The 56,674-nt window shown below is 55.0% G+C and carries 57 protein-coding genes (1 of these 57 running past the window's edge); 25 read left to right on the plus strand and 32 right to left on the minus strand.

All coding sequences use genetic code 11. From position 1 onward, the window contains the following. The first annotated feature begins 36 nt into the window (after window positions 1–36). A complete protein-coding gene (gene proY / locus AB2B48_RS23080; protein WP_185667318.1) occupies window positions 37–1,389 on the plus strand; it encodes a proline-specific permease ProY in 1,353 nt (450 codons plus the stop codon). Window positions 1,390–1,497: 108 nt separating this feature from the next. Here the strand turns inward: proY and fba are convergent, their stop codons facing one another. The 5 genes from fba to AB2B48_RS23105 form a co-directional block, all read right to left on the minus strand. Then, entirely contained in the window at window positions 1,498–2,358 is an 861-nt protein-coding gene (fba, locus tag AB2B48_RS23085) for a class II fructose-1,6-bisphosphate aldolase (protein WP_185667188.1), read from the minus strand. A 29-nt stretch (window positions 2,359–2,387) separates the two neighbouring features. Continuing rightward, the gene (locus tag AB2B48_RS23090; protein WP_185667187.1) at window positions 2,388–3,350 is read right to left on the minus strand and encodes a carbohydrate kinase family protein; all 963 of its coding nucleotides are present in this window, start codon (window positions 3,348–3,350) and stop codon (window positions 2,388–2,390) included. Between the two features lie 66 nt (window positions 3,351–3,416). Beyond that, window positions 3,417–4,808, minus strand: coding sequence for a PTS ascorbate transporter subunit IIC (locus AB2B48_RS23095; RefSeq protein WP_185667186.1), 1,392 nt, complete (start codon window positions 4,806–4,808; stop codon window positions 3,417–3,419). A 20-nt stretch (window positions 4,809–4,828) separates the two neighbouring features. Next, on the minus strand, window positions 4,829–5,116 hold the full coding sequence (locus AB2B48_RS23100; RefSeq protein ID WP_333010095.1) for a PTS sugar transporter subunit IIB: 288 nt from the start codon (window positions 5,114–5,116) through the stop codon (window positions 4,829–4,831). Beyond that, window positions 5,110–5,565, minus strand: coding sequence for a PTS sugar transporter subunit IIA (locus AB2B48_RS23105; RefSeq protein ID WP_220440116.1), 456 nt, complete (start codon window positions 5,563–5,565; stop codon window positions 5,110–5,112). The genes AB2B48_RS23100 and AB2B48_RS23105 overlap by 7 nt, the downstream gene beginning before the upstream one ends. Window positions 5,566–6,079: 514 nt before the next feature. Between AB2B48_RS23105 and malZ the strand changes: the two genes are divergently transcribed. Further along, window positions 6,080–7,900, plus strand: coding sequence for a maltodextrin glucosidase (gene malZ, locus AB2B48_RS23110; protein ID WP_368300371.1), 1,821 nt, complete (start codon window positions 6,080–6,082; stop codon window positions 7,898–7,900). On the opposite strand, the gene AB2B48_RS23115 is transcribed toward malZ, so the two are convergent. Then, a complete protein-coding gene (locus AB2B48_RS23115) occupies window positions 7,894–8,796 on the minus strand; it encodes a LysR family transcriptional regulator (RefSeq protein WP_368300372.1) in 903 nt (300 codons plus the stop codon). The two genes, malZ and AB2B48_RS23115, sit on opposite strands and share 7 nt — an antisense overlap. A 251-nt stretch (window positions 8,797–9,047) precedes the next feature. Here AB2B48_RS23115 and AB2B48_RS23120 point away from each other — a divergent pair, with 251 nt between their 5' ends. The 3 genes from AB2B48_RS23120 to AB2B48_RS23130 are packed head-to-tail and all read left to right on the plus strand — an operon-like array spanning window position 9,048 to window position 12,181. Continuing rightward, window positions 9,048–9,689, plus strand: a complete 642-nt coding sequence (locus AB2B48_RS23120; protein WP_368300373.1) for a hydrolase — start codon at window positions 9,048–9,050, stop codon at window positions 9,687–9,689. 21 nt (window positions 9,690–9,710) lie between these two features. Continuing rightward, entirely contained in the window at window positions 9,711–10,292 is a 582-nt protein-coding gene (locus AB2B48_RS23125) for an antibiotic biosynthesis monooxygenase (RefSeq protein ID WP_185667180.1), read from the plus strand. A 20-nt stretch (window positions 10,293–10,312) separates the two neighbouring features. Continuing rightward, on the plus strand, window positions 10,313–12,181 hold the full coding sequence (locus AB2B48_RS23130; protein WP_333498983.1) for an amidohydrolase: 1,869 nt from the start codon (window positions 10,313–10,315) through the stop codon (window positions 12,179–12,181). A 61-nt stretch (window positions 12,182–12,242) separates the two neighbouring features. Here the strand turns inward: AB2B48_RS23130 and AB2B48_RS23135 are convergent, their stop codons facing one another. After that, entirely contained in the window at window positions 12,243–12,416 is a 174-nt protein-coding gene (locus AB2B48_RS23135; RefSeq protein WP_368300374.1) for a hypothetical protein, read from the minus strand. Window positions 12,417–12,428: 12 nt separating this feature from the next. On the opposite strand from AB2B48_RS23135, the gene AB2B48_RS23140 reads away from it, so the two are divergent. Beyond that, complete coding sequence (locus tag AB2B48_RS23140; protein WP_368300375.1) at window positions 12,429–13,787, plus strand: MFS transporter; 1,359 nt, start codon at window positions 12,429–12,431, stop codon at window positions 13,785–13,787. A gap of 74 nt (window positions 13,788–13,861) precedes the next feature. Here AB2B48_RS23140 and AB2B48_RS23145 read toward each other — a convergent pair whose 3' ends face one another. Beyond that, window positions 13,862–14,464, minus strand: coding sequence for a peroxiredoxin (locus AB2B48_RS23145; protein WP_064547849.1), 603 nt, complete (start codon window positions 14,462–14,464; stop codon window positions 13,862–13,864). A 169-nt stretch (window positions 14,465–14,633) separates the two neighbouring features. Beyond that, complete coding sequence (gene acpH, locus AB2B48_RS23150) at window positions 14,634–15,215, minus strand: ACP phosphodiesterase (RefSeq protein ID WP_185667178.1); 582 nt, start codon at window positions 15,213–15,215, stop codon at window positions 14,634–14,636. Window positions 15,216–15,306: 91 nt separating this feature from the next. Here acpH and queA point away from each other — a divergent pair, with 91 nt between their 5' ends. From queA to AB2B48_RS23185, 7 genes are all read left to right on the plus strand, one after another. Continuing rightward, complete coding sequence (queA, locus tag AB2B48_RS23155) at window positions 15,307–16,377, plus strand: tRNA preQ1(34) S-adenosylmethionine ribosyltransferase-isomerase QueA (RefSeq protein WP_185667177.1); 1,071 nt, start codon at window positions 15,307–15,309, stop codon at window positions 16,375–16,377. Window positions 16,378–16,430: 53 nt separating this feature from the next. After that, on the plus strand, window positions 16,431–17,558 hold the full coding sequence (gene tgt / locus AB2B48_RS23160; RefSeq protein WP_123649993.1) for a tRNA guanosine(34) transglycosylase Tgt: 1,128 nt from the start codon (window positions 16,431–16,433) through the stop codon (window positions 17,556–17,558). A 22-nt stretch (window positions 17,559–17,580) separates the two neighbouring features. Beyond that, window positions 17,581–17,913, plus strand: a complete 333-nt coding sequence (gene yajC, locus AB2B48_RS23165; RefSeq protein ID WP_123649994.1) for a preprotein translocase subunit YajC — start codon at window positions 17,581–17,583, stop codon at window positions 17,911–17,913. A 27-nt stretch (window positions 17,914–17,940) separates the two neighbouring features. Next, window positions 17,941–19,788 (plus strand): protein translocase subunit SecD, encoded by a 1,848-nt coding sequence (secD, locus tag AB2B48_RS23170; protein WP_185667176.1) that lies wholly within the window; start codon window positions 17,941–17,943, stop codon window positions 19,786–19,788. Window positions 19,789–19,798: 10 nt separating this feature from the next. Next, window positions 19,799–20,770 carry a protein translocase subunit SecF gene (gene secF / locus AB2B48_RS23175; protein ID WP_368300376.1) on the plus strand — a complete coding sequence of 324 codons (972 nt, stop codon included), beginning with the start codon at window positions 19,799–19,801 and terminating at the stop codon, window positions 20,768–20,770. Between the two features lie 116 nt (window positions 20,771–20,886). After that, window positions 20,887–21,234, plus strand: a complete 348-nt coding sequence (gene yajD / locus AB2B48_RS23180) for an HNH nuclease YajD (RefSeq protein WP_035895149.1) — start codon at window positions 20,887–20,889, stop codon at window positions 21,232–21,234. Window positions 21,235–21,522: 288 nt separating this feature from the next. Beyond that, window positions 21,523–21,630, plus strand: a complete 108-nt coding sequence (locus tag AB2B48_RS23185) for a type I toxin-antitoxin system toxin Ldr family protein (RefSeq protein WP_368300377.1) — start codon at window positions 21,523–21,525, stop codon at window positions 21,628–21,630. 89 nt (window positions 21,631–21,719) lie between these two features. Here AB2B48_RS23185 and AB2B48_RS23190 read toward each other — a convergent pair whose 3' ends face one another. Beyond that, window positions 21,720–22,580, minus strand: coding sequence for a nucleoside-specific channel-forming protein Tsx (locus AB2B48_RS23190; protein WP_220439702.1), 861 nt, complete (start codon window positions 22,578–22,580; stop codon window positions 21,720–21,722). A 299-nt stretch (window positions 22,581–22,879) separates the two neighbouring features. Beyond that, window positions 22,880–23,422, minus strand: coding sequence for a DUF3251 domain-containing protein (locus AB2B48_RS23195; protein WP_368300378.1), 543 nt, complete (start codon window positions 23,420–23,422; stop codon window positions 22,880–22,882). A 151-nt stretch (window positions 23,423–23,573) separates the two neighbouring features. Here AB2B48_RS23195 and nrdR point away from each other — a divergent pair, with 151 nt between their 5' ends. The 7 genes from nrdR to AB2B48_RS23230 all read left to right on the plus strand — a co-directional run bounded on the left by nrdR (window position 23,574) and on the right by AB2B48_RS23230 (window position 28,916). Continuing rightward, window positions 23,574–24,023 (plus strand): transcriptional regulator NrdR, encoded by a 450-nt coding sequence (nrdR, locus tag AB2B48_RS23200; RefSeq protein ID WP_052283888.1) that lies wholly within the window; start codon window positions 23,574–23,576, stop codon window positions 24,021–24,023. Between the two features lie 3 nt (window positions 24,024–24,026). Next, the gene (gene ribD, locus AB2B48_RS23205) at window positions 24,027–25,130 is read left to right on the plus strand and encodes a bifunctional diaminohydroxyphosphoribosylaminopyrimidine deaminase/5-amino-6-(5-phosphoribosylamino)uracil reductase RibD (protein WP_368300379.1); all 1,104 of its coding nucleotides are present in this window, start codon (window positions 24,027–24,029) and stop codon (window positions 25,128–25,130) included. Window positions 25,131–25,215: 85 nt separating this feature from the next. Then, the gene (gene ribE, locus AB2B48_RS23210; protein WP_001021161.1) at window positions 25,216–25,686 is read left to right on the plus strand and encodes a 6,7-dimethyl-8-ribityllumazine synthase; all 471 of its coding nucleotides are present in this window, start codon (window positions 25,216–25,218) and stop codon (window positions 25,684–25,686) included. Between the two features lie 19 nt (window positions 25,687–25,705). Beyond that, window positions 25,706–26,125: a transcription antitermination factor NusB gene (gene nusB, locus AB2B48_RS23215; RefSeq protein WP_185667171.1), complete on the plus strand. Its 420-nt coding sequence runs from the start codon at window positions 25,706–25,708 to the stop codon at window positions 26,123–26,125. Window positions 26,126–26,201: 76 nt separating this feature from the next. Then, on the plus strand, window positions 26,202–27,173 hold the full coding sequence (gene thiL / locus AB2B48_RS23220) for a thiamine-phosphate kinase (RefSeq protein WP_368300380.1): 972 nt from the start codon (window positions 26,202–26,204) through the stop codon (window positions 27,171–27,173). Beyond that, on the plus strand, window positions 27,166–27,657 hold the full coding sequence (pgpA, locus tag AB2B48_RS23225) for a phosphatidylglycerophosphatase A (protein WP_368300381.1): 492 nt from the start codon (window positions 27,166–27,168) through the stop codon (window positions 27,655–27,657). Before thiL ends, pgpA begins: the two co-directional genes overlap by 8 nt. A 278-nt stretch (window positions 27,658–27,935) precedes the next feature. Next, window positions 27,936–28,916 (plus strand): IS110 family transposase, encoded by a 981-nt coding sequence (locus AB2B48_RS23230; protein WP_368301999.1) that lies wholly within the window; start codon window positions 27,936–27,938, stop codon window positions 28,914–28,916. Between the two features lie 108 nt (window positions 28,917–29,024). Here the strand turns inward: AB2B48_RS23230 and AB2B48_RS23235 are convergent, their stop codons facing one another. From AB2B48_RS23235 to xseB, 4 genes are all read right to left on the minus strand, one after another. After that, entirely contained in the window at window positions 29,025–29,999 is a 975-nt protein-coding gene (locus AB2B48_RS23235; protein WP_333010117.1) for an aldo/keto reductase, read from the minus strand. Window positions 30,000–30,062: 63 nt separating this feature from the next. After that, complete coding sequence (gene dxs / locus AB2B48_RS23240) at window positions 30,063–31,925, minus strand: 1-deoxy-D-xylulose-5-phosphate synthase (RefSeq protein WP_368300382.1); 1,863 nt, start codon at window positions 31,923–31,925, stop codon at window positions 30,063–30,065. An 18-nt stretch (window positions 31,926–31,943) separates the two neighbouring features. After that, the gene (gene ispA / locus AB2B48_RS23245) at window positions 31,944–32,843 is read right to left on the minus strand and encodes a (2E,6E)-farnesyl diphosphate synthase (protein WP_333010121.1); all 900 of its coding nucleotides are present in this window, start codon (window positions 32,841–32,843) and stop codon (window positions 31,944–31,946) included. Continuing rightward, window positions 32,844–33,086: an exodeoxyribonuclease VII small subunit gene (xseB, locus tag AB2B48_RS23250; RefSeq protein WP_035894270.1), complete on the minus strand. Its 243-nt coding sequence runs from the start codon at window positions 33,084–33,086 to the stop codon at window positions 32,844–32,846. A gap of 200 nt (window positions 33,087–33,286) precedes the next feature. Between xseB and thiI the strand changes: the two genes are divergently transcribed. Continuing rightward, complete coding sequence (thiI, locus tag AB2B48_RS23255; protein ID WP_185667164.1) at window positions 33,287–34,735, plus strand: tRNA uracil 4-sulfurtransferase ThiI; 1,449 nt, start codon at window positions 33,287–33,289, stop codon at window positions 34,733–34,735. 72 nt (window positions 34,736–34,807) lie between these two features. Here the strand turns inward: thiI and yajL are convergent, their stop codons facing one another. Further along, entirely contained in the window at window positions 34,808–35,401 is a 594-nt protein-coding gene (yajL, locus tag AB2B48_RS23260) for a protein deglycase YajL (RefSeq protein WP_185667163.1), read from the minus strand. Next, on the minus strand, window positions 35,364–36,275 hold the full coding sequence (panE, locus tag AB2B48_RS23265; protein ID WP_368300383.1) for a 2-dehydropantoate 2-reductase: 912 nt from the start codon (window positions 36,273–36,275) through the stop codon (window positions 35,364–35,366). The genes yajL and panE overlap by 38 nt, the downstream gene beginning before the upstream one ends. Window positions 36,276–36,434: 159 nt before the next feature. On the opposite strand from panE, the gene AB2B48_RS23270 reads away from it, so the two are divergent. Next, complete coding sequence (locus tag AB2B48_RS23270) at window positions 36,435–36,926, plus strand: YajQ family cyclic di-GMP-binding protein (RefSeq protein ID WP_220439711.1); 492 nt, start codon at window positions 36,435–36,437, stop codon at window positions 36,924–36,926. Window positions 36,927–36,968: 42 nt separating this feature from the next. Here AB2B48_RS23270 and AB2B48_RS23275 read toward each other — a convergent pair whose 3' ends face one another. From AB2B48_RS23275 to AB2B48_RS23310, 8 genes are all read right to left on the minus strand, one after another. Continuing rightward, window positions 36,969–38,333, minus strand: coding sequence for an MFS transporter (locus AB2B48_RS23275; protein ID WP_368300384.1), 1,365 nt, complete (start codon window positions 38,331–38,333; stop codon window positions 36,969–36,971). 158 nt (window positions 38,334–38,491) lie between these two features. After that, window positions 38,492–39,511, minus strand: coding sequence for a Gfo/Idh/MocA family protein (locus AB2B48_RS23280; protein WP_368300385.1), 1,020 nt, complete (start codon window positions 39,509–39,511; stop codon window positions 38,492–38,494). Beyond that, window positions 39,508–40,872: an MFS transporter gene (locus AB2B48_RS23285; protein WP_368300386.1), complete on the minus strand. Its 1,365-nt coding sequence runs from the start codon at window positions 40,870–40,872 to the stop codon at window positions 39,508–39,510. Before AB2B48_RS23285 ends, AB2B48_RS23280 begins: the two co-directional genes overlap by 4 nt. A gap of 13 nt (window positions 40,873–40,885) precedes the next feature. After that, window positions 40,886–41,689, minus strand: coding sequence for a sugar phosphate isomerase/epimerase family protein (locus tag AB2B48_RS23290; RefSeq protein ID WP_368300387.1), 804 nt, complete (start codon window positions 41,687–41,689; stop codon window positions 40,886–40,888). 72 nt (window positions 41,690–41,761) lie between these two features. Then, window positions 41,762–43,456 carry an FAD-dependent oxidoreductase gene (locus AB2B48_RS23295; protein ID WP_368300388.1) on the minus strand — a complete coding sequence of 565 codons (1,695 nt, stop codon included), beginning with the start codon at window positions 43,454–43,456 and terminating at the stop codon, window positions 41,762–41,764. Between the two features lie 10 nt (window positions 43,457–43,466). Then, window positions 43,467–43,787, minus strand: coding sequence for an NIPSNAP family protein (locus tag AB2B48_RS23300; RefSeq protein WP_035894285.1), 321 nt, complete (start codon window positions 43,785–43,787; stop codon window positions 43,467–43,469). After that, on the minus strand, window positions 43,784–45,478 hold the full coding sequence (locus AB2B48_RS23305; RefSeq protein WP_368300389.1) for an FAD-dependent oxidoreductase: 1,695 nt from the start codon (window positions 45,476–45,478) through the stop codon (window positions 43,784–43,786). The genes AB2B48_RS23300 and AB2B48_RS23305 overlap by 4 nt, the downstream gene beginning before the upstream one ends. Then, window positions 45,475–46,296, minus strand: coding sequence for a shikimate dehydrogenase family protein (locus AB2B48_RS23310; protein ID WP_368300390.1), 822 nt, complete (start codon window positions 46,294–46,296; stop codon window positions 45,475–45,477). The genes AB2B48_RS23305 and AB2B48_RS23310 overlap by 4 nt, the downstream gene beginning before the upstream one ends. A gap of 152 nt (window positions 46,297–46,448) precedes the next feature. On the opposite strand from AB2B48_RS23310, the gene AB2B48_RS23315 reads away from it, so the two are divergent. Next, the gene (locus AB2B48_RS23315) at window positions 46,449–47,207 is read left to right on the plus strand and encodes an IclR family transcriptional regulator domain-containing protein (protein ID WP_368300391.1); all 759 of its coding nucleotides are present in this window, start codon (window positions 46,449–46,451) and stop codon (window positions 47,205–47,207) included. Window positions 47,208–47,587: 380 nt separating this feature from the next. Continuing rightward, a protein-coding gene (locus AB2B48_RS23320; protein ID WP_130070613.1) for an IS3 family transposase occupies window positions 47,588–48,945 on the plus strand; the annotation gives its coding sequence in 2 pieces (ribosomal slippage) (window positions 47,588–48,050 and window positions 48,050–48,945; 1,359 coding nt in all). Window positions 48,946–49,006: 61 nt separating this feature from the next. Here AB2B48_RS23320 and cyoE read toward each other — a convergent pair. From cyoE to AB2B48_RS23355, 7 genes are all read right to left on the minus strand, one after another. Continuing rightward, window positions 49,007–49,894 carry a heme o synthase gene (cyoE, locus tag AB2B48_RS23325; RefSeq protein ID WP_185667152.1) on the minus strand — a complete coding sequence of 296 codons (888 nt, stop codon included), beginning with the start codon at window positions 49,892–49,894 and terminating at the stop codon, window positions 49,007–49,009. An 11-nt stretch (window positions 49,895–49,905) separates the two neighbouring features. After that, on the minus strand, window positions 49,906–50,235 hold the full coding sequence (locus AB2B48_RS23330; RefSeq protein WP_106927992.1) for a cytochrome o ubiquinol oxidase subunit IV: 330 nt from the start codon (window positions 50,233–50,235) through the stop codon (window positions 49,906–49,908). Then, window positions 50,235–50,846 carry a cytochrome o ubiquinol oxidase subunit III gene (locus AB2B48_RS23335; protein ID WP_035894295.1) on the minus strand — a complete coding sequence of 204 codons (612 nt, stop codon included), beginning with the start codon at window positions 50,844–50,846 and terminating at the stop codon, window positions 50,235–50,237. The genes AB2B48_RS23330 and AB2B48_RS23335 overlap by 1 nt, the downstream gene beginning before the upstream one ends. After that, on the minus strand, window positions 50,836–52,827 hold the full coding sequence (gene cyoB / locus AB2B48_RS23340) for a cytochrome o ubiquinol oxidase subunit I (RefSeq protein WP_368300392.1): 1,992 nt from the start codon (window positions 52,825–52,827) through the stop codon (window positions 50,836–50,838). The genes AB2B48_RS23335 and cyoB overlap by 11 nt, the downstream gene beginning before the upstream one ends. Window positions 52,828–52,846: 19 nt before the next feature. Then, window positions 52,847–53,794, minus strand: coding sequence for a cytochrome o ubiquinol oxidase subunit II (gene cyoA, locus AB2B48_RS23345; protein ID WP_368300393.1), 948 nt, complete (start codon window positions 53,792–53,794; stop codon window positions 52,847–52,849). A 473-nt stretch (window positions 53,795–54,267) separates the two neighbouring features. Further along, a complete protein-coding gene (gene ampG / locus AB2B48_RS23350; protein WP_368300394.1) occupies window positions 54,268–55,743 on the minus strand; it encodes a muropeptide MFS transporter AmpG in 1,476 nt (491 codons plus the stop codon). Window positions 55,744–55,788: 45 nt separating this feature from the next. Beyond that, window positions 55,789–56,367 carry a lipoprotein gene (locus AB2B48_RS23355; protein WP_185667149.1) on the minus strand — a complete coding sequence of 193 codons (579 nt, stop codon included), beginning with the start codon at window positions 56,365–56,367 and terminating at the stop codon, window positions 55,789–55,791. A 297-nt stretch (window positions 56,368–56,664) separates the two neighbouring features. Between AB2B48_RS23355 and bolA the strand changes: the two genes are divergently transcribed. After that, window positions 56,665–56,674, plus strand: the 5' end (the start) of a protein-coding gene (gene bolA, locus AB2B48_RS23360; RefSeq protein WP_035894301.1) for a transcriptional regulator BolA. It continues 308 nt past the right edge of the window; 10 of the gene's 318 nt are visible here — the first part of the coding sequence; its start codon is at window positions 56,665–56,667; its stop codon lies off the right edge, out of view.

A 56,674-nucleotide genomic window follows, 5' to 3' on the forward strand; every position in this document is an offset into this window, starting at 1 on the left:
CGCGATGATGATGGGTATGACATGGCACTGGAAACGATGGAAAACAACAAGCTGAAGCGCGGGTTAAGTACCCGACACATTCGCTTTATGGCTCTCGGATCGGCCATTGGTACGGGGCTGTTTTACGGCTCCGCCGATGCGATTAAGATGGCCGGGCCTAGCGTTCTGCTGGCCTATATTATTGGCGGCGTTGCCGCGTATATCATCATGCGTGCACTGGGCGAAATGTCCGTGCATAACCCGTCTGCCAGCTCCTTCTCTCGCTATGCGCAGGACAACCTGGGGCCGCTGGCGGGCTATATCACCGGCTGGACCTACTGCTTTGAGATCCTGATTGTGGCGATTGCTGACGTGACCGCCTTTGGTATCTATATGGGCGTCTGGTTCCCGGCGGTGCCGCACTGGATATGGGTGCTCAGCGTGGTGCTGATCATCTGCGCCATCAACCTGATGAGCGTGAAGGTGTTCGGCGAGCTGGAATTCTGGTTCTCGTTCTTCAAAGTCGCTACCATTATCATCATGATCGTGGCCGGTTTTGGCATCATTATCTGGGGTATCGGCAACGGCGGGCAGCCAACGGGTATTCATAACCTGTGGAGCAACGGCGGCTTCTTCAGCAACGGCTGGCTCGGTATGGTGATGTCGCTGCAGATGGTGATGTTTGCCTATGGCGGTATCGAGATTATCGGTATCACGGCTGGTGAAGCGAAAGACCCGCAGACCTCTATTCCGCGCGCGATCAACTCCGTGCCAATGCGAATTCTGGTGTTCTACGTGGGTACCCTGTTCGTCATTATGTCCATCTATCCGTGGAACCAGGTCGGCACCAACGGCAGCCCATTTGTGATGACCTTCCAGCATCTGGGGATCACCTTTGCAGCCAGCATCCTTAACTTTGTGGTACTGACGGCATCACTGTCGGCGATTAACTCCGATGTGTTCGGCGTGGGTCGTATGCTGCACGGTATGGCGGAGCAGGGCAGCGCACCGAAGGTGTTCGCTAAAACCTCCCGTCGCGGTATTCCGTGGGTGACGGTGATGGTGATGACCATCGCACTGCTGTTTGCGGTGTACCTCAACTACATCATGCCTGAAAACGTCTTCCTGGTGATTGCGTCGCTGGCGACCTTCGCCACCGTGTGGGTGTGGATTATGATCCTGCTCTCGCAGGTGGCCTTCCGTCGACGTCTGTCGGCTGATGAAATCAAAGCGCTGAAGTTTAAAGTGCCTGGCGGCGTGGCGACGACCATCGTCGGTATCGTCTTCCTGGTCTTTATTATTGCGCTCATTGGTTACCACCCGGATACCCGCATTTCGCTGTACGTGGGCTTTGCGTGGATTCTACTGCTGTTAGTCGGCTGGGCATTGAAAACCCGTCGCAGCAAATAATCTGCTCTATCACGTAGCCCGGACGAGGTGCGTATGCACCGACTCCGGGTCTTTCCCGGCGTCGCTTCGCTCGGCCGGGCGACTGCCTTTGTCACGCGTCTCTATTTCCTAATAGCGGTTTTGCGAACCAAAGAGCTCGATACGTCGTGCAATCATTTGGCGTACCGGCTTCAACCCCTGATTAATCACTTTCCGCGGGTCGTTTACATCGTGGCCAGTGTCTGCGGCAAATATCGCTTTCACCTCCTGGCACCAGGCGTACATATTTTCGGTATTGACGTTAATTTTAGCCGTGCCACAGGCAATGGCTTTACGCATATCCTCGTCAGCAATGCCGGTGCCACCGTGTAGTACCAACGGTACTTTTACGCGCTCTGCAATGGCTTTCATCTCCGTAAACCCCAGTTTAGCTTTACCCTTGTAGAGACCATGGGTTGACCCAAGCGCCGCTGCCAGACAGTCAACCTGGGTTTCGCTGACCAGGGTGTAACACTCCTGCGGATCGGCATAAATAACCTCAGAGTTAACGATCCCATCTTCGCTGCCAGCAATGGTACCTAACTCCGCCTCAACTGAAATACCTTTGCTGTGCGCCAGTTCGACCAGATGACGGGTGATGGCCAGGTTCTCCTTAAATGGCAGGTGTGAACCATCAAACATAATAGAGCTGAATCCAGCTTCGATGGCGGCTTCGCAGGCTTCACGAGTGGTTCCATGATCCAGATGCAGTGCGACCGGAGTATCAATCTCTAAATAATCCATCGCATTAACCACGATGTCATGAATACATTTTAATCCCAGCATATGTTTAACCGTGCCGCCGGAAACACCTAAAATAACCGGTGAGCGTAACTGCTGGCCGGTACGTAATACAGCACCAACCCATTCCAGATTATTAATATTGAACTGCCCTACGGCATAGCCGTCCCGTAGGGCATGCTGAAGCATGTCCTTCATAGAAACTAACATAATCACCTCTTGATATTTACGAAATGCCTTTATTCACCAAAATATTGCGTTAAGTTTCTTTCGTAACTTTTTAGCGAATGATGGACAACGGCAAGGTCTGGCATTGACTCACGGACACCTTTTTTCTCAATAGAAATTGCAGCAGTCAGGCTGGCAAATAAAATGATATTATCAATGTGCCATGAGTAATGTACGCCGTAGGTAAAGGCTCCATGGAATACATCGCCAGCACCGGTAGTATCTACAGCATTGCATAGCCAGGAAGGGACGATTTGTAGCATTCCACTCTTTAAAAATGCACAGCCTTTTTCCCCAAGAGTAATAAATGCTTCGCCACGGCAAATTTTATTTAACTCAATGAGCGCCAATTTTATTTCTGCTTCAGAACTCAGTGATTTATATCCCATATAATCACGAGCAAAATGCTCACTGACCACAAAATAATCTGTCCAGGCTGCAAGTTTAATATTGCTGGCACGTAATGAACCACCATCCATAACCACTCTGGCTGTAGGTAGTTTCTTGATTAAATATTCACTGATTTCTGCTTCATGACCGTCAATTAAAAGCGTTACTGGCTCTTCTGATGCAATTAAGCGCTCAGCTAAACTGTCGAGCTTGAGCTTCTGGTCATAGGTCAGCGTCGGCGGACTCTGCATTTTACGCGTAATGATTGTTCGCGAACCCGTTAAGCGATTCACCAAAACTGACGCCAGCGGCGTGATCATTTCATCGGAGAAAACCACCTGGCTAGTATCAACGCCCGCCTCAGCAAACTCATCGATAATACGCTGGCCGTAAAGATCCTGATTCAAGTGGCCAATGTAATAAACATCTTCGCCCCATAGTCCCAGAAGCCACGCTGCATTTGCTGCCGGACCGCCGCCGCTCTCAATGAAGTCATGGCAGAAATTTTTGGTGTTTTCCTGCGGCCATTCATTCAAAAAGAAAAACTGATCAAAACATGAAAACCCAATGGACAAGATAGCCATAACAACTCCTGATTATTTTGTCTGCTGCGGGAAGACGTCCCTTCCCGCAGGGAAAAATGAAAATGCTTACTCATTTTTCTTATTCGCGGTGAGTTCCTCATAGCTGAGCGTGTCACCGACTACACGAACCGAACGGAAGCAGAATGGCACCAGCAGCGCGACAATCAGTATCAGGCAAATCAGATAGATAGTTATCTGGCCAAACTGGGTGAAGGCGTTACCGATAATGATTCCCCAGACCGCAAAATCGAAATCGGCAAAGGTACTGTTTTCGAAGCCCAGGTTGCCTAACGCCGGGAGCAGCATCGCCGGGAGGAATGCAAGGAAGATACCGCCGATAAATGAAGCAATAATGCAACCGCGCTTACCGCCAAGCTTGTCGGCAAATACTCCGGAGGTCCCACCGCAGAAGAAGTGCGGGACCATCCCCGGGATAATTAGCGCCATACCCAATGCCCCCAGGAAAAGCATCCCGACCAGACCGCCGATGAAGGAACTGATAAAGCCAACGACAACGGCAGTCGGGCTAAAGGTGAAAAACACTGCGCAGTCCACGGCGGGGATTGAGTTTGGTATCAGTTTCTGACTAATTCCCTGGAAGGCAGGAACCAGATCGCCGAGGATCAGTCGCACGCCGTTGTAAACGATGGCGACACCAACCGCAAACTGCAGGCCGGTAAGGATTGAGAAGATCAGCATATTCTGATCCGTTATTGTACGCAGATACTCAGTACCGGCGACGGCGCTACACACAAAGTAGATAACGAACATCACGATCCCGGTGGTGACCGTGGTATCGCGTAAAAAGCCCCATTTTTCTGAGATTTCAGTGTCGGCAAATGAGTTTGCCGGGTTGCCGGTTTTCGTGGCAATCCAGGCTGAGATGTAATAGCCCAGGGAGCCAAAGTGCCCCATGGCAATACCACCATCTTCCGTCACCTGCTTGGTATAGCGCTGCCCGATTGCTGGAGAAATAGCTGACCATGAACCAAGCAGGAATCCGCCGATTAATACCAACATCCAGCCACGGAATTCTGCCGCCTGCAATACTGCTGAGAATAGACAGGCCAGGAAGAAAGAGTGATGACCGGTAAGAAAGATGTATTTGTACTTAGTAAAGCGAGCAATAAGCAGGTTAAAAATAAAACCTAGTAGCAAGATACTCATGGTTTCCACGCCCAGCACTTTCTGTGCAACGGAAACAATGGCTTCGTTGTTAGGGATTACTCCACGGATATTAAATCCGGCTTCGATAATCCCACCGAGTGGGTTCAGGTTAGCAACGATAACGCCAGCGCCAGCGCTTAACATTAAATAACCTAAAATCGGCTTTAGGGTACCGGTGAGTAATTTATTTCCAGGGGAGCGCAATGCCACTAAACCGACGAATGCGATAATCCCCATCAAAAATGCGGGTTGACTAAATATCTCTGACAGAAAACTAAGAATAGCCTGCATGATCGTTCCCTCAATAATGATTAAGAGTGAGTTGCAGCAATGTTGGTGAGTGCCTCAGTAATATCTTCAGCTATTTTCGCTTTATGAACATAACTGCGAATAATGGCGACATTACAGTGCGCAGGAAATTGGGTTGCCAATTCTTTGATGGTAACGTAAAGATCGGCTTTTTCTCCTACTGCGTTAGCGAAATCAACGGAGGCAACGTCGGCTTTGATGCCTAGTTCATCACATATTTTTTTGACATTATTCGCAGCCATTAATGAGCTACCAATACCGTTACCACAAACTGTTCTGATAACTAACATAACGACGACTCCATTTGTTTTTGGATAAAATGTAATACTGAATTAACTTCATGCTCCTGTTGAAGAAAGGTCACAAGGTCGGACTCTATGAGTGAAGCAATCAGTTGGATCATCCTTATATGGTTATTTGCATCCGCGCCGGCGATAGCGATGATGACGTTAACGGGGTCAAACTCCTCATTGCCAAAGTTGATAGGTTGCTGGCTGGTGACTAAAGAAAACCCGGTTTGTAATGCGCCTTTTTCTGGCCGAGCGTGAGGCATTGCCAGACCGTAGTCGATAACGATGGCGGGACCAAAATCCTGGTAGACCTCGAGCATTGATCCGACATATTCCGGGCGACAAATATTTTGTCGGATAAGCAATGTGCCAGCGAATTCGATAGCCTGTTCTGCGCTGGAAAGAGGTTGCTTAAGCGCAATCAATTCAGGGTTAAAAATAATATTCATTACCTAATCCTTAATGTATGCGTATTCCTGTGATAAAGCATGACTAAATATGTTGATGAAAATCATAACGCAGGTCACATCTGTATTTTTAAATAGTGACATTAATCACATTGAGAGGTTGTTGGAAATATTTGGCTCATAAAAAACAAGTCTATTAAATGCTTTAATATCATATTGTTGTGTTTTGTCTTTTAGCGATGAAAAAAATAAACGTGAAGAGAGATGGCTAGCCTTCTGTATTTACATTCAATAAATTGAATCTTCATCACAAATATTGGGGCATTGTTTTTGAAAACTTTGAACAACACCTCAAAAAAACGCGTATCACTAATATTTATGCAAAGGTTGTCTTGCTCTGAAGGCTGGGAGACTCGTGCCCCGTAGGGCTTTACTGCGCGGACATGAGGGCCTGCTACCCTCCGCCCCCGTCCTCCTCCCTACAAAAAAGTACAAAAGATGAGTAGGGTGCAATAGTCGTATGGCAAGGTGGGCTCACTTTGAGGATAGGGGATAGATGATGTTGAACGCCTGGCACCTTCCTGTTGCTCCCTTTATTAAACAGCAGCAGGACAAACTCATTATCACGCTGTGGCTTCGTGGCGATGACTTGCCGCAGCGGGTAACGATGCGCTCGGAAGTCGATAACGAAGAGATGGCGGTGCCGATGCGCCGCAGTGGCAAAGCGCCGAGCCACGATATCGTACAATGGCGCACGGAAATTGGTCTACATGAAGGCCAACCGCGCCGTCGTTACGCCTTTAAACTGCTGTGGGATGACCGCCAGCAGTGGTTTTCGCCAACAGGCTTTAGCGCCTTTCCGCCAGCCAAGCTGGCGCTTTTCGCCTTTGATAGCCCGGATGCGGGCCCGCAGTGGGTGACTGAACAGGTTTTCTATCAGATTTTCCCGGACCGTTTTGCCCGTAGCCCGGCTCGTAGCGATCGGCAGGACAACGTCTACCACCATCATGCGGCCGGTCACGACATCATTCTGCGCGACTGGGATGAACCACTTACCGCCGAAGCGGGCGGCTCGACCTTTTACGGCGGTGACCTCGACGGTATCAGTGAAAAATTACCGTACCTGAAAGCGCTTGGGGTGACCGCGCTGTATCTGAACCCGGTATTTACCGCACCCAGCGTGCATAAGTACGACACCGAAGATTATCGTGAAGTGGACCCGCAGTTTGGCGGAAACGATGCGCTGCTGCGCCTGCGCCATCACACTCAGCGTGAGGGGATGCGGCTTGTCCTTGACGGGGTGTTTAACCACAGCGGCGACACTCATGCCTGGTTTGACCGCCACAACCGCACAGCGAGCGGAGCCTGTCATCATCCGGACTCACCGTGGCGCGACCACTACAGCTTTTCACCGGAGGGGAAAGCGCTCGACTGGCTGGGCTACGCCAGCTTGCCGAAGCTCGATTACCAGTCTCAGGCGCTGATTGACGAAATCTACGGCGGTGAAGACAGCATCGTTCGTCACTGGCTGAAAGCGCCGTGGAATATGGACGGCTGGCGGCTGGACGTGGTGCACATGCTTGGCGAAGCGGGCGGCGCGAAGAACAACCTGAAACACGTGGCGGCGATAACCCAGGCGGCGAAAGCCGCGCGGCCGGATGCCTATGTGCTCGGCGAACACTTTGGTGATGCGCGCCAGTGGCTACAGCAGGATGCGGAAGATGCGGCGATGAACTACCGCGGATTTACCTTCCCGCTGTGGGGTTTCCTCGCCAATACCGATATCTCCTACGACCCGCAGAAAATTGATGCACAGACCTGCATCGCGTGGATGGAGGATTACCGTGCCGGGCTGTCGCATCAGCAGCAGCTGCGCATGTTTAACCAGCTTGATAGCCACGATACGGCACGCTTTAAATCGCTGCTCGGCCGTGATGTGGCGCGTCTGCCGCTGGCGGTGGTCTGGCTGTTTAGCTGGCCCGGCGTGCCTTGTATTTACTACGGTGATGAAGTCGGACTGGATGGCGATAACGACCCGTTCTGCCGTAAGCCATTCCCGTGGGATGAAAATAAACAGGATAAAAACCTGCTAGCGCTCTACCAGCGTCTGGCGGCGCTGCGTAAAGCCACGCCTGCGCTGCGCCTTGGCGCCTGCCAGGTGCTCTATGCGGTGGGAGATGTGGTGGTGTTCCTGCGCGTACTTGGCGCGGAGCGCGTGCTGGTCGCCATTAATCGCGGTGAAGCCTGCGACATCACGTTAGCAGACTCTCCGTTGCTGCACGTGGCCCGCTGGCAGCGCCGGGAGGGCGATGCGCAGCTTGAGGGCATGGACCTGGCACTACCGGCTGTCTCCGCGTCGGTGTGGACCGGTCACTGATAGAGACGGCGAATCTCAGCGCTGGCGAGCAGGGTTTCACGCCACCAGCGCTGAGCGAGCCCGTCGCTGCCGTTGCGCCAGGCGATATAGGCGACATCTTTCTGGCGAAACGAGTTTACCGTTTTCTCCACCAGTTCTCCTGCTGCCAGCCACGGACTGGCAATATGGCGGGGGAGGAACCCGCAGCCCATACCGGCACGAAGCAGCGTCACCTTGCTGTGAAAATCGTCGACGCGAATCTGCGGCTGTTCATCCATCAGGTTGGTCTGCAAGGGGTGGCATACCCGCGCGCTATCGCTTATCACCACCGCGCGATGTAAACAGAGCAGCTCGTTGGTTAAGCCCTCTGAGGCGGTCGCCAGAGGGTGATTTGGGGCGACGACAAACACGTTATCCAGCGTGCCGAGCATACGATATGACCAGGCAGCCGAGGTGGGCGGTTCGTTAATTGCGCCGAGGATAATATCCGCGCCGTTATGGGTCAGTTCTTCCCAGGAACCCGCCAGCGTGTGGTGGGTAAAGTTGAGGCGCGTCTGTTTATTCAGTGCATAAAATGCGTCGATCGTCGGCAATAGCGCGGCAAAGGGAAACGAGTCGTCCAGCGCAATCGCCAGCTCTTTTTCCCAGCCAGAGGTTAGCTGTATCGCCTGTTTTTCCAGATCTTTTGCCGCATTGAGCAGCAGACGGCCCTTTTCCAGCATCATACGCCCGGTATCGGTAAATTTTGCCCGATGCCCGGAGCGGTCAAGCAGCGTAATGTCCAGGTCGCTTTCCAGCTTTTGAATCATATAGCTAAGCGCGGCGGGCGTTTTAAACAGCGAATCGGCGGCGGCGGCAAAGGTCCCGTGTTTCTCAAGAGCATCAAGAATAAGCAGTACGTCCAGATTGATTCGCATAATGGGAAAATATCCTGAAAATTAAACCACTACGTTGTAACGAATAGTGAAAAACAATGCCAGTGAATAAATTAGATATAAGCATCGCATTTTTTTGATGCTGATTTATTACCGTCACAAGATGGTAAGTTTTCTTTAATAACTCGTTAGAAATTTCCCGCTATACTCAACAAGCTTTCTGATTCAGGATCCTGCTGCTGACGGCAGTTTAAGACCGTTGCCTTTTAACTTATTGATTAAGAAGGTTTGTTATGTCTATCCGGGAACTGATTGACCCTAATAACTCTGCGCTTATTTTTATTGACCATCAGCCACAAATGTCATTTGGCGTGGCGAATATTGATCGCCAGACATTAAAAAATAATACCGTAGCGTTAGCGAAAGCCGGGAAAATATTTAATGTTCCGGTCATTTATACCTCCGTCGAAACGAAAAGTTTTAGCGGTTATATCTGGCCAGAATTACTCGCCGTTCATCCTGACGTTAAGCCTATTGAACGCACCTCAATGAACTCCTGGGAAGACGCCGCTTTTGTGAAAGCGGTGGAAGCGACCGGGCGTAAAAAATTGATTATCTCCGCGTTGTGGACCGAAGTCTGCCTGACCTTCCCGGCGCTGATGGCGCTGGAAGCGGGCTATGAGGTTTACGTGGTGACCGATACCTCTGGTGGCACCTCCGTGGATGCCCACGAACGTTCTATCGACCGCATGGTACAGGCCGGTGCGGTGCCGGTGACCTGGCAGCAGGTGCTGCTGGAGTACCAGCGCGACTGGTCACGCAAAGAGACCTATGACGCGGTGATGGATCTGGTGCGTGAACACAGCGGCGCCTATGGGATGGGCGTGGATTACGCCTACACCATGGTGCATGGCGCGCCTGAGCGCAAAGCTTAAGGCCTGAGATCCGGTGGGGCGATGACCCCGCCGGTTTGCAAGCGCAAGGAACCTATCGTCATGACGCAAAAGCATGTCACGCTGGTCATTACCCACGCTATTCGCCCCGAACACGTTGCGCAGTATGAAGCCTGGCTGGGCGAGATTATGCCTATCGCCGCTAACTATCCGGGCCATCTGGGGGCCAACGTTATTCGCCCGGTCGATGGGCAAACGGCCTGGAATATCATCATCCGCTTCGACACCATCGAACACCTTTATGGCTGGACCCAGTCTGACGTGCGGCGCAAGCTGGTTGAGGAGATTGCCCCGGTGCTGGGTGAGGGCGACCGTACAGAAGTGCGCACCGAAGCCGCCTTCTGGTTTACCCCGCCCGCCGCCAATGTTCGCCAGCCGAAGCGCTGGAAACAGTTTCTGATAACGCTGCTGGTGATTTTCCCCAGTACCAATCTGGTGCCCGCGATTACCGGCATGCTGCTGCCGTCGTTAAAGGGAACCCTGTCGCTGCATTTTATCAATGATGCCTGTGTGGTCGCGCTGGTGGTCTGGTTCTGGATGCCCATCGTGACCCGCCTGTTTGCCGGTTGGCTGAAAAAAGCCTGAACCGACGCGAGGAGAACGCTATGTCACAAACCGCTACCCTGATTTTAACCCAGGGGCAGATTCACACGCTTGACCCGCAACAGCCGCTCGTGGACGCGGTGGCCATTGCCGACGGCAAAATTCTGGCCGTCGGCAGCGACGCGCAGATGATGTCCTGGGCGGGCGAAGGCACGCAGATTGTCGACCTTCACGGTCACACGGTGATCCCCGGCCTTAACGACTCGCACCTGCACCTGATTCGCGGCGGGCTGAACTACAACCTGGAGCTGCGCTGGGAAGGCGTACCGTCGCTGGCGGATGCACTACGCATGCTCAAAGAGCAGGCCGACCGTACGCCGTCGCCGCAGTGGGTGCGCGTGGTGGGCGGCTGGAGTGAGTTCCAGTTTGCCGAACGCCGGATGCCAACGCTGCAGGAGCTTAACGACGCCGCGCCAGATACGCCGGTATTTGTGCTGCACCTCTACGATCGCGCGCTGCTCAACCGCGCCGCGCTGAAGGCGGTGGGCTACACCAAAGATACGCCAGCCCCTGCGGGCGGCGAGATTGTTCGCGACAACAACGGCAACCCGACCGGGATGCTGATTGCCAAACCTAACGCCATGATCCTCTATGCGACGCTGGCGAAGGGGCCGAAGCTGCCGCTGGAGATGCAGGTCAACTCCACCCGTCAGTTTATGCGCGAACTGAACCGACTGGGGCTGACCAGCGCCATTGATGCGGGCGGCGGCTTCCAGAACTACCCGGAAGATTACGAAATTATTGAGCAGCTGCACGCCAATAAGCAGATGACTATCCGCATCGCCTATAACCTGTTTACCCAGCGTCCGAAGCAGGAGGTCGAGGATTTCGAACGCTGGACGGATATGCTGAAACCGGGGCAGGGCACCGACTTCTACCGTGCCAACGGCGCGGGCGAGATGCTGGTCTTCTCGGCGGCCGACTTTGAAGATTTCCTGCAGCCGCGTCCGGATCTGCCGCCGGGGATGGAAGATGAACTTGAACGCGTCGTCCGTCACCTGGTCGAGCATCGCTGGCCGTTCCGCCTGCACGCCACTTACGATGAATCGATCAGCCGCATGCTGGACGTGTTCGAGAAGGTTAACCGTGATATTCCGTTCAACGGTCTGCACTGGTTCTTTGACCACGCAGAGACCATCACCGAGCGCAATATTGAGCGCGTGAAGGCGCTGGGCGGTGGGATTGCGGTGCAGCACCGTATGGCCTTCCAGGGGGAATACTTTGTCGATCGCTACGGCAAAGACGCGGTGAAACACACGCCGCCGGTGGCGAAAATGCTGGAGGTGGGCGTTCCTGTTGGTCTGGGTACGGACGCCACCCGCGTGGCAAGCTACAACCCGTGGACGGCACTGTACTGGCTGGTTTCCGGGCGTACCGTCGGCGGTATGGCGATGTATGACGATGAAAACCGTCTGCCGCGCGATGTGGCGCTGGAACTGTGGACGGCAGGCAGCGCTTGGTTCTCCAGCGAGCAGGGGAAAAAGGGACGTATTGCCGCCGGACAACTGGCGGATTTGGTGGCGTTGTCGAAGGACTATTTCAACGTGCCGGAAGAAGAGATCAAAGGCATTGAGTCGGTGATGACGATTGTCGATGGCCGCGTGGTCTACGCCGCCGGGCACTTCACACCGATCGCCCCGCCGTCGATTCCGGTGGTGCCGGATTGGTCGCCAGTGGTGAAAGTGCCGGGCCACTATCGCTCCGCGCCTCCGGGTTCTGAGCATATCGGTGCGGTGGTTCAGATGCACCAGTGCTGCGGCAGCTGCGGCGTACACGGGCATCAGCACGACATTGCGCGTCAGTCTGGTATTCCGGTATCTGACGATCGCGCCTTCTGGGGTGCGCTTGGCTGTTCCTGCTTCTCGTTCTAACCCGCTCTCAGGTGGTCAGGTTCACTGACCGCCTTTTCTTGTGACTCCCGCCTTATTGTTATCAATATATTTCAAATTTGTGATCTTTATTGGCGTGATCCATCTGGATCTTTGCGCCTGCCTCTTCTAATGTCATTAACATCTTAATGATTAGATAATAATCAATAGATTTGTATATATCAGAAATAAGCAAGGCCAGCGCAATACCGCGCTGGCTACCGTTTTTACGTGCCAATGGGGATGCCAGATGAGTCACGTTTATGCCGATAAACCAATATTAAACAGCCTGACCGGCAGTGAAGAAGAGCAGCGGTTATTAAAGAAGGTGGTGTGGAAAATCATGCCGGTACTGTTTATCGCCTACTTTTTCTCCTTCCTTGACCGCGTCAATATTGGCTATGCCAAGCTGCAGATGCAGAGCGCTATTGGCTTTACCGATACGCAGTATGCAATTGCGGCGGGGATCTTTTTTATCGGCTATGCGCTATGCGAAATTCCCAGCAATATGCTGATGGATAAAATCGGCGCACGTAAAACGCTGACCCGCATCATGCTGCTGTGGGGCACGCTTTCCGCCTGCACGATGTTTGTGCAGACTATCAACCAGCTTTATGCGCTGCGAATCTTGCTGGGTATTTTTGAAGCTGGGTTTGTACCGGGGGTGATCCTCTACTTTACCTACTGGTTCCCGAGCCATATTCGCGGGCGCATCACCGCCATCTTCCTGGTCGCCACGCTGACCGCGCCAATGATTGGCGGCCCGGTTTCCGGGGTTATTTTGCAATATATGCACGGTTGGCACGGGCTGGAGGGCTGGCAGTGGATGTTCCTGCTGGACGCGCTGCCGGTCTTTTTTATCGCGGGGGTTATCTATTTTAATCTCGCCGACAAGCCGGACGAGGCAACATGGTTAAGCCCGCAGGAAAAGGCGCTGCACCAGCAGATGATGCAGAAAGACCGGGAAAAGCAGGGCATCACGGCGGGTTATGGCACGCACGGTAAAAAAGCGATGCTGGGGGCGCTGGCTGATCCGAAAGTGTTCCTGCTGATTGCCTTTATTTTTGCCACCAACTGCGGCGCCTATGCGTTTAACTTCTGGCTACCGACGATGATTAAGGAGATGGGGGTTGGCAATATCGCGGTTATCGCGCTGCTGGGGGCGATCCCGTTCGCCATGGCGATTCTGGGGGAACTCACGATTTGCCGCAGCTCCGATATCCGCCGTGAACGCCGCTGGCACTTTGTCTTTGGTGCGACGCTTGCTGCCGTGAGCCTGATTGCGGTGGGTTATCTGGAGGTGCCGATGTACCTGAAACTGGTGCTGCTGGGGGTTGCCGGGTTTGGCTTTAGCGGGGCATCGGGGATCTCCTGGACCTTCCCATCGACCTATCTCGATCCGGTGAAAGCGCCGGCGGGGATTGCGATGATCAGCATGATCTCCACGTCGTCCGGCTTCTTTGCGCCGTGGGTTATGGGCGTGACGCGGGATATGACCGGGAGCAGTAATGCGGGGCTTTACAGCATTGCGGCGGTGCTGCTGGTGAGCGTGATTATCATGATTTTCTTTGCCCCGAAGCGGGCAGTGTATGTGCAGCAGCCATCATAACGTCGTGTATCACGGACTCCAGCAAAACAAAAAGGCTCGCAATGCGAGCCTTTTTTTGACGAAACGTCAGCCGATTACAGGCTAGAAACGTTCTCGCTCAGGTACTTAGCAACGCCATCTGGAGACGCGTTCATGCCTTCTTTCCCTTTTTCCCACTGCGCCGGGCACACTTCGCCGTGCTGCTCGTGGAACTGCAGCGCATCTACCATACGCAGCATTTCGTCGATGTTACGGCCCAGCGGCAGGTCGTTAACCACCTGGTGGCGAACCACGCCGTTAGCGTCGATCAGGAAGGAGCCGCGCAGCGCAACGCCTTCGTCTGGATGTTCGATGCCGTAAGCTTTCTGAATTTCGCGTTTAACGTCGGCAACCATTGCGTATTTCACTGCACCGATGCCGCCTTTGTCGACAGGGGTGTTACGCCATGCGTTGTGAACGAATTCGGAGTCAAAAGAGACGCCAACCACTTCAACGCCGCGCTTCTGGAACTCTTCGTAACGTTTGTCGAAGGCAATCAGCTCGGACGGGCAGACGAAGGTGAAGTCCATCGGCCAGAAGAACAGAACGGTGGCTTTACCCTGGGTGTGCTGTTTGAAATTGAATTTCTCAACGATTTCACCGTTGCCCAGTACCGCTGCTGCGGTGAAGTCAGGCGCTTGACGAGTAACCAGAACCATGGGGTTCTCCTTTGAATTTATAAGGTTAATGGAACGCAACGCGGGCCAGTATAGGGAGGGTAAGCGGGGAACACAAAAAGACTATGACGATTAATAAGATAGGATTCACCTATCAATTATTATTTTACCAAAGGAATAAGCATAGCCGTTCCGTGGCCCGATGCAAGCCCTACAGCGCTTTGTTTTTCGCCTGTGCCATCATCTGCGGATAGAACTGCCAGAAACGCGTTTCCAGCGCATCATAGTGCGCGTCGAGGTCATGCCATGAATCGCGCAGCGCATCGAGCTTCGGGCGACGGCTGGCCATCCCGTTCAGCACCCGCTGGATAAAGTCCATCTCACCGTAGCGCTCCAGCCAGCGTTCAGACCACAGATGTTCGTTCAGCGTCAGAAAGCGTTCTGGCGCGTCCGGAAGGATCGTGGTGACTTCGGCACGGGCGTAGCGGGTAAACTCGGGCAGGGCTATCTCCGGCGAGATTTGTGCCCAGTGGCGCGAAAGGAAATGGTCCCACATGACGTCGAGGGTAATCGGTGCGACGCGGCGCGTTTCGGGACGGAACCATTCGCGCGCTTCTTTTACCTGCGGCAAATTATCGGTCATCACGTCAATGCGGCGATGCATATAGATGCCGTCAACGATGTCGGCCGGGTAATCCTGCTGCGGGTTACCGCGAACAAAATCTGCCAGCAGGTTTCCCGATAGCGAGCTATTGGCCAGGTGCGCGAGATGCAGGTGAGCGAGAAAATTCATTGTTAAACGTTTATCCGGAGGGGTAAGGGTTGCAGGGATGTCTCCCCGGCACTAGACTACCCGCCTCATTATTAAGCCCAGAGTCACAGTCATGCGCGTTGCCGATTTCTCCTTTGAACTACCCGAATCCCTGATTGCCCACTATCCACAAGCTGAGCGTAGCAGCTGTCGCTTGCTCTCTCTGGACGGGCCGACGGGCGCGCTGACGCACGGTACTTTCACCGATTTGCTCGACAAGCTCAACCCTGGCGATCTGCTGGTCTTTAACAATACCCGCGTGATCCCGGCGCGCCTGTTTGGCCGTAAAGCCAGCGGCGGCAAGATTGAAGTACTGGTCGAGCGTATGCTGGATGATAAACGTATTCTGGCACATATTCGCGCCTCTAAGGCGCCGAAGCCGGGTGCGGAACTGCTGCTGGGCGATGATGAAAGCATTAAGGCAACGATGGTTGCGCGTCATGATGCGCTGTTTGAAGTCGAGTTCGACGACGAGCGCAGCGTGCTGGATATTCTGAACGCTATCGGCCACATGCCGCTGCCGCCGTACATCGACCGTCCGGACGAAGACGCTGACCGCGAGCTGTATCAGACCGTTTATAGCGAAAAACCAGGTGCCGTTGCGGCACCGACCGCGGGCCTGCACTTCGACGAACCGCTGCTGGCGAAGCTTCGTGAAAAGGGCATCGAGATGGCGTTTGTCACCCTGCACGTGGGCGCGGGTACTTTCCAGCCGGTGCGCGTCGACAGCATTGAAGACCACATCATGCACTCCGAATACGCGGAAGTGCCGCAGGACGTGGTTGATGCGGTACTGGCGGCGAAAGCGCGCGGCAACCGCGTGATTGCCGTTGGCACCACCTCCGTTCGCTCGCTGGAAAGCGCAGCGCAGGCGGCAAAAGATGAGCTGATTGCGCCGTTCTTCGGCGACACGCAAATCTTTATTTTCCCAGGCTACCAATACCAGGTGATTGATGCACTGGTGACCAACTTCCACTTGCCAGAATCGACGCTGATTATGCTGGTGTCCGCTTTTGCCGGTTATCAGCACACCATGAACGCCTATAAGGCTGCTGTAGAACAAAAATATCGCTTTTTTAGTTACGGTGATGCCATGTTTATCACGTACAATCCGCAGGCTATTTTTGAGCGTGTCGGGGAGTAAGTTCCCGGCATGAGAATTTAACGTCGGACTGTTTTTCTGACGCAGGAGTAAAGATGAAATTTGAACTGGATACCACAGACGGTCGCGCCCGCCGCGGCCGCCTGGTTTTTGATCGTGGCGTAGTTGAAACGCCTGCCTTTATGCCGGTGGGTACCTACGGCACCGTTAAGGGCATGACGCCGGAAGAAGTAGAAGCGACCGGCGCGCAAATCATTCTTGGCAACACCTTCCACTTGTGGCTGCGTCCGGGCCAGGAAATCATGAAGCTGCACGGTGACCTGCACGATTTCATGCAGTGGAAAGGACCAATCCTGACCGATTCCGGCGGCTTCCAGGTCTTCAGCCTGGGCGATATCCGTAAAATCACCGAGCAGGGCGTGCACTTCCGCAACCCTATCAACGGCGACCCGATCTTCCTCGATCCAGAAAAATCGATGGAAATTCAGTACGATCTCGGTTCCGATATCGTGATGATTTTCGATGAATGTACGCCGTACCCGGCGGATTGGGACTACGCCAAGCGCTCGATGGAAATGTCTCTGCGCTGGGCTAAACGTAGCCGCGACCGTTTCGATGGCCTTGGCAACAAAAATGCGTTGTTTGGCATCATTCAGGGCAGCGTTTACGAAGATTTACGTGATATCTCCGTCAAAGGTCTGGTGGAGATTGGCTTTGATGGCTACGCTGTCGGCGGCCTGGCGGTAGGTGAACCGAAAGAAGACATGCACCGTATCCTGGAGCACGTTTGCCCGCAGATCCCTGCTGACAAACCGCGTTACCTGATGGGCGTTGGCAAACCAGAGGACCTGGTTGAAGGCGTTCGTCGCGGTATCGATATGTTTGACTGCGTTATGCCAACGCGTAACGCCCGTAACGGTCATCTCTTTGTGACCGACGGTGTGGTGAAAATCCGTAATGCTAAACATAAGAGCGATACCAGCACGCTTGATGCCGAGTGTGATTGCTACACCTGTCGCAATTATTCGCGTGCATACTTGCATCATCTTGACCGTTGCAACGAAATATTGGGCGCGCGCCTCAATACCATTCATAATCTTCGCTACTATCAGCGCTTAATGGCTGGTTTACGCAAGGCTATTGAAGAGGGTAAATTAGAGAGCTTCGTGACCGATTTCTACCAACGCCAGGGGCGTACCGTTCCACCTTTGAACGTTGATTAATTTTAATAATGAGGGAATTTGAATGAGCTTTTTTATTTCTGATGCGGTAGCAGCAACCGGGGCTCCGTCGCAGGGCAGCCCGATGTCTCTGATTCTGATGCTGGTGGTTTTCGGCCTGATCTTCTATTTCATGATCCTGCGTCCACAGCAAAAACGTACCAAAGAGCATAAAAACCTGATGAGCTCCATCGCGAAAGGCGATGAAGTACTGACGAACGGTGGCCTGGTGGGTCGTGTGACCAAAGTAGCGGAAACTGGCTACATTGCTATCGCACTGAACGACACCACTGAAGTGGTTATCAAACGTGACTTCGTAGCTGCCGTTCTGCCGAAAGGCACCATGAAGGCGCTGTAATATTTCGTTTTCCCAAAGGGAACTGCCGTGTTAAACCGTTATCCTTTGTGGAAGTATGTCATGCTGATCGTCGTTATTGTCGTCGGTCTGCTGTATGCGCTTCCCAACCTGTATGGTGAGGATCCGGCCGTTCAAATCACTGGCGTGCGCGGCGTCGCCGCCAGTGAGCAAACGCTGATCCAGGTCCAGAAAACGTTACAAGAAGAAAAAATTACCGCTAAGTCTGTGGCACTGGAAGAGGGCGCTATTCTTGCGCGCTTCGACACCACCGACATCCAGCTGCGTGCGCGTGAAGCGCTGGTAAACGTGCTGGGTGACAAATACGTCGTGGCGCTTAACCTTGCTCCGGCAACACCGCGCTGGCTGGCTGCGATTAACGCAGAGCCAATGAAGCTCGGTCTTGACCTGCGTGGTGGTGTGCACTTCCTGATGGAAGTGGATATGGACACTGCGCTGGGCAAACTCCAGGAGCAAAATATCGATAGCCTGCGCAGTGACCTGCGTGAAAAAGGCATTCCTTATACTACCGTTCGCAAAGAAGACAACTACGGTCTGAGCATCACTTTCCGTGATAGCAATGCGCGTGATGAAGCGATCTCTTATCTGAGCAAGCGCCATCAGGATCTGGTGATTTCCAGCCAGGGTAGCACTGCCCTGCGTGCGGTGATGACCGATGCTCGCCTGAGCGAAGCCCGCGAATATGCGGTTCAGCAGAACATCAACATTCTGCGTAACCGTGTTAACCAGCTGGGCGTTGCTGAGCCAGTGGTTCAGCGTCAGGGTGCTGACCGCATCGTGGTTGAACTGCCAGGTATTCAGGACACCGCGCGTGCGAAAGAGATTCTGGGTGCGACTGCGACCCTGGAATTCCGTCTGGTAAACACCAACGTTGACCAGGCTGCGGCTGCCTCTGGCCGCGTGCCGGGCGACTCCGAAGTGAAAGATACCCGTGAAGGTCAGCCAGTTGTGCTGTACAAGCGCGTGATTCTGACCGGTGACCATATCACCGACTCCACTTCAAGCCAGGATGAGTACAACCAGCCGCAGGTTAACATCTCGCTCGATAGCGCGGGTGGTAACATCATGTCTAACTTCACCAAGGACAACATCGGTAAGCCGATGGCGACCCTGTTCGTGGAGTACAAAGACAGCGGTAAGAAAGATGCTAACGGTCGCGCCATTCTGGTGAAACAGGAAGAGGTGATTAACATCGCCAACATCCAGTCTCGCCTGGGCAACAGCTTCCGTATTACCGGTATCAGCAACCCGAACGAAGCGCGTCAGCTCTCTCTGCTGCTGCGTGCCGGTGCGCTGATTGCACCGATTCAGATTGTTGAAGAACGTACTATCGGCCCAACCCTGGGTATGCAGAACATCAAGCAAGGTCTGGAAGCGTGTCTGGCCGGTCTGGTGGTCTCTATCCTGTTCATGCTCTTCTTCTATAAGAAGTTCGGTCTGATCGCGACAAGCGCACTGCTGGCTAACCTGGTACTGATCGTCGGTATCATGTCACTGCTGCCGGGCGCGACGTTGAGTATGCCGGGTATCGCGGGGATTGTGTTAACCCTTGCGGTCGCGGTCGATGCTAACGTACTGATCAACGAACGTATCAAAGAAGAACTGAGTAACGGACGTTCGGTACAACAGGCAATCAACGAGGGCTATGCCGGCGCGTTCAGTTCCATCTTCGATGCGAACATTACGACGCTGATTAAAGTCCTGATCCTGTATGCAGTCGGCACCGGGGCAATTAAAGGGTTCGCGATTACTACCGGTATCGGTGTGGCAACGTCGATGTTTACCGCGATTGTCGGTACGCGTGCCATCGTAAACCTGTTGTATGGCGGCAAGCGCGTCAAAAAGCTGTCAATCTGAGGAGTGCGATGTGGCACAGGAATATACTGTTGAACAATTAAACCACGGCCGTAAAGTCTATGACTTTATGCGCTGGGACTACTGGGCTTTCGGCATCTCAGGTTTCCTGCTGATCGCGGCCATCGTGGTGATGGGCGTACGCGGGTTTAACTGGGGGCTCGATTTCACCGGTGGTACGGTGATTGAAATTACGCTGGAAAAACCGGCGGACATGGACTTGATGCGCGATGCGCTGGAGAAAGCGGGCTTCGTTGATCCGCTTCTGCAGAACTTCGGCAGCAGCCATGACATCATGGTACGTATGCCACCAACCAAAGGTGCGGATGGTGGCCAGGTACTGGGTAGCAAAGTGCTGAGTGTGATTAACGAATCCACCAGTCAGAATGCTGCCGTGAAGCGTATCGAATTCGTTGGGCCAAGCGTGGGGGCCGATCTGGCGCAAACCGGTGCTATGGCGCTGATCGTCGCGCTGATCTCTATCCTGGTGTACGTCGGTTTCCGCTTTGAGTGGCGACTGGCGGCAGGTGTGGTTATCGCGCTGGCGCACGACGTTATCATTACGCTCGGGATCCTGTCGTTGTTCCATATCGAGATTGACCTGACCATCGTGGCATCGTTGATGTCGGTCATCGGTTACTCGCTGAACGACAGTATCGTGGTATCTGACCGTATTCGTGAAAACTTCCGCAAGATTCGTCGCGGTACGCCGTACGAAATCTTTAACGTGTCGCTGACCCAGACGCTGCACCGTACGTTGATTACGTCCGGTACCACGTTAGTGGTTATTCTGATGCTGTACCTCTTCGGTGGTCCGGTACTGGAAGGCTTCTCGCTGACTATGCTTATCGGTGTCTCCATCGGTACCGCATCGTCTATCTACGTAGCCTCGGCGCTGGCGCTGAAGCTGGGTATGAAGCGTGAGCATATGCTGCAGCAGAAAGTGGAGAAAGAAGGGGCGGATCAGCCGTCAATTCTGCCGTAATCTGTCGCACTGAGGGCACGAATAAAAGCCGCAACGCCGTAGGGTGTTGCGGCTTTTTTATTGCCCATTTAGACTGTGTGTATTCCCTTACATTGAACACGACATATCGAGTCATTATGGCCATCATCCCAAAAAACTACGTGCGGCTGGAAAGCGGCTACCGAGAAAAAGCGCTGAAACTGTTTCCGTGGGTCTGCGGGCGCTGTTCGCGCGAGTTCGTCTACTCCAACCTGCGTGAGCTGACGGTTCACCATATGGACCACGACCACACCAATAACCCGGAAGATGGCAGCAACTGGGAGCTATTGTGTCTGTTCTGCCACGATCACGAACACTCGAAGTACACCGAGGCGGATCAGTACGGTTCCACAGTCGTTGCTGGGGAAGATGCGCAGAAAGACGTGGGTGAGGCGACCTACAACCCGTTCGCTGACCTGAAAGCGATGCTGAACAAAAAGAAATAGCCGACGTGCTGTAATGCGTACATGGTTACTGGAATCCCGATCGCAAGGTCGGGATTTTTTTGTTTTTAGGCCATGTCGATGCTGGTGAGCAGAGTAGAATCAGCGGCAAGCCGGATATCCCGGTGAGGCGCAGTGTTGCGGGGGCTTGATCCCCGGTGGCCTTGTCGCTGGAAAGAGAAAACCCCCGCACATTGTTCGGTATTCACCGGCAACATAACGGGGGCAATCCTATCTCTAGACAAGTTGAGGATAGCCGCGAACCGTTGCCATTGCAACCAAGGCGGCTGTATGACGCTCACGGAAGTTTGCATTATTGTCTGGCACGATCTGGCCGCACCTACGCTGGTCGATATTGCGACAGGTCTGTTTTTAGGCTGGTGGCATAGTCAGAGATAAGACGAGGTGGGCGAACCTGCCGCCCGCGTGGCAGCATGCGCCCGAAACAGGCCAGAGGGAAACCTCTGGCCTTTTTTGCGGTGTCGAACTTAGAAGTTGTAACCTACAACAAAGTAACCACCCCAACCGGTAGACTTGGCGCTGAAATCGCCTTCACCCCAGTTCAAAGTAGAACCTGCTTTCCACTGGCCACCACTATGGAAGTAACGGGCAACGACGGAGTAGTGCCAGTGATCGTAGTTCAGGGCCAGAATGTGGCTGGATGCGATGGAGTTGCTGGTACGGTTCGGTTCGTCGCCGAGATCGGAACCCCAGTCGAAGTTGGTGAAACCGATATAGCTCAGCTTGCCGCCCCACAGGTCACTGATTGGCACAAAGTATTTCACTTTGAAGCGGTAGCCATCCCACTCGTTTTCGTTCGCGGCACCGTAGTTTTGCCACTGGTATTTGGCATACACGTTCAGGGACAGGCTCATCGGCAGGCCGGTGTCGATATCGGTACCCAGACCCATATACCAGGTGCTCTGACGGCCATCTTCGTTACGACCCATGTCGTAGATGTAGTTATTGGCGAAATACCATTCTTTGAATGGACCGAAGCTCAGATCGGTTCCTGTCAGTTTATCGATGGAGAAGCGTGGTTCAATTTCCATAAACAGCGGAGAACCATGGTTCCAGATACCTTTCGCAGTGCTGTTACCGCCGAAGAACACTGGTGCATCCATGTAGCCATAGAAGTCGAACCAATCTTTTTTCGCAAAAGCTTCGTATTCCAGATAGGTATCGTTACGGATCTGCGGCGAGAAGCGGGTGTGATAGCTACCCACCACGTTTACGCTCTGATGCCACCAGTCGGAGACATACTGAGGTTGAGAGTCGCCTGCTGCGTTAGCAGTGAAAGATGCGGAGAGCGCCAGTGCAGCACCGGCTGCTAATAATGTTTTTTTCATATTTGTGCCACTAATAAAAAAAATCGAAAGAGAGTGATTTTTATCACCGAAGTTTTTCTAAATGTTTCGTGTTTCTGCGAGCCTATTATATGAATCCTTGCTCACGAAAATCAGTCATAGTTCACACATTTTTCAAGCGCGTAATCGATTGCGTTCACGTTTGCGTAGTTTAGACGCCGCGATTGTACTGATGGGGTGAATTATTGCAAATGTTTACATACGAGAAATGTGTTTCAGGCGGGGGGCAGAGAAGGCAAATTCAGGAGGAAGTAGTGTTACAACTCCCTCCTGTAGAACGGTTACTGTGCGTTGGCAGGCTGCACGTCGTGAATACGAACAAAGCCGAGTTGCTCAGGTGTAACGCCGTTGAGCTGCAGCGGGATATCGACGTCGCTCGGTGCCAGCACGCTTGCCGGCGCGGAGAAGAGCTGATTCTGCACGTTGACCTCTTGATACTGCTCGGTTGTGCCCTGAATCTGACCCCACTCGACGGTGCCGGTGAAGGCCGGGAGCGCCTCGTTTGATTCCCCCTGAATGCGCAGCGTCACCGCCGTGCCCTGAGCGTTAGCGGCGATATTGCGCAATGACATGCGCAGAGTGCCCACCTGGCTGTTCAGACGGGCAGGGGTGTTCGCGCCGGGAAGCAGGTAGACACCGCGCGTAGACTTCGCATTCAGCGCGTTTTGCTGGGTGATTTTCACCGTCTCTTTATTCAGCTGCGTCATCTCGGTACTGAGCGCGCTAATGCTTTGGTGCATCTGCTTGACTTCAGACTGTTGCGCGCAGGCGCTCAGGCTGACGAGGCTTCCCAGCAGGGCGATTCTTAGGTAACGTCTTGTCATGCTGTCTGTTTCCTTCTCTTCGGGATAACGCAATGGTAGCGCGCAATACGGCATCTGGCATCGATCCTTTGTCTCAAAAAGCGCTGCGCCTTTGTTGTATCCGCAGTTCAGGGTAAAATAGATTCCCATCACCTCATCGTCAGGACGTCGTATGCACTGCCCATTCTGTTTCGCCGTAGACACTAAAGTCATTGACTCCCGTCTCGTGGGAGAAGGTTCTTCCGTTCGCCGCCGTCGGCAATGCCTGGTGTGCAATGAGCGCTTTACCACCTTTGAAGTGGCAGAACTGGTGATGCCGCGCGTGGTGAAAAGCAACGACGTGCGTGAACCGTTTAATGAAGATAAGCTGCGTAGCGGTATGCTGCGCGCCCTGGAAAAACGCCCGGTCAGTTCCGATGATGTGGAAATGGCGATTAACCATATCAAATCGCATCTGCGCGCGACCGGTGAACGTGAAGTGCCGAGCAAGCTGCTGGGTAACCTGGTCATGGAACAGCTGAAAAAGCTCGATAAAGTGGCCTATATCCGCTTTGCGTCGGTTTACCGCAGCTTCGAAGATATTAAAGAATTTGGCGAAGAGATCGCCCGCTTACAGGACTAAGCTATGCACGATGAAATGTACATGGCGCGCGCGCTAAAGCTGGCGCAACGCGGTCGCTTTACCACGCATCCCAACCCACGCGTGGGCTGCGTGATTGTCAATCAGGGCGAAATTGTCGGCGAAGGTTTCCACTATCGCGCCGGTGAACCGCATGCGGAAGTGCACGCGCTGCGCATGGCGGGTGATAAAGCGAAAGGCGCTACCGCCTATGTGACGCTCGAACCGTGCAGTCACCATGGCCGCACGCCGCCGTGTTGTGACGCGCTGATTGCCGCGGGCGTTTCCCGCGTCGTCGCCGCCATGCAGGACCCAAATCCGCAGGTTGCAGGGCGCGGGCTGTACCGCCTGCAGCAGACCGGTATTGAAGTCAGCCACGGTCTGATGATGAGCGAAGCCGAAGCGTTGAACAAAGGCTTCCTCAAGCGGATGCGCACCGGTTTCCCTTACATCCAACTGAAGCTTGGCGCATCGCTCGACGGCCGTACGGCGATGGCCAGCGGTGAAAGCCAATGGATTACCTCGCCGCAGGCGCGACGCGACGTGCAGCGCCTGCGCGCAGAAAGCCACGCGATTCTAACCAGCAGCGCGACGGTGCTGGCGGATGACCCAGCGCTGACCGTGCGTTGGGACGAGCTCAATGCCGAAACGCAGGCGCTCTACCCGCAGGAAAATCTGCGTCAGCCGTTGCGCATCGTTATTGATAGCGGCAACCGCGTCACGCCGGAGCACCGCATTGTGCAGCAGCCGGGTGAGACGTTGTTTGCGCGCACCGAGGATGATACTCGCGTGTGGCCGGAAGGCGTGCAAACGCTGAAAATACCGGAGCACAACGGTCACCTCGATCTGGTGCTGCTGATGATGCAACTGGGCAAACAACAGATTAACAGCATCTGGGTGGAGGCGGGGCCAACGCTTGCTGGTGCGCTGATTCAGGCGGGGCTGGTCGACGAGCTTATCGTCTATATCGCGCCTAAACTATTAGGAAGCGATGGGCGGGGATTATGTGTGCTGCCAGGCCTTGAGAAACTGGCCGATGCCCCCCATTTCAAATTCAACGAGATACGCCAGGTAGGCCCGGATGTGTGCCTGCATTTAACCACTGCGTGAGGCTTTCCGAATTAGAGGAAGCAGCGCCCAGAATATTATGATAAAATCCGCCCCCCTGCGGGGCAAATGAACCCAAAGGAAGAGTATGAACATTATTGAAGCTAACGTTGCTACCCCGGACGCTCGCGTCGCCATCACCATCGCGCGTTTCAACAACTTTATCAATGACAGCCTGCTGGAAGGTGCTATCGACGCCCTGAAGCGCATTGGTCAGGTTAAAGATGAAAACATCACCGTTGTTTGGGTTCCAGGTGCTTATGAACTGCCTCTGGCGGCTGGCGCACTGGCAAAAACCGGTAAATACGATGCGGTGATCGCGCTGGGTACAGTTATCCGTGGCGGTACTGCGCACTTCGAATATGTTGCTGGCGGGGCAAGCAATGGCCTGGCGCACGTCGCTCAGGACAGCGAAATCCCGGTAGCCTTTGGTGTTCTGACCACCGAAAGTATTGAACAAGCCATCGAACGCGCTGGCACAAAAGCCGGTAACAAAGGTGCAGAAGCTGCACTGACCGCGCTTGAAATGATTAATGTATTGAAAGCCATCAAGGCCTGATTTTTGTAAGGGGAAATCCGTGAAACCTGCTGCTCGTCGCCGCGCCCGTGAGTGTGCCGTCCAGGCACTCTACTCCTGGCAGTTGTCCCAGAACGACATCTCCGATGTTGAATACCAGTTCCTGGCGGAACAAGACGTTAAAGATGTCGACGTCGTGTACTTCCGTGAGCTGCTGTCCGGGGTGGCGACTAACAGCGCGTACCTCGACGGATTGATGAAGCCATACCTGTCCCGTATGCTCGAAGAGCTGGGCCAGGTAGAGAAAGCCGTACTGCGCATCGCGCTGTTCGAGCTGTCGAAGCGTGATGATGTGCCATACAAAGTGGCTATCAACGAAGCTATCGAACTGGCAAAAACCTTTGGCGCTGAAGACAGCCACAAGTTTGTCAACGGCGTGCTGGATAAAGCCGCTCCTGCTATTCGTCCCCACAAAAAGTAATCTTCAGGCCGGGCTTTGCCGAATCTCTTTCTGGCGAATCCCGGCCTTGTTTTATCCTTCTGCTGAGGCATAACGTATGGCATGCGGCGAATTCTCCCTGATTGCCCGTTATTTTGACCGAGTACGAAACGCCCGTCTTGATGTAGAAACCGGAATCGGCGACGACTGCGCGTTACTCAATATTCCCGAAAAACAGACCCTGGCTATCAGCACCGACACGCTGGTGGTGGGCAACCATTTCCTTCCTGATATCGACCCGGCTGACCTGGCCCACAAAGCGCTGGCGGTAAACCTGAGCGATTTAGCCGCAATGGGTGCAGACCCAGCCTGGCTGACGCTTGCGTTGACGCTGCCCGCGGTGGATGAAGCCTGGCTGGCGGCGTTTAGTGACAGGCTGTTTGAGCTGTTAAGCTACTACGATATGCAGTTAATCGGCGGCGACACCACCAAAGGGCCGCTGTCGATGACGCTGGGTATTCACGGCTACGTGCCGGTGGGCCGCGCGCTGAAACGTTCGGGCGCAAAACCGGGTGATTGGATCTACGTGACCGGCACGCCCGGTGACAGCGCGGCGGGTCTGGCGTTGATTCTGAATCAACTGACGATTGAAAACCCTGAAGATGCAGCCTATCTGCGTCAGCGCCATCTGCGTCCGACGCCGCGTATCCTGCAAGGGCAGGCGCTGCGCGACCTGGCAAACTCGGCTATCGATCTCTCCGACGGTCTGATTTCCGATCTGGGGCATATCCTAAACGCCAGCGGTGTAGGGGCTCGCGTTGACCTCGATCTGCTGCCGTACTCGGATGCGCTGCGTCGCCATGTACCACCGGAGCAGGCGTGCCGCTGGGCGCTTTCCGGCGGTGAAGACTATGAGCTCTGCTTTACCGTTCCAGAACTGAACCGCGGCGCGCTTGAAGTGGCGCTGGGTCAACTGGGCACACCGTTTACCTGCATTGGGCAAATCAGCGCTGATGTAGAAGGACTGCATTTCACCCAGGAGGGGAAAGCGGTGCAGCTCGACTGGAAGGGATACGATCATTTTGGCTAAGTACGATGAAGCAAAAAGCCGTCTGAATTTACGCAACCCCTGGCACCTGCTGGCAACGGGATTTGGCAGCGGTCTGAGCCCGGTAATGCCGGGTACGGCTGGCTCGATTGCCGCCATTCCCTTCTGGTACGTGCTGACGTTATTGCCGCTACAGCTCTATTCGCTGGTGGTGATGTTCGGTATTTGTATCGGCGTTTATATCTGCCGCCGTACGGCGCGTGATATGGGCACGCATGACCACGGTAGCATCGTCTGGGATGAGTTTATCGGCATGTGGATCACGCTGATGGCGATTCCGGTCATCAACTGGCAGTGGGTATTGGCGGGGTTTGTGGTGTTCCGTATTTTTGATATGTGGAAGCCCTGGCCTATTCGCTGGTTCGACCGAAACGTCCATGGTGGAATGGGGATTATGGTCGACGATGTTATCGCCGGGGTGATTTCGGCGGCGATACTGTTTGTGGTGGGGCATTACATTCTGTGATGTTACTGTAGCCCGGCCGAGCAGAGCGACGCCGGGGAGGGTACGGAGCTGCTCCGGGGTCGGCGTGACCGCCTCGCCCGGGCTTGTATGATTACCTCGTCAGAAAGAACCGGCCAGTTCTCTCTGATGGCGGTCCGGATGCCGTGCCCGGGCTTAGGCTTTCACGCCTGTACCGTAGATATTCTGCACCGGTCCGCCGTTCTTTCTCATGTGACAAACCGGACAGTATCATGGACCGGTTTTTACCGGTAATCCGCATTCGCAAGGTGGGTTTCACTATGGAATATGAACTGTACTTCATCGGCATTGATGTCGCTAAAACTAAACTTGATGTTGATATCCTTCGCCCTGATGGCCGCCATCTCTGTAAAAAGTTTGCCAATACTCCCCCGGGCTATGAGGACCTGGTCCGCTGGCTTCGTAGCCATGAGGTGAGCCATGCTCATGTCTGCATGGAGTCTACCAGCACCTACATGGAAGACGCTGCCGCCCATCTGAGCGATGCCGGGTATACCGTCTCCATCATCAACCCTTCCCTGAGCGCTGCCTTTGCCCGCAGTGAAGGGCTGCGCAACAAAACCGACAAAGTGGACGCTCGTATGCTGGCTCACTTCTGCCGGGAGAAAAAGCCGCCAGCATGGGAAGCGCCGCACCCGACAGAGCGGGCCCTGAAAGCGCTGGTGCTACGACATCAGTCGCTGACAGAGATGCAGACTCAGGAGAAAAACCGCCAGGAAACTGCACCGGAAGTACAGCTGGAGAGCATTGATGTTCTCCTGCAGTGTCTGGGAGCAGAGCTGAGGCGCATTGAAAAACAGATAAAAGACCTGGCGGACAACGACCCGGATATGAAACAACGGCGGAAGCTGCTGAGCAGTATCCCGGGGATAGGAGAGAAAACCGCCGCGGTGCTGCTGGCGTACACGGGACTGAAGCTGAGGTTCGCCACTGCGCGGCAGTTCGCAGCGTATGCAGGACTGACGCCGAAGCAGCATGAGTCGGGGAGCAGCGTGATGCGAACAAGCAGGATGAGCAAAGCAGGACCGGTTCATCTGCGCGGAGCGTTATATATGCCGGCGATGTCAGCGTTGTATCACACGGCATGGGGAAAAGCGTTCAGGGAAAGGCTGGAAGGTAACGGGAAGCGACCGAAAGTGATAATAGGTGCAATGATGCGTAAGCTGGCGCAGGTGGCCTATGGGGTATTAAAGTCAGGAAAAACGTTCGATGCGTTGCAGCATGGGATGCCTGTAGTATAAAGGCGGACGGGGAAGTGATAACAGCGCCAGAAGGCGCTGTTAAAGTTATGCCTGCAATCCGGGAAGCAACGGTGAAAAGGAGTTGCTGCCGCTCACAGTATCTACAGATTATTTGAACCCAACCACCGGATGCGGCTGATACGGCGCTTCCATCGAGGCAATCTGCTCCGGCGTCAGCGTAATATCCACCGCACTCAACAGCTCATCCAACTGCTCCTCGCGCGACGCCCCAATAATCGGTGCCGCCACCCCCGGTTTACTCAGCAGCCATGCCAGCGCCGTCTGCGCTCGGCTGGCTTCAACTTCCTGCGCGACTCGCTCCAGTTCCCCGGCAATCTGCTCATCGTTCTCTTCGGTTGAGCTGTACAGCGTTTGCCCAAACTCGTCGGAGACCAGTCTGGCGGTCGTTTCTCCCCACGGGCGCGTCAGGCGACCACGCGCCAACGGGCTCCACGGAATCACCGCTACTCCTTCCTGAGTGCAGAGCGGCAGCATATCGCGCTCCTCTTCCCGGTAGATCAGATTGTAGTGATCCTGCATGGTGACAAAGGGCGTCCAGCCGTTGGTTTTTTGCAGCGCCAGCGCGTGGGCAAACTGACGAGCGTGCATTGACGAGGCGCCAATAAATCGCGCCTTACCGGATTTCACCACCTCATCCAGTGCTTCCAGCGTCTCTTCAATGGGCGTGCGGTAGTCCCAGCGGTGAATCTGCAGTAGATCGACATAGTCCATCCCGAGGCGCTTTAAGCTATCGTCGATGGAGCGGAGAATTTGCGCGCGGGACAGACCTTCTTCAAGGTCACCCACTTGATGATAAACCTTGGTGGCGACCACCACTTCATCACGGCGAGCGAAATCGCGCAGTGCACGGCCGACGATCTCTTCGCTGCTGCCGTCAGAATAGCTATTAGCGGTGTCGAAAAAGTTGATGCCGCCTTCGATGGCGCGCTGGATGATGGGGCGGCTGCTGTCTTCCGGAAGCGTCCAGGCGTGTTTACCCCGATCCGGTTCGCCGAAGGTCATACAGCCAAGGCAAAGACGAGAGACCCGAAGGCCGGTGTGTCCTAACGTATCGTATTGCATGAATCAGCTCCTGCTAGCGGGTAAGCGGTTTACCTTTAAGCATAGCAGGAGCGATGGGGAGGATTATGCTAGCCAGCCCGCGATCTTCGCTTCGATACCGGCGGCATCCAGGCCGAGGTCGGCGCGCGCCTCTTCCTGCGTACCCTGCGGGATGAAGAAGTCAGGCAGACCAATATTGAGTACCGGCACCGGTTTACGATGCGCCATCAGCACGTCGTTGACGCCGCTACCCGCGCCGCCGATGATGGCGTTCTCTTCCAGCGTCACCAGCGAGTCGTGGCGCGCGGCCATCTCGAGGATCAGGCTTTCATCCAGCGGTTTCACAAAGCGCATATCAACCAGCGTGGCGTTGAGTTTCTCGGCGACGATTTCCGCTTCGGCCAGCAGGGTACCGAAGTTGAGGATCGCCAGCTTCTCGCCTTCGCGTTTAATTACGCCTTTGCCGAGCGGCAGTTTTTCCAGCGGCTGAAGTTTAGCACCGGTACCGCAGCCGCGCGGATAGCGTACCGCGCTTGGGCCGTCGCTGTAGTGATAGCCGGTATAGAGCATCTGGCGGCATTCGTTTTCATCGCTTGGCGTCATGATGACAAAGTCAGGGATGCAGCGCAGATAGGAGATATCAAACGCCCCCTGGTGCGTCTGCCCATCGGCACCGACGATGCCCGCGCGATCGATAGCGAACAGCACCGGCAGCTTCTGGATAGCCACATCGTGGATCACCTGATCGTAGGCGCGCTGCAGGAAGGTAGAGTAGATAGCCACGATCGGTTTATAGCCGCCAATCGCCAGGCCCGCGGCGAAGGTCACCGCGTGCTGCTCGGCAATCGCTACGTCGAAATACTGGTCAGGGTATTTTTTCGAGAACTCCACCATGCCGGAGCCTTCGCGCATCGCTGGCGTCACCGCCATCAGCTTGCCGTCTTTCGCCGCGGTTTCGCACAGCCAGTCACCGAAAATTTTCGAGTATGACGGCAGGCCACCGCTGCTTTTTGGCAGCTTACCGCTGGTGTGATCGAACTTCGGCACCGCGTGGAAGGTGATAGGATCTTTCTCGGCCGGCTCATAGCCACGGCCTTTTTTGGTCATGATGTGCAGGAACTGCGGGCCTTTCAGGTCGCGCATGTTCTTGAGCGTATTCACCAGCCCCAGTACGTCGTGACCGTCAACCGGCCCGATGTAGTTGAAACCCAGCTCTTCAAACAGCGTGCCTGGTACTACCATGCCTTTGATATGTTCTTCGGTACGCTTGAGCAGCTCTTTAATCGGCGGTACGCCGGAGAAGACTTTCTTGCCGCCTTCACGCAGGGAAGAGTAGAGCTTGCCGGAAAGCAGCTGCGCCAGATGGTTGTTCAGCGCGCCGACGTTCTCAGAGATAGACATCTCGTTGTCGTTCAGCACGACCAGCATATCGGGTTTGATATCGCCCGCGTGGTTCATCGCTTCAAACGCCATACCGGCGGTAATTGCGCCATCGCCAATCACGCAGACGGTACGACGCTGTTTGTTCTCTTTACCCGCCGCAACCGCAATACCAATACCGGCGGAAATCGAGGTCGAGGAGTGACCGACGCTCAGCACGTCGTACTCGCTCTCGCCGCGCCACGGGAACGGGTGCAGGCCACCTTTCTGGCGAATGGTGTCAATTTTGTCGCGACGGCCGGTCAGAATTTTGTGCGGATAGGCCTGGTGGCCGACGTCCCAGATAAGCTGGTCGAACGGCGTGTTATAGACGTAGTGCAGCGCCACGGTGAGCTCCACCGTGCCAAGCCCGGAGGCGAAGTGTCCGCTGGAACGGCTCACGCTGTCGAGCAGGTAACGACGCAGCTCGTCACACAGCTTCGGCAGGCTCTCTTTTGGCAGCAGGCGCAATTCCTGAGTGGAATCGACCAGCGCCAGGGTCGGGTATTTGGCAATATCAAAACTCATCTGAGACTCATTTATGGTTTATTTGTCGCGCAGGATGATGTAGTTCGCTAGCGCTTCCAGTGCTGTGGTATCCAGTGATTGTGCGGCCAGCTCGGTAAGAGACTGACGGGCATCGGCAATAAGGTCACTGGCTTTAGTCCGGGCTTGCTCAAGACCCAGTAGTGCAGGATAGGTGCTCTTGCCGAGCTGCTGGTCGGCACCCTGGCGCTTTCCGAGGGTCGCAGTATCGCCCACCACATCCAGAATGTCATCCTGAACCTGGAACGCCAGCCCGATGCTTTCGGCATACTTATCCAGTAGCGGCAGCGCCCTGCGGCCCTGTTCACCTGCGCTGAGTGCGCCCAGGCGAACGGCGGCACGGATTAGTGCACCGGTCTTATGACGGTGAATGCGCTCCAGCATTTCCAGATTAACCTGTTGGCCTTCGGCTTCCAGATCCAGCGCTTGCCCCCCGCACATGCCCGCCACACCGCTGGCGGTTGCCAGCTCGGAGAGCATTGCCAGACGATCGCGATCGGAGACTTCACTCATCGGCGCATCACTCAGTATAGAAAACGCCAGCGTTTGCAGCGCATCCCCGGCCAGAATGGCGCTCGCCTCACCAAATTTAATATGGCAGGTTGGCTGACCACGACGCAGGTCGTCATCGTCCATGGCCGGGAGATCGTCATGCATCAATGAATAGGCGTGAATGCACTCGACCGCCGCTGCTGGCGCATCCAGCGTAGCGAGGCTAACGCCGAACATCTGCCCGGTGGCGTACACCAGGAACGGGCGCAGGCGTTTACCGCCTAATAGTGCGCCATACTGCATGGCATCAACCAGTGGAGTGTTCTGAAACGGCAGTGGCGCAATAAAACGGCGCAGCGCGTCGTTTGCCTGCTCAACGCAGGCATTCAGCTGTTGCGAAAAATCCATTTATTCAGCGTCCGGCGTGAAAGGCTCTAGTGGGGAATCTTCGTTATCGGCCAGCAGGATCTGCACGCGTTGTTCCGCTTGCTGCAGTTTCGTCTGCCCCTGACGTGCCAGCTGCACGCCACGTTCGAATTCATTCAGCGCCTCTTCCAGAGGAAGGGAGCCGCTTTCCAGACGGTTAACAATTTGCTCCAGCTCGGTTAAAGCGGTCTCGAAACTGGCCGGGGCTTCGTTTTTCTTTGGCATAGTGAATGTTTGGCTCTTGTTATGTCGCGACTGCGTCTATGGTAACGGAGTCTGGGTGTGAAGCAAATAACACGCAATGGTAAGCGGGATGATGGTATACTCCGCGTCCTGGACGCAGGTGCCCTCGCTATGAAACGGTACGCTGCGATACATCTTTTTGCCTAAAGCCCCGTCGGGCTTGCCAACGAACCATTGCCGCCATGAAGTTTATCATTAAATTGTTCCCGGAAATCACCATCAAAAGCCAAACTGTGCGTTTGCGCTTTATTAAAATTTTAACCGGGAACATTCGTAACGTTCTTAAAAACTACGATGAAACGCTTGCCGTCGTTCGCCATTGGGACCACATCGAAGTGCGTTCTAAAGATGAAGACAAACGTCTGGTGCTTCGCGACGCGCTGACCCGTATTCCGGGTATCCACCATATTCTGGAAGTCGAAGACGTTCCGTTTACCTCGCTGCACAATATTTTTGAGCAGACGCTGCCGCTGTGGCGTGAAGCGCTGGAAGGTAAATCGTTCTGCGTACGCGTTAAGCGTCGTGGTAAGCACGAATTCACGTCCATTGAAGTGGAGCGTTACGTTGGCGGCGGCCTGAATCAGCACATCGAGACGGCGCGCGTGAAGCTGACTAATCCAGACGTGACCGTTAACCTCGAAATCGAGAATGACCGTCTGCTACTGGTGAAAGGGCGCTACGAAGGTATTGGCGGCTTCCCGATTGGTACTCAGGAAGACGTGCTGTCGCTGATCTCCGGCGGCTTCGACTCCGGCGTGTCCAGCTATATGCTGATGCGTCGCGGCTGTCGCGTGCACTACTGCTTCTTCAACCTCGGCGGCGCGGCCCATGAAATCGGCGTTCGTCAGGTCGCGCATTACCTGTGGAACCGTTTCGGTAGCTCACACCGCGTGCGTTTCGTGGCGATCAACTTCGAGCCGGTGGTTGGCGAAATTCTCGAGAAAGTGGAAGACGGCCAGATGGGTGTCGTGCTGAAGCGCATGATGGTCCGTGCGGCATCGCAAGTGGCTGAGCGCTACGGCGTACAGGCGTTGGTCACCGGCGAAGCGCTGGGTCAGGTGTCCAGCCAGACGCTGACCAACCTGCGTCTTATTGATAACGTCTCTGATACCCTGATCCTGCGTCCGCTGATTTCTCACGATAAAGAGCACATCATCAATCTGGCGCGTGAAATCGGTACTGAAGACTTTGCCCGCACCATGCCGGAATACTGCGGCGTGATTTCGAAGAGCCCAACCATCAAAGCGGTGAAGGCGAAAATCGAAGCGGAAGAAGCAAACTTCGATTTTGCGATTCTGGATAAAGTGGTTGCCGAAGCGAATAACGTCGATATCCGCGAAATCGCGCAGCAGACTCAGCAAGACGTGGTGGAAGTTGAAACCGTCAGCGGCTTTAGCGACAACGACGTGATTCTGGATATCCGCTCCATTGACGAGCAGGACGATAAACCGCTGAAGCTGGAAGGCGTGGAAATCGCTTCTCTGCCGTTCTACAAGCTGAGCACCCAGTTCGGCGACCTCGACCAGAGCAAAACCTACCTGCTGTGGTGTGAGCGCGGTGTGATGAGCCGCCTGCAGGCGCTTTATCTGCGTGAGCAGGGCTTTACCAACGTTAAGGTTTACCGCCCATAACTAAAAAAACCGGCCTGGCCGGTTTTTTATATCAGGTAGCCCGGCTGAGCAGAGCGACGCCGGGTTTTGCACCTACTCTTCGTAGAAGTTATAAATCCCCGCCGCCATCACCAGCTGTGATGCAATTTCGTACGCTTTTTCACGCCCGACCAGCAGGTCGATAATCTTCAGCCCGAAATCAATCGATGTGCCCGGCCCCTGGCTGGTTAGCAGGTTGACGCGCGGGTCCCAGACCACACGCTTATCTTGCCACTGACCTTCAGGGATTTGGTCTTTCAGCGCCGGGAAACCGGTCATATTGCCGATAGGGAAGAGCTCATGGGGCACCAGCACGGTGGCGGCTGCCGCGCAGATAGCGGCGACAATACGCCCGGAGTTGTGAAATTGCCTCACCGTTTCTACCAGCAGAGGGCTATCGCGGAAGCACTCCGCGCCTTTTATACCGCCCGGTAGGATGATGATATCGAAATCGCCGTCTGCCACTTCGACCAGCGGGGCATCAGCCAGCAGCTTAACGCCGCGGGAGCAGGTAATGGTCAGGTTGCCATCACCGGCGACGCTGGCGGTGGTGACGCTGATCCCGCCACGCACTAACAGATCGATAGTGGTGACGGCTTCCATCTCTTCACTACCAGGAGCGAGGCAAATCAGTGCCGACGCGCTCATATTCACTCTCCTTACGTTTAACCTGTTCATACAGGCGGGTATTTTCCGGCACCGGAATGCCGTGCGCCCGCGCGCGCTTGAGCAGGAAACCGGTGATATAGTCGATTTCCGTATGCCGAAGTGCGCGGATGTCCTGCAGCATGGAGGAAATGTTCTCCGCCGTCAGATCAATCACCTGGTTAACATAAAATAACAGACTTTCCGGAGAGGTATGAAATCCTTCCCGCGTCATGGTCATCGCCACTTCATCGCAAATACGCGCCACCTGCTCCTGATGATGACGAAGTTCACCGTTAGGGCAGTTCATCAGCGCCGTCATCGGATTAATCACGCAGTTTACGGCGAGCTTACGCCACATGGCGGAGTGAATATTGTCGTGCCAGGCTACGTCCGGCAACACCTCCTGGAGGGTTTCCGCCAGCTGGCTGTAGTCGTCATCGTAGCGTTTAGCTGGGCCGATGTGAGTGGTGCCGTTGGCGACATGAATAATGATATTGCCGTCGCGGCGGGCGGCCAGCGTGGTTGCCCCCAGCAGAATCGGCTGGCGCAGGCCGTTAAGCTCCTGCAGCGTCCCCATACCGTTATGAATCAGCAAAATGGGCGTCGTTGCCGGAAGCGTCGCCGCCAGGCTTCTGACCGCGTCTGACACCTGCCAGGCTTTGAGGGTCACCAGCAGCAGATCGCTCTGCGCCAGGAAGTCGGGGTCATTGGCGATAAATGAGTGGTTGAATACGCTACCGTCCAATTCCATCACGTTGACGCTACAGTATGGCTGAGGTACGCGTAGCCATCCTTGTACTTCAAATCCTTTTTTATGGAGCGCGGTCATCCAGAGTTGGCCTAGCGCGCCACATCCCAAAACGGTAATTTTCAAACATCCTCCTTACCACACCAGATGCTGCTGGTATGTCATACTTCACGCGAGCACTCGAATGAGTATAGCGTTATCAACTAAGCTTCCGGGGATAACAAGTTGAGTTATGCCGTGTTGCAGGTATTATGCAACGCAAAAGAAACTAAGGGAGGGGAAAAGATGCCATCTTTCGATATTGTCTCTGAAGTCGATCTTCAGGAAGCGCGTAACGGCGTGGATAACGCAGCCCGTGAGGTTGAATCTCGCTTCGATTTTCGCGGCGTAGAAGCGAAAATTGAGCTTAACGAAGCGAATAAGACCATTAAGGTGCTGAGCGAGTCTGATTTCCAGGTGAACCAGCTGCTGGATATCCTGCGCGCTAAGCTGCTCAAGCGCGGCATCGAAGGCACATCTCTTGATGTACCGGAAGAGTTCGTCCACAGCGGGAAAACCTGGTTTGTGGAAGCGAAGCTGAAGCAGGGCATTGAAAGCGCGATTCAGAAGAAAATCGTTAAGCTTATCAAAGACAACAAACTGAAGGTGCAGGCGCAGATTCAGGGCGAAGAGATTCGTGTAACCGGGAAATCCCGCGACGATCTGCAGGCCGCGATGGCGCTGGTGCGCGGCGGCGACCTCGGTCAGCCGTTCCAGTTTAAAAACTTCCGCGACTAACCGTGAAAGTACTGCCCGCACGCTGCTGCGGGCAGTTTCGTCTTACCTGGCGGATATCGCCTGCTCAACCTCAAAGCGGTTTGTCACTTTGCTGTCAATTTTGATGTAGGCAGAGTGTTCCTGCGCCACCACCAATACCTCTTTCACGCCCTCGGTTGCCAGCAGGCGCTCGCGTAACGCGTCGTCAGCATCGACATCATCCGGGATCTGCACGCGCAGGCTGCTAACGTACGGCGGCTCCTGCATCGTCATCGAAACCAGTAGCCAGACCGTTGCCAGCAGCGCGCCGGCGAGGAACACCGTTTGTGAGTCGAACAGGCCGTCAAGCCAGCCACCCAGCGAGCCGCCGATAGCGACGCCGAGGAACTGGCTGGTGGAGTAAATCCCCATTGCCGTACCTTTGTAGCCCGCCGGAGCCTCTTTGCTGATAAGCGAAGGCAGCAGCGCTTCCATCAGGTTAAACGCAAGGAAGAAAATCTGTACGCCAGCGACCAGTTCCCAGAAGTAGGTACCGGATCCCCACAGCACGATTTCGGCAATCAGCAGCAGGGCGATACACAGCACGAACACGCGCTTCATGCGCCGCTTCACTTCGGCGTAGATGATAAAAGGCACGACCGCGACAAACGAGACGACCATGGTCACCAGATAGATTTTCCAGTGTTCAGCGGCCGGGAAGCCTGCGGACTCCAGTTGACCAGGCAGCGCCACGAAGGTCGACATCAGCAGAATGTGCAGACACATGATGCCGAAGTTTAGCTTCAGCAGCTTCGGCTCCATCAGCACTTTGCTAAAGCAGCCTTTGACCATCCCTGATTCGCGGTTAAGCACGTGGTTTTTGCTGTCCGGCACCACCCAAAGGGTAAGCAAGATGCCCAACGTTGCCAGCCCGGCAATCATCCAGAATAGCGCGTGCAGGCCGAGCTTGTGGGTGATAATCGGGCCCAGCACCATCGCAATCGCAAAGGTGACGCCAAAGCTGACGCCGATAAACGCCATCGCCTTGGTGCGGTTTTGTTCACGGGTCAGGTCGGAAAGTAGCGCCATGACCGCAGCGGCAATCGCGCCCGAGCCCTGCAGCGCGCGGCCGAGGATAATGCCCCAGATAGAATCCGACATCGCCGCAATCACGCTGCCGAGGACGAAAATGGCCAGCCCGCCGACAATCAGCGGTTTGCGGCCAATGCGATCGGAGATAAGGCCAAAGGGAATCTGGAAAACGGCCTGCGCCAGTCCGTAAATACCGATCGCCAGGCCAATCAGCGCTTCGCTTGCGCCCTGTAATGCCATGCCGTATGTGGTCAGAACCGGGAGGACCATAAACATGCCGAGCATACGCAAAGAAAATACGGTCCCTAAACCCCAGGTGGCGCGTAACTCACCCGGCGTCATTTTGTAATCGTTCATTCCCACCTCTATATAAAAGCTGGGAGTAGTGTAGTGCGGGGAGAGGGCAGGGTAAACAGACGCTTAATTAACAAATATTACATTATTGAATCATTTGTGCGGAATAGAGACAGAAACAATCACCCGGCGGCACCAGGGCCGCCGGGTTCAAAGCCTGGTCAGGCGGCTTTCTGCGATATCTGGCGAATGGCGTCGATCACTTTCAGTGAACGCAAAGCATCTGCCGCATCAATGATTGGCTCGGCCTTACCGGCGATCACCTGCAGGAAATGACGCAACTGCAGGATAAAGGGATCGATAGGCTCGACGGCGAGCGTCTCCTGCAGCAGCGGCGCATGCCAGCCGCTTTGTTCACCGTAGCGCCACCAGCGCATTTGCGGAATAGCCAGCGCCCCTTTGCTGCCGGAAATCAGGTAGCAGTTTTCTGGGGTATGGGCGTAAATCGCATTCTCTGCTGCGTTCATCTCCCAGCTCCACGGGCTGACGCCGCAGTCGCTGAGCACCGCGCTGCCGAGTGCTCCGCAGGCAAAGCGCAGGTTGACTACGGCACTGTCTTCGTTGGCGAAACCGCGCCCGGCGTTGCTGGTCATCGCCTGCACTTCCTCAATTTCCCCCAGAAGATAGCGCAGCAGATCGATATCGTGCACCAGATTTACCAGTAGCGGCCCGGCACCCGGTTCACGACGCCAGGCAACGTCAAAGTAGTCATCGGGCTTTTGCAGGATCCAGTGCGCCGAGACCGCCACAATGTTGCCCAGCTCACCGCTGTCGATAAGCGACTTTGCCGCCGCCGTCAGCGCGTTGTGCCGCCGGTGGTGGCCCACCAAAACGGGAACACCATGCTGCGCTGCGGCGTCGACCAGCGCTTGCGCACGTTCTGGCGATTCGGCGACCGGCTTTTCCACCAGCACCGGAATACCGCGCTCGACGCAGGCAATAGCGCACGGCACGTGCAGGGTGTTTGGCGTGGCGTTAATCACTCCTTGTGGATTGACCTGATCCAGCATGTCGTTGATATCGGCATACCACGCTATGCCCAGCGATGTCGCCAGCGCCTGAGCCTGCGGCGACGGATCGGCCAGCGCGACCAGGTCCGCCTCTGGCGTCTGCTGAATGACCTCAATATGCTTGCGGCCGATAGCGCCTGCACCGATGATGGCAAGACGGATGCGATTCATGATGGGCTCCTCAGGGTGGTTGTGACGGTTGGCTTCGCGTTAGTCGGGCTTGCCGCCCAGTAGCCTTTGGCGGCCAGACCGATGACGGTCAGTGCTGCAGGAATGCCGAGGATCAGGAACACCGATTTAAAATCGAGCCCCAGCGCCAGCATTTCCGCACCGGCAAAGGCGCTAAGAATGGCGCCGATTCGCCCGACGCCGTGCATCCAGCTTGAACCGGTCGCACGAGCCTGGGTGGGGTAGAAACGGGCGGAAAGGGCATTCATTCCGGTATTTGCACCGTTAAGGCAGGCGCCGCTGACAAACGCCAGCAGACAAAGCAGCGGGAAGTTCACCCCCGCGTAGCCAATCGCCATGGTGAACAGACCGCCCACGGCGAAGATAAACCCCAGCGCCCGGTGCGGATCGATACGGTCCATCAACCAGCCTGCGAACAACGAGCCGACGGTGCCGCCAGCCTGGTAAATCGCGGTCATTATCGCCGCCTGGCTGACGGTCAGGCCTATCTCTTTCACTAGCGTCGGTAACCAACTGCCGAGGATATAGACCAGAAACAGCCCCATAAAATAGACCAACCAAAGCATCAACGAGCCGAACAGATATTCGCGTGACAGCACAATGCGCATGGCGCTGCTCTTGATGGGTTGCTGGGGCAGAATAAAACTGACATTTTCACTGATCTGGCCGGGAAAAAAACGCTGAAGGATAGCGTGTATTCGCGCGGCGGGAGCCTGCTTAATCACCAGGAAGCGCGCCGATTCCGGCAGTTTCCAGATAAGTACCGGTGCGAATAACAGCGGCAGCACACCGCCCAGCGCCATCAGTGAGTGCCAGCCAAACTCAGGAATAAGCCACGAGGCGGCAAATCCACCGATGGCCGCGCCAAAGGTAAAGCCGCAGAAGATAACGGTGATGATAAACGAGCGCTGGCGCTCCGGCGCGTACTCCGAAACCAGCGTGCTCATATTGGGCATTGCAGCACCCAGCCCTAAACCGGTCATAAAGCGGAAAAAGATCATCTGTTCGATGTTCTGGGAGAACGCCGTGGCGATGGTCCAGAATCCGAAGAAGAAGACGCTGTTGATGATGATTTTTTTGCGCCCTAACCAGTCGGCAAGCGGGCCGGAGAAGAGTGCGCCGAGCGCAAGGCCAATCAGCGCCGTGCTAATAACAAAGCCGAGTTCATGGTTACTGACGCCCCATTCCTGCTTCAGCGTTGGGGCAATAAAACCCATAATGGCGATATCAAAACCGTCCAGCGCAATGACGCAAAAACCGAGAAAAATAACCAGTTTCTGGTAGCGGCTGAGCGGGTTGGTGTTAATTAATTCTCTGACATCCAGGCGTTGTGTCTGTGACATGGCAAGCTCCTGTTTACAGGAAGGATTGTGCAGCGTTAAACAGCAGCTGGGCGCGTTGTTGTGCCGGAAGTGCTCCCTGAGCGCCGGCCAGCGGCACTTCTACCGAGACGGGAATGGTCGGCGGGAGCGCCGCAAGCAGACCGTGGAGATCCAGCTCGCCTTCACCCGGGACACGACGCGCGCTGCGGGCCTGATAAATCAACTCCTGGGTATCCGTGGGAATTCGCGCTGGGGCGTCGCAGAGTTGCATATAGTTCAGTTGCTCTGGTGCGAGTGCACTGAGTGCCTCTAACGACTCGCCTGCTCGCCAGAAGTGAATGGCATCCACCAGAATACCGACGTTGCGCTGCCCGCTGGCGGCAATTAACTTTTGCGCGCTGGCAAGCGTGGGCAGATGAGTCCACGGCATCGGCTCCAGGTTCATGGTCAAGCCGTAGGCTTCCCCTGCCTGTGTCAGTGTCGCCAGGTTCTCCGCGCAGCGAGGAAGGTTATCGTCATTACCGGCAACCAGCACCTGCTGGGCTTCCAGGCGGGCAGCGGTTTCGAGGAACGGATGCAGCGAATCGAGGCTGAAATCCGGCGTCAAGCGCACAATCTCCACGTCGGAGACACGAATACCGGTATCGCGGAGCGCAGCCAGCGTTTCGCGTACCGTACGCGTATCGCCAAGCATGTCGTAATTGGGGTCGTCTGGCGTCGCGGGTAACAGGCGAATGCCAACGTGGCTGTAGCCGGTGAGCGCGGCGATGCGCACCTGTTCCGGCGGTGAAACGTCCAGCACGGTTAGTGCTGCAAGGGAGAGAGAACGCCTATTCATACAGACTCCAGTACAGTTGCAGGTGAGGTTTGTTGTTATGTTTGGCGCCTTTCCCTGGCTAAATGCGTATTTTTAAGATGTTATTTTTGCGGACAGATTTTTCCCCACCAGGTAACCAAAGGTCATGGCGGGGCCCAGCGTGATGCCGCCGCTGGGGTAGAACCCCTGCATCACGCTCGACATATCGTTGCCCACGGCGAACAGGCCGGGGATGGGGTGTTGTTCGGCATCCAGAACGCGCGCCTGTTCGTCGGTTTTCAGGCCGCTGAATGATCCCAGCGAGCCGGGCAGGATGCGTACCCCATAGTAAGGCGGCTGTTTCAACTCACCCAGCGTCGGGCTGGGCTGGTGGCTGGCATCACCCTGCGCACAGTTATAGGCCGATGCGCCGCGCTGGAAGTCGTCATCGCGCCCCTGTCGGGCGAAGCCATTAAAGCGTTCGACGGTATCGCTAAGTACGGAGCCGTCAATGCCGCATTGTTGTGCCAGCGCTTCAAGCGTGTCGGCGCTTTGCAGATAGCCGGTTCGTAGCCAGGCCTTCACCGGGAACGGCGTGGGGCGGGCGTGACCCAGACCGTAACGGTGCAGCGCGCGGCTATCGGCAATCAACCAGGCCACCGGTTTTTCGCCCTCTGGCGTGGCGTCCAGCAGCGCGGCGATAAAGTCGTGGTAGGAGTCGGCCTCATTGACGAAACGCTTGCCGTTACTGCGTACCGCGACAAAACCCGGTTTGGCGCGCTCAACAAGGTGCGGAAACGCCAGCTGTAGCCCGCTGGAAAGCGAGACGCGGGAGACCGGCGCCCACGCCATCGGGTGCTTAAGCGAGCCGTCAAACTGACCGCCTGCGGTTTCGCCAAGACGAATGCCATCGCCCTGATTTCCCGGTGGCGCAGCGGAGAAGTGGCCGTAACCCTGCGCTGCGTGCGGAACCTGCTCGGCCAGTCGCTGTTTATCATGCGGAAAACCACCGCAGGCCAGTACCACCGCGCGGGCCGTAACCTGGATCTCGCCATCATCGCTACTGAGAATGGCGCCGGTCACGCCTTGGGCATCCCTTAATAAACGAGTGACCGGGGCGTTGAGTTGAAAGCTGACGTTAGCGTCGAGCGCTGAGCGTAGAAGACGCGCGACCAACGCGTTGCCGTTGACCAGATGACGGCCGCGTCCGTGGCGCAGGCGTTGCCAGCCGTGACGCGCCAGGCGACGAGCGGCGTACAGCGCCGAACGCGGTGAGCGCGTCGCGTTAAAGAAGTGCGCCATATCCGTACCGCCCGCAATGCCCATGCCGGCAAGGCTGATGGTCTCCAGCGGCGGGCGCAGGCGGTGAAGCCAGTCACCTAGTCCGCGGGCATCGTACGGTTGGGCGGTGACGGAGCGACCACCGGTGGCAAAGCCTGTGTTGTTATGAAAGTCAGGCATTTTGCTACCGGACAGAAACTGCACGGCGGTGTTTTGCCGGAAAAAATTCACCATTTCCGGGCCGTAGCGTAAAAAGGTGCGCAGGCGTGCATCGGCAGGAAGGCCTTCCATCTCGGACTGCAGATAGCTCAGCGGGGCGGCATCGTCTTCTATGATGCCTTCCTCACGGGCCAGCGGGTTTTGCGGGATCCACAGCCAACCGCCCGACCAGGCGCTGGTGCCGCCGATCGTTGACTCTTTTTCGGCAACCAGCACCCGCGCACCGTGCAGTGCGGCGGTGACGGCGGCAGAAAGCCCAGCGGCGCCGGAGCCAATCACCAGCATATCTACCTCTACATGCCTGCTCATGGGAAACTCCTTATTGCAGCGGCGAGAAATCGGTAGGGCGCATCAGCACCGACTCCAGGCGTTCAACCGCTGCCAGTTCGCGGTTTTTCCGCGAGAAGGTCAGCCAGCGCTCGTCCTGGGACATGCGCGCGCGGCGCACCAGACGGTCGTCCAGGCTCTCGTAGGCCCAGATATGCACCACCTGATTGACCACGCCGATTTCAGTAAAGAAAAAGCCAATCAGCTTGCCGAGGTGTTCGGTTTGCACCGCAAAGGCGTCGCTTTTGTACAGCGCCAGCCAGTCGGCCATTTTCAGAGGATTGATGGTGTAGGTGCGTTTTTCGTAGATCATGCTGCTTCTCCTGAAGTGAGTGAGGATGCTTGTGTCATATGCATGGCGGCCAGATAGCCGAAGGTGAGCGCTGGGCCGAGGGTGATGCCTGGGCCGGGGTAGGTGCCCGCCATCATCGAATCCATATCGTTGCCGACCGCATACAGACCGCCAATAGGCTGGCCTTGCTGGTTGATGACCTGCGCGTTGGCGGTAGTGACCAGCCCGCGTGAAGTGCCTAAGTCACCGGTAAAGAGCTTGATGGCATAGAACGGTGCGCTTAACAGCGGCGCGTTGCAGGCGTTCGGACTGTGCGCCGCATCGCCCATCGCGCGGTTATAGCTGTTACCGCCTTTATGAAATTCCGGATCGCTGCCGCTTGCTGCATGCTGGTTGTAGCGGGAAACGGTGTGTTCGAGCTGCTGCGGGTCTATGCCTAACTGCTGTGCCAGTTCGCTTAGGCTTTCGGCCTGATGCAGATAACCGGCGTTCACCAACGCGTCGTTGTTAACCGGTGCCGGGCGTGCCAGCCCCAGGCCATAGCGCTTCATCGCCTGGGCATCGCACAACAGGTAGCATGGGGCGTTTTCCGGCTGCTGCTGCATGGCGCTGGCGAAATGGTGGTAAGAGTTTGATTCGTTGACGAAGCGTACGCCGCGTTGGTTAACCGCGATCACCCCCGGTTTGGCACGGTCGGTAACCAGATGCGGGAAGCGCTCCTCGCTGCCGTCCGGACGTCGCAGTACGGAGACCGGAGCCCAGAAAAAGTTCGACGGTAGATCTGCGCCTTGCCGGGCATCAACGCCAAGTCCCAACTGGAATGCTGCGCCGTCGTTGGTGGCGGGAGACATGGTGTAGTGCTGCTGCGTCGCCGGGCGAAACTGCGGAGCGATGCGCCCGGCGGCAAAACCGCCGGCGGCAAGTACGACGCCACGACGAGCGTGTAATGTCAGCGTTTGGCCATCGCGTTCGATTTCAACCCCGGTCACTCGACCGTTCTGTTCGACCAGCGATTTCACCGTCACGTTAAGTTCCAGCTCCAGCCCTTTACGTAGCGCCAGCGTTGCCATGCGGGCAATCAGCGCGTTGCCCATCGCCAGACGGGTTCCTCGGTGATGTCGCAGACGGTCCCGCCCGTAACGGAGTAGTAGCCTGGCGCAGTGACGGAACGAACGCCACGAGCGGCGCATATCGAGGAAGTGCTGAATATCGACGCGGTTTACCATCATGCCGCCAAACAGCAGCATCCCCGGCGGGGGCGAGCGCAGGGTGGTAAAGTGTTGGCCCAGCTCGCGGCCATCATATTCCACCACTTCCAGCGCGCGGCCAACGTCCACCCCGCCGGGTTCATCCGGATAGTAGTCCGGCGACAGTGGGCGTAGGCTGTATTTCACCGCGCCTTCCTGTTCGAGAAAGGCCAGCGCTTCTCGCCCGGCATGGACAAAGGCGTCAACCATGTCTGGGCGGTAGTTCACTTCGCCAATGATGGTGCGCAGGTAGGTTTTTATTGCTTCTGGCGAGCCGCTTTTTCCAAGGCGACGGGCCTGGTCGGTGTCGTTAATCCACACCGCGCCGCCGGAGATTGCTGACGTCCCGCCAAAATGCGGGGCCTTTTCCAGCATCAGTACCGAGAGACCTTTGCAGCAGGCGGTAACGGCGGCGGCAAAACCCGCCGCGCCGCTGCCAATCACGATCACATCCCAGCTTTTCATGCTGCGGCCTCGTCTGGTTGTTCAATAGCACCGATGAATTGCCCCATCAGCTGCATCTGCGCCAGCGCCATTTCCGGGCCGGTTTGTGTACGGCAACCACGCGCATTGGCAAAGGCCAGCAGCGGGGTGATAACCGGCGCGGTGACGACGTCGGCGACGTGAGTGGCCGCCGTTAATGTCTCCAGCAGATTTTGACTTAGCGGCAGTGCGTCGAAGCCCGCCATGCCAGCGGGAGAACCGTTGACCAACAGATCAATCTCCGAGAGCGAGTCGGGAAGGAGAGTGATATGTACGGTAGGGAAATGGGTGGCTAAACGGTTTTCCAGACGCTGACGACTGGCGTCATCGCGGTCATACAGTGCGAGATGGCTGATACCCGCTTCGCACAGTCCCCAGGCAATAGCGCTGCCGACGCCGCCACAACCGGAAAGCAGGGCGCGTTTACCCGCAGGGTTAAAACCGTGAGCTTCTGCCGCGCGCTGGAAGCCCACGCCGTCCAGCATGTCACCCTCTAAACGGCCGTCTGCCAGCTTGCGCACCACGTTAACGGCGTTGAGATGGCGAGCGCGAGACGTGAGGGTATCAAGCAGCCCGGCAACACGCTGTTTATGCGGTACGGTAACCAGAATGCCGCTCATATTCTGCCAACCGCGCAGGGCATTCAGGTAATCGGCGACGGCTTCCGGCGCGATATCGACCGGGATCATCACCTTGTCCATGCCCTGAGTGGCAAAGTAGCGGTTAAAGTTGTCCGGTGATTTCACCTGGGTAATAGGATGCCCGATAACGGCGACGACTTGAGTAAATCCGCTGACCATTGCTTACCTCGTTTGTTAATAAACTGTTGCTTGAGTATTTCAATGGAAGCAGTGAGCGACAACGCAGAATTCGGACAGGTTGGTTGTTAATCGCACCGGCAGTGCGATAATCGCAGTAATCGACTCCCTCTGTTGCAAAAGTGTGAACAGCTATGCAAAACGAGATTCATCAGCGCGATTTGATCGTCGGGTTGCAAAAAGGGCTGGCGTTGATCCAGCTTTTTTCGAAGGCGAACCCGCGGCTGACGGTGCCGCAGGCGGCGAAAATGAGCGGGTTGACGCAGAGCGCGGCCCGCCGGTTTTTCCTGACGCTGGTGCATGACGGCTATCTGGATACCGACGGGCGCTACTACTGGCTGATGGCGAAAACGCTGCGTCTGGGGCAGGCCTATGTTGATTCCGCGCAGTTCCCGCGTATGGTGCGGCCTATCGTGGAGTACGTGGCTAGCCGCAGCGAAGAACACGCGTCAGTTGGGGTGATTGATGACAACGAGCTGGTCTATATCGCCCGCAGCAAACACACGCCGTTTAACTCAACCTCTGTGCGACTGGGTGAGCGGGTGCCTATTCACTGCACCGCAGGCGGCAGGTTATGGCTGGCTTCGTTGCCGGAAGCGGAGTGTGAAGCTGTACTGCAGCGCGTGACCCGCGAGCAGCGAACGCCTTACACGGTGACGGATGTACCAACATTGATGGAGCGTATCGCGCAGGTACGCCGTCAGGGATACGCCTCTATTGAGCAGGAGTTTGAGATAGGCATGCTGGTGATAGCCGTACCGCTTGCTGATAGGGAAGGGCTGTACTGGGGGGCGTTGAGCTTGACCAGCCACCAGTCGCGCACCTCGCTGGAGGCGATGTGCCGGGATCATCTGGATCTGCTGTATAGCGCCCAGGCGATGCTGGTGGGTTAGTCAGATGAAAAAAATTGGAATGCCTGTCAACAGTACCGTTTCATAGGCTACTTCTCCTTGACCCTAAGGTCGGTAAGAGGCTAACCTAATACTGTTGGGTATTGGGGGCCTCAGATTAATGTTAAGCGTCTTGCCGGACGCTGAATGTTATCTGGGGCTTTTGTCTATCTGCCTTTCGCATCATGCTCAAGACAAACAGTCTCAAGCACCCGCCGCGATTCTATACCTCTTCTCCTCGAATGAACTGCCTGAACGCTGGCCTCGCCGCTATTTAGGAAAACATCAATATTGGGCACTTTTCTTCAGGCAATAAAAAACCCCGCCGAAAGTGAACTGCACCCCAAAAGTTGGACACCCAACGAAGTAAGGTGCAGTTTTTTATGAGCAAGTATTCTCTCAGCTTTAAGATTGAAGTTGTGCAGCACTATCTTTCTGGTCAGGAAGGGCAGCAAGCGACTGCAAAGCGTTTTGGTATCGATCACAGTGCCGTTCGTAAGTGGACTGCAGCCTGGAAGATTCATGGCGAAGCCGGGCTGACAACCCGGCATTTCACCTATTCTCCTGCCTTTAAAGAGTCCGTTATCCTTCATATGCGTGAACACCGGCTTTCTGTTCGCGAAATCTGTGCAAAATTCACTATCCCTGCCTTTTCCACTGTTCGACAGTGGGAACGACTGTATGATGAAGGCGGATTAGAAGCCCTTACTGACAGCCGACGCAGGAAAAAAACGATGCCAGAACGCCCTGAGAATCACCCTGTCCCTCCTTTGCAGGTCCCTCTTGCCCCGGATGAGCGAGAGGAGCTTGAACAACTGCGTGCTGAAGTGGCATATCTAAAAAAGCTGCAAGCCTTACTCAGGGAAAGAGACACGTCAAAACGCGGGATAAAGCGCAGATCGTGAATGAGTTAAGGCCGGAGTTCTCCCTTATACGTCTGTTAAAAGCGGCAGGGCTGGCGAGAAGCACGTTCTACTGGCAACAGGCCAGCGGTAAAAAACCAGACAAATATGCCGGTGATAAGCAGCGTATTTTAACGCTGTTTCATAAACATAAAGGACGTTATGGATACCGGCGGATCACGCTGGCGAGCCGTCGGGAAGGTAGCTTACTGAACCATAAAACGGTTCAGAGGCTAATGAAGGAGTTAGATTTAACCAGTTGTATCAGAAGGAAGAAATACAACTCCTACAGAGGCCGGTACGGGAAAGTTGCGGGTAATGTGCTGAACCGGCAGTTCAGTGCGGATAAGCCCAATCAGAAGTGGGTAACAGATGTCACAGAATTTAAAATCAATGGAGAAAAGCTGTATCTGTCTCCGGTTCTGGATCTGTATAACGGAGAAATAGTTGCGTATGAGATGGCGTCCCGGCCTCTGTTGCCGATGGTGGATGAGATGCTGTCGAAAGCGATGTCGATACTGGGAAAAGACGAATACCCACTACTGCATTCAGATCAGGGCTGGCAGTACCAGATGGCGCATTATCAGAAGCGACTTGAGGAAGGTGGTCTGAAACAGAGCATGTCAAGAAAGGGGAACTGTCACGACAATGCGGTCATGGAAAGCTTCTTTGGTACGCTGAAATCTGAATGTTTTTACCTGTCAGACCATAGAGATATCAGCGAGTTGCGCATGGCTATCGATGACTATATCCACTATTACAACCATGAAAGAATCAAACAGAAACTAAAAGGCCTGAGTCCGGTAGAGTACCGAACCCAGGCCCTGATAGCCGCTTAATATAAACCGTCCAACATTATGGGGTCAGTTCAGAAGCGAGGTTTTTTCAAACGGTGTCTCTTTACCAGACGTAAGTCAGCAGGTTCTGAGAATTCGGCACCATAAAATCAACGGACATCATCACGGAGAGCGCGGTAATGGCGATGATGGAGAAGCCGAACAGCTTGCGCGCCCAGACCTTATCATCTTCCACTTTGTAACCGCGCAGCGCCATGCCAAGCCACCAGACGCTCACTGCGGCGGCAACGATCAGGTATTTATACCCAGCGTAGCCGCCCAGGGAGAGCATCAATGTGGCCAGAGCAAACGCCACGATGTACAGCGTGATGTGGTTTTTCGCCACCGCAATGCCTTTCACCACCGGCAGAACCGGAATGTTCGCTGCCTGATAATCCTTGAAGCGGAAAATCGCGATAGCGTAGGAGTGAGGCATCTGCCACAGGCTGAAGATCGCCAGCAGAATCAGTGCGCCGCTGTCGAAATCACCGGTCACTGCGCAGTAGCCAATCACCGGCGGCGCAGCGCCGGAGAGTGAACCAATCAGCGTGCCGTAAACGGAGTGGCGCTTCATGTACAGGCTGTAAACGCCGACATAAACCACAAACCCCATTACCCCCAGCCAGCAGGCGAGGGGATTGGCGCCGAACCACAGCAGCATGAAGCCAGCGAGACCCAGCAAGGTGGCGTAGACCAGTGACGTTTTTGGCGCAATCAGTCCCTTAACCAGCACTCGGTTCTTCGTTCGCTCCATCTTACGGTCGATGTCACGATCGATATAGTTGTTGAAAACACAACCCGAGGCGACCACCAGGGACACGCCGATCAACGTCCAGGCGAACAGCGGATAGTCGATGTGACCTTTGGAGGCCAGCAGGAAACCGCCGATCACGGAGATCAGGTTGCCAAAAATGATGCCAGGCTTCGTTACTTGCAGGTATCGCTTAAACATACTCGCCGCTCTTAGTGAACCATCATGTTGTAGTTCAGGTTCCACATAATCCAGATGGAGCCCACCACCACGATGGCAATGATTATCACGGTAAAGACAAACGCGGTCAGGTTCCAGCCTTCGTCAGACTTGCTGTTCATGTGCAGGAAGTACACCAGGTGCACCACAATCTGCACAACAGCGGTGACCAGAATGGTCCCCAGAATCGCCGCATGCGACGCGCTGCCGGTCATCACCATCCAGAACGGGATCACCGTCAGGATGATAGACAGGATGAAACCTGTCATGTACGACTTCACGCTGCCGTGGGATGCGCCGCTGTGATCGTTAGAATGACTCATTACATTGCCCCCATCAGGTAAACAACGGAGAACACACAGATCCACACTACGTCCAGGAAGTGCCAGAACAGGCTCAGGCACAGGATACGAGTACGGTTAGTGCTGGTCAGGCCGCGGCGGGAAATCTGCACCATCAGCACGGCCATCCAGATAAGACCGGAGGTGACGTGCAGACCGTGAGTCCCTACCAGTGCGAAGAACGCTGACAGGAAGCCGCTGCGATCCGGGCCCATACCTTCAACAATCAGGTGATGGAATTCATAGATTTCCATCGCGATGAACCCTGCACCAAAGAGGAAGGTCAGGGCGAGCCAGGAAACAACCTGGCTCTTGTTGTTTTTGTACATGGCGATAGCCGCCATGCCGTAGGTGATGGAGCTGAACAGCAGCAGTGCGGTTTCAACCAGAACGAACGGCAGCTCGAAGATATCTTTACCCGCCGGGCCGCCAGCCGTGCCGTTCACCAGAACGGCATAGGTAGCGAACAGGGTGGCGAAGATGATGCAGTCGCTCATCAGGTAGATCCAGAAGCCGAAGATCTTCATCGGCCCTGTATCGTGGTGCCCGTGTTCGTGCGCGTGGGCGTTATGCGCCAGAGTATCAGTTGCCATTTTTCAGCCCTGCCTTAGAAATCTCATCGAAATGCTGATTTTCCAGTTTTTCGACTTCTGCAACCGGCACGTAGTAATCCACGTCCTCGTCAAAGCTTTTGATAATCCAGGTGATCACGATGCCTGCGAAGCTAGCAATCGCCAACCACCAGATATGCCAGATCATGGCGAAACCAAAGATGGTTGCGAAGGCGGCAATCACAATGCCCGCGCCGCTGTTTTTCGGCATATGAATTTCTTCATAGTGAGCCGGCTGCTTGTACGCTTCGCCTTTCTCTTTCATTTCCCAGAATGCATCGCGTTCGTGAATCTGCGGCACAATGGCAAAGTTGTAGAACGGAGGAGGGGAAGAGGTTGCCCACTCCAGCGTACGGCCGCCCCATGGGTCACCGGTCAGGTCACGGTTCTGCTCGCGGTCGCGAATAGAGACGTAGAACTGAATCAGCTGGCACAGGATACCGCAGGCAATCAGCGCCGCACCGCATGCTGCAACAACCAGCATTGGGTGGAACTGCGGGTCAATCTGCTGGCTCAGGCGACGGGTCATACCCATGAAGCCCAGCACGTACAGCGGCATGAATGCGACGAAGAAGCCGATGATCCAGAACCAGAAGGCACGGATGCCCCAGGTTTCGTTCAGCGTGAAGCCAAAGGCTTTCGGCCACCAGTAGGTCAGACCTGCGAAGCAACCAAATACGACGCCGCCGATGATAACGTTATGGAAGTGCGCAATCAGGAACAGGCTGTTGTGCAGCACGAAGTCCGCACCCGGCACTGCCAGCAGAACGCCGGTCATACCGCCGACCGAGAAGGTCACGATAAAGCCGATGGTCCACATCATTGCTGAGTTGAAGACGATACGCCCCTGATACATGGTGAACAGCCAGTTGAAGATCTTCACCCCGGTAGGGATGGCGATGATCATCGTGGTAATACCGAAGAAGGCGTTTACGTTCGCGCCCGCACCCATGGTGAAGAAGTGGTGCAGCCAAACGATGAACGACAGGATGGTAATACACACGGTCGCCCACACCAGTGAGGTGTAACCGAACAGGCGTTTACGCGAGAAGGTTGCTGCAACTTCAGAGAACACACCGAAGACAGGCAGAACCAGAATGTACACTTCCGGGTGACCCCAGGCCCAAATCAGGTTGATGTACATCATCATGTTGCCGCCCATATCGTTGGTAAAGAAATGGGTGCCCAGATAGCGATCCAGGGTCAGCAGCGCGATGGTAACCGTCAGAATTGGGAAGGAGGCGATAATCAGGATGTTGGCGCACAGAGATGCCCAGGTAAATACCGGCATCTTGAACATCGTCATTCCTGGTGCACGCATCTTGATGATGGTCACGAAGAAGTTAATACCAGTCAGCGTTGTACCAATACCGGAGAGCTGCAGCGCCCAAATCCAGTAATCGACACCTACGCCCGGACTGTACTCAATTCCCGAGAGTGGCGGATAGGCCAGCCAACCGGTCTGAGCAAATTCACCAACGCCCAGGGACAGGTTAACCAGAACCACACCGACAACGGTGAACCAGAAGCTCAGGTTGTTCAGGAATGGGAACGCTACGTCGCGCGCACCGATCTGCAGTGGAACCACCAGGTTCATCAGACCGATAACGAACGGCATCGCCACGAAGAAGATCATGATGACGCCGTGGGCGGTAAAGATCTGGTCGTAGTGATGCGGTGGTAGGAACCCAGCTTCCCCGGCCGAGGCCAGAACCTGCTGGCTACGCATCATCACGGCATCGGCAAAGCCACGCAGCAGCATGACGATAGCAACGATGACATACATGATGCCCAGTTTTTTGTGGTCGACGGAGGTCAGCCACTCGTTCCATAGATAGGACCACTTACCAAAGTAAGTGATGGCCGCCAGGAGAGCGAGTCCCCCGACGATAATGGCAGCCACCGTAACCACGATAATGGGTTCGTGGTAGGGCACTGCATCCAGTGTCAGTTTTCCGAACATCGTATTCTTCCTCGGCCCCTTAGTGAGCGGATTCCGCGTGGCTCATGTCCATGCCTTCCATTCCTTCGTGCGATGCGTGTTCGCCTTCTGGTTTGGTCATGTCCATGCTTTTGCCGTGATCCATGAATTTGCTGGTCACTGCTTTAAACAAATCTGGTTTCACGCTGGAGAAGTACTCCACCTTGTTATATTCGCTCGGTGCAGCCAATTTCTCGAAGGTGGCCATGTCATCCATGGTGTTCGGAGATTGTTTCGCTTTCGCGACCCACTGATCGAATGCGGCACGATCCGGCGTAGCAATGGCTTTGAACTTCATTCCAGAGAAGCCCTGGCCGCTATAACTTGCAGAGATACCGTCGTAGATACCTGCTTCGTTCGCGATCAGATGCAGGTTGGTCTGCATACCGGCCATCGCGTAAATCTGGCTGCCCAGACGCGGGATAAAGAAGGAGTTCATCACGGAGTTAGAGGTCACTTTGAACTGCACCGGAACGTTCGCCGGGAAGGCGATTTCGTTAACGGTAGCAATGCCCTGCTCCGGGTAGATGAAGAACCATTTCCAGTCCATGGAAACCACTTCGATAGTGATTGGTTTCTCATCATGAGCCAGCGGTTTGCTTGGTTCTAAAGCGTGAGTGGTTTTCCAGGTCAGTACGGCGAGGAAGATGATGATAAGAATTGGCACGGTCCAGACCACAGCTTCCACTTTATTGGAGTGTGACCAGTTCGGGCTATACTTCGCATCTTTATTGCTCGCACGATACTTCCAGGCGAAACCAACGGCCATTAAGACGGCGGGAATCACGACGATCATCATCAGGCCGAAAGCCGTCAGAATCAGCGAGCGCTGTTCCAGTCCAATCTGTCCTTTGGGGTCAAGTAGCGCAGAATCACAACCACTGAGTAATACAGTGCTGGCGATTAATGACAACCATCCCAAGTTTTTATTGTATTTCCTGAGTCTCATGTAACGACCTCAATTCCACGGGGTGTTGGTGGCGTTTAAAGTGTGGGGTCATTTTACGGGAAGGTTACATTACTGTAAACATCATTGGTGCTCTGTCAGTTATGTGTTACCGGGTTCTGCCGTGCCTGTCACAGATGTTGCCAAATGTGTCTATTTTCCGAGCGGAAAGCCCATCTGGCGGGCGTTATAACGAAAGGGGGTATGGGGAAGGGGTTAAGATGGCAATTGGTATAACCATTGCCAAAAATATACAAATAATTAACAATTAATCATCAAATAATGGACAATTCAAAAACGAAAAATTAATTGTTCTGGTGCTGAATCGGTTAAAGAAATAAAGCACATTTTAGACGTTCCAATAATTTCCAGAATTCTAAAGCGCACAAAAGCACAAATATTTTTTTTCACATACGATGTAAGCGTTATTATTACGCGTCGTGATTACAACGTACTCTTCACATTTTCCGCTTATTTTATTGGAACTGCGTTTTACGCAGGGCAAGGTAGTCCAGCAGGCAGCCGTAAATGATGCCGATAAAGGCAATTACGACGCCTATCTCGAGTACGATTCCGGACCATTGAATGGCGGTGAGGTTCAGGGCATTTGCCAGCAGCATCACCAGCCAGACTCCCAGCAGCACGGCACCCAGCATCAGCAGACGTAGCGCGAATCGGTAGGCGCCCGCATAGCTATCACGTGGCATAAATTGTTCGGTTCGCTGAGTATATTCCAGGGTCTGACGGCAGATAAGCAGCAGCAGAATGCCCGGTATGGCGGCAAACACCGAGAAGAGATAGAACGTCGGCCAACCGTGCGCTTCGACAAACCAGCCAGCAATTGGCCCTACGTAGACACGGCCGACGGCGGACAGCGCCGATAGCAGCGCAAACTGGGTGGCAGAAAACGATTTATTACACAGCGTCATCAACAGTGCGACGAATGCCGCCGTACCCATACCGCCGCACAGGTTTTCAAAGAAGACCGCGGCCGCCATCGAATAAATATGTTTATCCGTGACCGAAAGCGCCCAGTAGCCGGCGTTTGACACACCCTGCAAAATGCCAAAGATCAGCAGCGCGCGGAACAGCGTCAGGCGCTGCATTAACACGCCGCCGTACAGCGCGCCGACAATGGTGGCAAACAGGCCGAGAGTTTTATTCACCATCCCGACCTGGCCGGCGTCAAACCCCACGCCGCGGATCAAGAAGGTGGTGGTCAGGCTCATGGCGAAGGCGTCGCCGAGCTTATACATCACGATGAGCAGCAGAATGAGCCAGGCGTTGTTACGGCCGAAGAAATCTTTAAGCGGTTGCACCACCGCTTGCTCAAGGCTTTTCGGGACCGGGATAACGTCGCTCGGTTCAGGGGCCAGCAGCGTGGCGATAATGCACGGTACAAGCAGCGCCGCCATTAGCCAGTACATGCCCTGCCAGCCCAGCCATTTATCGGCCAGCCATAGCGCCAGACCACCGGAAACCAGCATCCCCAGACGATAGCCCAGCACGCTAATCGCCGCGCCCGCGCCGCGCTCTTCCGCTGGAAGCACATCGGTTTTCCAGGCATCGAAGACAATATCCTGCGAGGCGGAGCAGAACGCGATAATCACCGCCAGCGCCGCCATCCAGCGCAGTTGTGTGGAGGGCTCAAGGAAGCCCATCGCGGCAATGGCGATAAGCAGCAAACATTGTGTCGTCAACAGCCAGCCGCGACGACGCCCTAAAAACGGCGGCGTGTAGCGGTCCATGACCGGTGACCAGAGAAACTTAAAGACGTATGCCTGGCCGACAAGCGAGAAAAAGCCGATGGTTTTCAGATCGATATTTTCGACCGTCATCCACGCCTGCATCGTCCCTGAGGTCAGGGCGAGCGGTAAGCCGGAAGCAAAGCCAAGAATCAGCAGAATGGCTGATTTCGGTTGCTGAAAAATGCGGAGATAGTGACCAGACATAGTGTTATACGTTCAGACCCGGCCTAAGCCGGGTCTGTGACGGGATTAGCGAGCGTTCTGCTTGATGAAATCGTGGATAGAGGTGTCCTGTGCCATATCGGCGATGGTATCGCCCAGCACGCTATCAACGGTATCGGAAATGTTTTTGTTGGAAGCCTGGAACGCGCCTTCAACGGAGTAGTTAGAACGGTAGTTTTTGGTCATCTTGTTACCGTTAGCGGCGGTCGCGATGATAGCGATATCGGCTTTGGTAGAGATGTTGTAACGCACGTTACCCTGGGAAACGTCGGCATACAGCTGATTAACGATAATCTGCAGATTTACCGCACCGTTCGGGCCAATCATATAGCCGCGCGCGGTCATCTGTTTTTCCAGCACTTCCTGCATCAGGAAACGCAGGTCGCGGGAAGCGGTCAGGGTAACCAACTGGTTGTTACGGGTGACTTTGGCCAGCGCCTGATCCTGACGCTGGTCAGCGCCGGTGATGCTAACGGTCACGCCCATCAGGCTTGGATCCTGCTGAGGCAGGGTGATTTTTGGTGACACTTCAACCGTGGTCGGAGGCGTTGCGCATCCTGCCAGCATAAACAGTGCTACCAGTGGGAAGAGGATTTTTTTTAACATGTTAGGGGTCTCAAACGCATTGTTTACTGAAAATTCCCGCCATCATAACATCGCCATCGGTCAGGGGAAGTAGGCAATGCATGTAATTTCATCGTGTTGGTGTTTTTCTGCGCTCGCGAACAATCTGCGGCAGGATTTCAGATGAGAAGCGATTGTAAAAGACGTTAACTTCATCTACTTGACAAATAAAAGGGTGCGAACGCTAATTTTTTGTTGCCTTTGTGTAATGTAATCAGTAAAAGCGGCTAACATTTAAAGGGATAGGCGGCATCTTAACGTTGTCGGAGGAGTAATATCATGATGATGC

Source organism: Kluyvera sichuanensis (assembly GCF_040930405.1).
Taxonomy (GTDB): Bacteria; Pseudomonadota; Gammaproteobacteria; order Enterobacterales; family Enterobacteriaceae; genus Kluyvera; species Kluyvera sichuanensis.

Bases quoted from the DNA above. Each gene is read 5' to 3' on its own strand.
- xseB (WP_035894270.1), bottom strand. From the start codon at position 33,086: ATGCCAAAGAAAAACGAAGCCCCGGCCAGTTTCGAGACCGCTTTAACC.
- AB2B48_RS23315 (WP_368300391.1), top strand. From the start codon at position 46,449: ATGCAAAACGAGATTCATCAGCGCGATTTGATCGTCGGGTTGCAAAAA.
- AB2B48_RS23140 (WP_368300375.1), top strand. From the start codon at position 12,429: ATGAGTCACGTTTATGCCGATAAACCAATATTAAACAGCCTGACCGGC.
- AB2B48_RS23185 (WP_368300377.1), top strand. From the start codon at position 21,523: ATGACGCTCACGGAAGTTTGCATTATTGTCTGGCACGATCTGGCCGCA.
- AB2B48_RS23280 (WP_368300385.1), bottom strand. From the start codon at position 39,511: ATGAATCGCATCCGTCTTGCCATCATCGGTGCAGGCGCTATCGGCCGC.
- proY (WP_185667318.1), top strand. From the start codon at position 37: ATGGAAAACAACAAGCTGAAGCGCGGGTTAAGTACCCGACACATTCGC.
- AB2B48_RS23285 (WP_368300386.1), bottom strand. From the start codon at position 40,872: ATGTCACAGACACAACGCCTGGATGTCAGAGAATTAATTAACACCAAC.
- ribE (WP_001021161.1), top strand. From the start codon at position 25,216: ATGAACATTATTGAAGCTAACGTTGCTACCCCGGACGCTCGCGTCGCC.
- AB2B48_RS23235 (WP_333010117.1), bottom strand. From the start codon at position 29,999: ATGCAATACGATACGTTAGGACACACCGGCCTTCGGGTCTCTCGTCTT.
- AB2B48_RS23105 (WP_220440116.1), bottom strand. From the start codon at position 5,565: ATGAATATTATTTTTAACCCTGAATTGATTGCGCTTAAGCAACCTCTT.
- AB2B48_RS23120 (WP_368300373.1), top strand. From the start codon at position 9,048: ATGTCTATCCGGGAACTGATTGACCCTAATAACTCTGCGCTTATTTTT.
- AB2B48_RS23230 (WP_368301999.1), top strand. From the start codon at position 27,936: ATGGAATATGAACTGTACTTCATCGGCATTGATGTCGCTAAAACTAAA.
- yajL (WP_185667163.1), bottom strand. From the start codon at position 35,401: ATGAGCGCGTCGGCACTGATTTGCCTCGCTCCTGGTAGTGAAGAGATG.
- AB2B48_RS23330 (WP_106927992.1), bottom strand. From the start codon at position 50,235: ATGAGTCATTCTAACGATCACAGCGGCGCATCCCACGGCAGCGTGAAG.
- AB2B48_RS23295 (WP_368300388.1), bottom strand. From the start codon at position 43,456: ATGAGCAGGCATGTAGAGGTAGATATGCTGGTGATTGGCTCCGGCGCC.
- AB2B48_RS23310 (WP_368300390.1), bottom strand. From the start codon at position 46,296: ATGGTCAGCGGATTTACTCAAGTCGTCGCCGTTATCGGGCATCCTATT.
- fba (WP_185667188.1), bottom strand. From the start codon at position 2,358: ATGTTAGTTTCTATGAAGGACATGCTTCAGCATGCCCTACGGGACGGC.
- AB2B48_RS23090 (WP_185667187.1), bottom strand. From the start codon at position 3,350: ATGGCTATCTTGTCCATTGGGTTTTCATGTTTTGATCAGTTTTTCTTT.
- AB2B48_RS23130 (WP_333498983.1), top strand. From the start codon at position 10,313: ATGTCACAAACCGCTACCCTGATTTTAACCCAGGGGCAGATTCACACG.
- nrdR (WP_052283888.1), top strand. From the start codon at position 23,574: ATGCACTGCCCATTCTGTTTCGCCGTAGACACTAAAGTCATTGACTCC.
- dxs (WP_368300382.1), bottom strand. From the start codon at position 31,925: ATGAGTTTTGATATTGCCAAATACCCGACCCTGGCGCTGGTCGATTCC.
- AB2B48_RS23115 (WP_368300372.1), bottom strand. From the start codon at position 8,796: ATGCGAATCAATCTGGACGTACTGCTTATTCTTGATGCTCTTGAGAAA.
- cyoA (WP_368300393.1), bottom strand. From the start codon at position 53,794: ATGAGACTCAGGAAATACAATAAAAACTTGGGATGGTTGTCATTAATC.
- tgt (WP_123649993.1), top strand. From the start codon at position 16,431: ATGAAATTTGAACTGGATACCACAGACGGTCGCGCCCGCCGCGGCCGC.
- AB2B48_RS23095 (WP_185667186.1), bottom strand. From the start codon at position 4,808: ATGCAGGCTATTCTTAGTTTTCTGTCAGAGATATTTAGTCAACCCGCA.
- AB2B48_RS23100 (WP_333010095.1), bottom strand. From the start codon at position 5,116: ATGTTAGTTATCAGAACAGTTTGTGGTAACGGTATTGGTAGCTCATTA.
- AB2B48_RS23300 (WP_035894285.1), bottom strand. From the start codon at position 43,787: ATGATCTACGAAAAACGCACCTACACCATCAATCCTCTGAAAATGGCC.
- AB2B48_RS23355 (WP_185667149.1), bottom strand. From the start codon at position 56,367: ATGTTAAAAAAAATCCTCTTCCCACTGGTAGCACTGTTTATGCTGGCA.
- AB2B48_RS23335 (WP_035894295.1), bottom strand. From the start codon at position 50,846: ATGGCAACTGATACTCTGGCGCATAACGCCCACGCGCACGAACACGGG.
- cyoE (WP_185667152.1), bottom strand. From the start codon at position 49,894: ATGTTTAAGCGATACCTGCAAGTAACGAAGCCTGGCATCATTTTTGGC.
- ampG (WP_368300394.1), bottom strand. From the start codon at position 55,743: ATGTCTGGTCACTATCTCCGCATTTTTCAGCAACCGAAATCAGCCATT.
- AB2B48_RS23125 (WP_185667180.1), top strand. From the start codon at position 9,711: ATGACCCCGCCGGTTTGCAAGCGCAAGGAACCTATCGTCATGACGCAA.
- thiI (WP_185667164.1), top strand. From the start codon at position 33,287: ATGAAGTTTATCATTAAATTGTTCCCGGAAATCACCATCAAAAGCCAA.
- yajD (WP_035895149.1), top strand. From the start codon at position 20,887: ATGGCCATCATCCCAAAAAACTACGTGCGGCTGGAAAGCGGCTACCGA.
- AB2B48_RS23190 (WP_220439702.1), bottom strand. From the start codon at position 22,580: ATGAAAAAAACATTATTAGCAGCCGGTGCTGCACTGGCGCTCTCCGCA.
- AB2B48_RS23195 (WP_368300378.1), bottom strand. From the start codon at position 23,422: ATGACAAGACGTTACCTAAGAATCGCCCTGCTGGGAAGCCTCGTCAGC.
- AB2B48_RS23145 (WP_064547849.1), bottom strand. From the start codon at position 14,464: ATGGTTCTGGTTACTCGTCAAGCGCCTGACTTCACCGCAGCAGCGGTA.
- acpH (WP_185667178.1), bottom strand. From the start codon at position 15,215: ATGAATTTTCTCGCTCACCTGCATCTCGCGCACCTGGCCAATAGCTCG.
- AB2B48_RS23275 (WP_368300384.1), bottom strand. From the start codon at position 38,333: ATGAACGATTACAAAATGACGCCGGGTGAGTTACGCGCCACCTGGGGT.
- ispA (WP_333010121.1), bottom strand. From the start codon at position 32,843: ATGGATTTTTCGCAACAGCTGAATGCCTGCGTTGAGCAGGCAAACGAC.
- queA (WP_185667177.1), top strand. From the start codon at position 15,307: ATGCGCGTTGCCGATTTCTCCTTTGAACTACCCGAATCCCTGATTGCC.
- ribD (WP_368300379.1), top strand. From the start codon at position 24,027: ATGCACGATGAAATGTACATGGCGCGCGCGCTAAAGCTGGCGCAACGC.
- AB2B48_RS23305 (WP_368300389.1), bottom strand. From the start codon at position 45,478: ATGAAAAGCTGGGATGTGATCGTGATTGGCAGCGGCGCGGCGGGTTTT.
- AB2B48_RS23270 (WP_220439711.1), top strand. From the start codon at position 36,435: ATGCCATCTTTCGATATTGTCTCTGAAGTCGATCTTCAGGAAGCGCGT.
- AB2B48_RS23290 (WP_368300387.1), bottom strand. From the start codon at position 41,689: ATGAATAGGCGTTCTCTCTCCCTTGCAGCACTAACCGTGCTGGACGTT.
- cyoB (WP_368300392.1), bottom strand. From the start codon at position 52,827: ATGTTCGGAAAACTGACACTGGATGCAGTGCCCTACCACGAACCCATT.
- malZ (WP_368300371.1), top strand. From the start codon at position 6,080: ATGATGTTGAACGCCTGGCACCTTCCTGTTGCTCCCTTTATTAAACAG.
- thiL (WP_368300380.1), top strand. From the start codon at position 26,202: ATGGCATGCGGCGAATTCTCCCTGATTGCCCGTTATTTTGACCGAGTA.
- yajC (WP_123649994.1), top strand. From the start codon at position 17,581: ATGAGCTTTTTTATTTCTGATGCGGTAGCAGCAACCGGGGCTCCGTCG.